This is a genomic window from Pseudomonas sp. JC1203 (assembly GCF_056175065.1).
In genome coordinates this window covers 1-55827 of sequence record NZ_JBWCAM010000005.1, presented here as the reverse complement: position 1 = coordinate 55827, position 55827 = coordinate 1, and the positions used below count along the sequence as shown (strand labels likewise).

At 66.1% G+C, this 55827-nt stretch carries 49 protein-coding genes (1 of these 49 only partly in view); 19 read left to right on the top strand and 30 right to left on the bottom strand.

The genetic code is table 11. From position 1 onward, the window contains the following. The 5 genes in view from AC0SZ7_RS09485 to AC0SZ7_RS09465 are tightly spaced (each overlapping or abutting the next) and all read left to right on the top strand, a layout consistent with a single transcriptional unit that may run on beyond the window. Window positions 1-312: the 3' portion of an STAS domain-containing protein gene (locus tag AC0SZ7_RS09485; protein ID WP_475504153.1), read on the top strand. The gene continues 51 nt to the left of window position 1, outside the view; only the last 312 of its 363 coding nucleotides appear in the window; the start codon falls outside the window, past its left edge; it ends in the stop codon at window positions 310-312. Further along, window positions 309-713 (top strand): anti-sigma regulatory factor, encoded by a 405-nt coding sequence (locus tag AC0SZ7_RS09480; RefSeq protein WP_475504152.1) that lies wholly within the window; start codon window positions 309-311, stop codon window positions 711-713. Before AC0SZ7_RS09485 ends, AC0SZ7_RS09480 begins: the two co-directional genes overlap by 4 nt. Continuing rightward, the gene (locus tag AC0SZ7_RS09475) at window positions 704-1726 is read left to right on the top strand and encodes an ATP-binding protein (RefSeq protein WP_475504151.1); all 1023 of its coding nucleotides are present in this window, start codon (window positions 704-706) and stop codon (window positions 1724-1726) included. The genes AC0SZ7_RS09480 and AC0SZ7_RS09475 overlap by 10 nt, the downstream gene beginning before the upstream one ends. After that, entirely contained in the window at window positions 1719-2594 is an 876-nt protein-coding gene (locus tag AC0SZ7_RS09470) for a sensor histidine kinase (RefSeq protein WP_475504150.1), read from the top strand. The genes AC0SZ7_RS09475 and AC0SZ7_RS09470 overlap by 8 nt, the downstream gene beginning before the upstream one ends. Then, window positions 2584-4530 carry a response regulator gene (locus tag AC0SZ7_RS09465; protein WP_475504149.1) on the top strand — a complete coding sequence of 649 codons (1947 nt, stop codon included), beginning with the start codon at window positions 2584-2586 and terminating at the stop codon, window positions 4528-4530. The genes AC0SZ7_RS09470 and AC0SZ7_RS09465 overlap by 11 nt, the downstream gene beginning before the upstream one ends. A 553-nt stretch (window positions 4531-5083) precedes the next feature. Here AC0SZ7_RS09465 and gspD read toward each other — a convergent pair. The 12 genes from gspD to AC0SZ7_RS09405 form a co-directional block, all read right to left on the bottom strand. Beyond that, window positions 5084-7324, bottom strand: coding sequence for a type II secretion system secretin GspD (gene gspD, locus AC0SZ7_RS09460; protein WP_475504148.1), 2241 nt, complete (start codon window positions 7322-7324; stop codon window positions 5084-5086). After that, on the bottom strand, window positions 7321-7842 hold the full coding sequence (locus AC0SZ7_RS09455) for a hypothetical protein (RefSeq protein ID WP_475504147.1): 522 nt from the start codon (window positions 7840-7842) through the stop codon (window positions 7321-7323). The genes gspD and AC0SZ7_RS09455 overlap by 4 nt, the downstream gene beginning before the upstream one ends. Beyond that, on the bottom strand, window positions 7839-8453 hold the full coding sequence (gspM, locus tag AC0SZ7_RS09450) for a type II secretion system protein GspM (protein WP_475504146.1): 615 nt from the start codon (window positions 8451-8453) through the stop codon (window positions 7839-7841). The genes AC0SZ7_RS09455 and gspM overlap by 4 nt, the downstream gene beginning before the upstream one ends. After that, complete coding sequence (locus AC0SZ7_RS09445; RefSeq protein WP_475504145.1) at window positions 8434-9450, bottom strand: PilN domain-containing protein; 1017 nt, start codon at window positions 9448-9450, stop codon at window positions 8434-8436. Before AC0SZ7_RS09445 ends, gspM begins: the two co-directional genes overlap by 20 nt. Further along, the gene (locus AC0SZ7_RS09440) at window positions 9447-10157 is read right to left on the bottom strand and encodes a type II secretion system minor pseudopilin GspK (protein WP_475504144.1); all 711 of its coding nucleotides are present in this window, start codon (window positions 10155-10157) and stop codon (window positions 9447-9449) included. The genes AC0SZ7_RS09445 and AC0SZ7_RS09440 overlap by 4 nt, the downstream gene beginning before the upstream one ends. After that, entirely contained in the window at window positions 10154-10732 is a 579-nt protein-coding gene (locus AC0SZ7_RS09435; protein ID WP_475504143.1) for a prepilin-type N-terminal cleavage/methylation domain-containing protein, read from the bottom strand. The genes AC0SZ7_RS09440 and AC0SZ7_RS09435 overlap by 4 nt, the downstream gene beginning before the upstream one ends. Continuing rightward, window positions 10729-11088 carry a type II secretion system protein gene (locus AC0SZ7_RS09430; RefSeq protein ID WP_475504142.1) on the bottom strand — a complete coding sequence of 120 codons (360 nt, stop codon included), beginning with the start codon at window positions 11086-11088 and terminating at the stop codon, window positions 10729-10731. Before AC0SZ7_RS09430 ends, AC0SZ7_RS09435 begins: the two co-directional genes overlap by 4 nt. Next, on the bottom strand, window positions 11085-11513 hold the full coding sequence (locus AC0SZ7_RS09425) for a GspH/FimT family pseudopilin (protein ID WP_475504141.1): 429 nt from the start codon (window positions 11511-11513) through the stop codon (window positions 11085-11087). Before AC0SZ7_RS09425 ends, AC0SZ7_RS09430 begins: the two co-directional genes overlap by 4 nt. A gap of 2 nt (window positions 11514-11515) precedes the next feature. Continuing rightward, window positions 11516-11926: a type II secretion system major pseudopilin GspG gene (gene gspG, locus AC0SZ7_RS09420; protein ID WP_475504372.1), complete on the bottom strand. Its 411-nt coding sequence runs from the start codon at window positions 11924-11926 to the stop codon at window positions 11516-11518. Between the two features lie 21 nt (window positions 11927-11947). After that, the gene (gene gspF, locus AC0SZ7_RS09415) at window positions 11948-13150 is read right to left on the bottom strand and encodes a type II secretion system inner membrane protein GspF (RefSeq protein WP_475504140.1); all 1203 of its coding nucleotides are present in this window, start codon (window positions 13148-13150) and stop codon (window positions 11948-11950) included. A gap of 3 nt (window positions 13151-13153) precedes the next feature. After that, window positions 13154-14803: a type II secretion system ATPase GspE gene (gene gspE / locus AC0SZ7_RS09410; RefSeq protein ID WP_475504371.1), complete on the bottom strand. Its 1650-nt coding sequence runs from the start codon at window positions 14801-14803 to the stop codon at window positions 13154-13156. Window positions 14804-14927: 124 nt separating this feature from the next. Further along, complete coding sequence (locus tag AC0SZ7_RS09405) at window positions 14928-15140, bottom strand: hypothetical protein (protein WP_475504139.1); 213 nt, start codon at window positions 15138-15140, stop codon at window positions 14928-14930. A gap of 469 nt (window positions 15141-15609) precedes the next feature. Here AC0SZ7_RS09405 and AC0SZ7_RS09400 point away from each other — a divergent pair, with 469 nt between their 5' ends. After that, window positions 15610-18384 carry a beta-glucosidase gene (locus tag AC0SZ7_RS09400; protein ID WP_475504138.1) on the top strand — a complete coding sequence of 925 codons (2775 nt, stop codon included), beginning with the start codon at window positions 15610-15612 and terminating at the stop codon, window positions 18382-18384. A 99-nt stretch (window positions 18385-18483) separates the two neighbouring features. Here AC0SZ7_RS09400 and adeC read toward each other — a convergent pair whose 3' ends face one another. Genes adeC through AC0SZ7_RS09385 form a run of 3 tightly spaced genes read right to left on the bottom strand, consistent with a single transcriptional unit; the run spans window position 18484 to window position 24185 of the window. Continuing rightward, window positions 18484-19893 carry an AdeC/AdeK/OprM family multidrug efflux complex outer membrane factor gene (adeC, locus tag AC0SZ7_RS09395; RefSeq protein WP_475504137.1) on the bottom strand — a complete coding sequence of 470 codons (1410 nt, stop codon included), beginning with the start codon at window positions 19891-19893 and terminating at the stop codon, window positions 18484-18486. Next, window positions 19890-23039, bottom strand: a complete 3150-nt coding sequence (locus tag AC0SZ7_RS09390; RefSeq protein WP_475504136.1) for an efflux RND transporter permease subunit — start codon at window positions 23037-23039, stop codon at window positions 19890-19892. Before AC0SZ7_RS09390 ends, adeC begins: the two co-directional genes overlap by 4 nt. Before the next feature lie 3 nt (window positions 23040-23042). Beyond that, a complete protein-coding gene (locus tag AC0SZ7_RS09385; RefSeq protein ID WP_475504135.1) occupies window positions 23043-24185 on the bottom strand; it encodes an efflux RND transporter periplasmic adaptor subunit in 1143 nt (380 codons plus the stop codon). A gap of 153 nt (window positions 24186-24338) precedes the next feature. Between AC0SZ7_RS09385 and AC0SZ7_RS09380 the strand changes: the two genes are divergently transcribed. Both AC0SZ7_RS09380 and AC0SZ7_RS09375 read left to right on the top strand, forming a co-directional pair. Next, window positions 24339-24959: a TetR family transcriptional regulator gene (locus AC0SZ7_RS09380; protein WP_475504134.1), complete on the top strand. Its 621-nt coding sequence runs from the start codon at window positions 24339-24341 to the stop codon at window positions 24957-24959. Window positions 24960-25063: 104 nt separating this feature from the next. Further along, window positions 25064-25273 carry a hypothetical protein gene (locus AC0SZ7_RS09375; protein ID WP_475504133.1) on the top strand — a complete coding sequence of 70 codons (210 nt, stop codon included), beginning with the start codon at window positions 25064-25066 and terminating at the stop codon, window positions 25271-25273. A gap of 37 nt (window positions 25274-25310) precedes the next feature. On the opposite strand, the gene AC0SZ7_RS09370 is transcribed toward AC0SZ7_RS09375, so the two are convergent. Further along, a complete protein-coding gene (locus AC0SZ7_RS09370) occupies window positions 25311-25853 on the bottom strand; it encodes a glutathione peroxidase (RefSeq protein WP_475504132.1) in 543 nt (180 codons plus the stop codon). 155 nt (window positions 25854-26008) lie between these two features. Between AC0SZ7_RS09370 and AC0SZ7_RS09365 the strand changes: the two genes are divergently transcribed. Further along, entirely contained in the window at window positions 26009-26665 is a 657-nt protein-coding gene (locus AC0SZ7_RS09365) for an ATPase (protein WP_475504131.1), read from the top strand. A gap of 136 nt (window positions 26666-26801) precedes the next feature. Next, window positions 26802-27233 (top strand): hypothetical protein, encoded by a 432-nt coding sequence (locus AC0SZ7_RS09360; RefSeq protein ID WP_475504130.1) that lies wholly within the window; start codon window positions 26802-26804, stop codon window positions 27231-27233. Between the two features lie 4 nt (window positions 27234-27237). Here AC0SZ7_RS09360 and AC0SZ7_RS09355 read toward each other — a convergent pair whose 3' ends face one another. Next, window positions 27238-28044: an AraC family ligand binding domain-containing protein gene (locus AC0SZ7_RS09355; protein ID WP_475504129.1), complete on the bottom strand. Its 807-nt coding sequence runs from the start codon at window positions 28042-28044 to the stop codon at window positions 27238-27240. Window positions 28045-28167: 123 nt separating this feature from the next. Between AC0SZ7_RS09355 and AC0SZ7_RS09350 the strand changes: the two genes are divergently transcribed. Next, window positions 28168-29079, top strand: coding sequence for a DMT family transporter (locus AC0SZ7_RS09350; protein ID WP_475504128.1), 912 nt, complete (start codon window positions 28168-28170; stop codon window positions 29077-29079). Between the two features lie 3 nt (window positions 29080-29082). On the opposite strand, the gene AC0SZ7_RS09345 is transcribed toward AC0SZ7_RS09350, so the two are convergent. Then, window positions 29083-29508: a PACE efflux transporter gene (locus tag AC0SZ7_RS09345; protein WP_475504127.1), complete on the bottom strand. Its 426-nt coding sequence runs from the start codon at window positions 29506-29508 to the stop codon at window positions 29083-29085. A gap of 276 nt (window positions 29509-29784) precedes the next feature. Between AC0SZ7_RS09345 and AC0SZ7_RS09340 the strand changes: the two genes are divergently transcribed. Together AC0SZ7_RS09340 and AC0SZ7_RS09335 are read left to right on the top strand one after the other, a co-directional pair. Further along, window positions 29785-29949, top strand: a complete 165-nt coding sequence (locus AC0SZ7_RS09340; protein WP_475504126.1) for a hypothetical protein — start codon at window positions 29785-29787, stop codon at window positions 29947-29949. A 97-nt stretch (window positions 29950-30046) separates the two neighbouring features. Beyond that, complete coding sequence (locus tag AC0SZ7_RS09335; protein ID WP_475504125.1) at window positions 30047-30925, top strand: LysR substrate-binding domain-containing protein; 879 nt, start codon at window positions 30047-30049, stop codon at window positions 30923-30925. Here the strand turns inward: AC0SZ7_RS09335 and AC0SZ7_RS09330 are convergent. From AC0SZ7_RS09330 to AC0SZ7_RS09320, 3 genes are read right to left on the bottom strand one after another with little or no spacing between them, the layout of a single operon-like run. Further along, window positions 30922-31752 carry an amidohydrolase family protein gene (locus AC0SZ7_RS09330; protein WP_475504124.1) on the bottom strand — a complete coding sequence of 277 codons (831 nt, stop codon included), beginning with the start codon at window positions 31750-31752 and terminating at the stop codon, window positions 30922-30924. The two genes, AC0SZ7_RS09335 and AC0SZ7_RS09330, sit on opposite strands and share 4 nt — an antisense overlap. Before the next feature lie 29 nt (window positions 31753-31781). Next, a complete protein-coding gene (locus tag AC0SZ7_RS09325) occupies window positions 31782-33074 on the bottom strand; it encodes an MFS transporter (RefSeq protein WP_475504123.1) in 1293 nt (430 codons plus the stop codon). A 29-nt stretch (window positions 33075-33103) separates the two neighbouring features. Next, window positions 33104-33835 carry a GntR family transcriptional regulator gene (locus tag AC0SZ7_RS09320; protein WP_475504122.1) on the bottom strand — a complete coding sequence of 244 codons (732 nt, stop codon included), beginning with the start codon at window positions 33833-33835 and terminating at the stop codon, window positions 33104-33106. 178 nt (window positions 33836-34013) lie between these two features. Here AC0SZ7_RS09320 and AC0SZ7_RS09315 point away from each other — a divergent pair, with 178 nt between their 5' ends. Continuing rightward, a complete protein-coding gene (locus AC0SZ7_RS09315; RefSeq protein WP_475504121.1) occupies window positions 34014-34481 on the top strand; it encodes a MarR family winged helix-turn-helix transcriptional regulator in 468 nt (155 codons plus the stop codon). Between the two features lie 125 nt (window positions 34482-34606). On the opposite strand, the gene AC0SZ7_RS09310 is transcribed toward AC0SZ7_RS09315, so the two are convergent. The 4 genes from AC0SZ7_RS09310 to mhpT all read right to left on the bottom strand — a co-directional run bounded on the left by AC0SZ7_RS09310 (window position 34607) and on the right by mhpT (window position 40193). Continuing rightward, window positions 34607-36430: a feruloyl-CoA synthase gene (locus tag AC0SZ7_RS09310; RefSeq protein WP_475504370.1), complete on the bottom strand. Its 1824-nt coding sequence runs from the start codon at window positions 36428-36430 to the stop codon at window positions 34607-34609. A 62-nt stretch (window positions 36431-36492) separates the two neighbouring features. Further along, on the bottom strand, window positions 36493-37941 hold the full coding sequence (locus tag AC0SZ7_RS09305; protein WP_475504120.1) for an aldehyde dehydrogenase: 1449 nt from the start codon (window positions 37939-37941) through the stop codon (window positions 36493-36495). A 129-nt stretch (window positions 37942-38070) separates the two neighbouring features. Beyond that, window positions 38071-38901 (bottom strand): p-hydroxycinnamoyl CoA hydratase/lyase, encoded by an 831-nt coding sequence (locus AC0SZ7_RS09300; protein WP_475504119.1) that lies wholly within the window; start codon window positions 38899-38901, stop codon window positions 38071-38073. A gap of 71 nt (window positions 38902-38972) precedes the next feature. Further along, window positions 38973-40193 carry a 3-(3-hydroxy-phenyl)propionate transporter MhpT gene (gene mhpT / locus AC0SZ7_RS09295; RefSeq protein WP_475504118.1) on the bottom strand — a complete coding sequence of 407 codons (1221 nt, stop codon included), beginning with the start codon at window positions 40191-40193 and terminating at the stop codon, window positions 38973-38975. 228 nt (window positions 40194-40421) lie between these two features. Between mhpT and AC0SZ7_RS09290 the strand changes: the two genes are divergently transcribed. Then, window positions 40422-40691: a hypothetical protein gene (locus AC0SZ7_RS09290; protein WP_475504117.1), complete on the top strand. Its 270-nt coding sequence runs from the start codon at window positions 40422-40424 to the stop codon at window positions 40689-40691. 66 nt (window positions 40692-40757) lie between these two features. Here the strand turns inward: AC0SZ7_RS09290 and AC0SZ7_RS09285 are convergent, their stop codons facing one another. From AC0SZ7_RS09285 to AC0SZ7_RS09265, 5 genes are all read right to left on the bottom strand, one after another. Continuing rightward, window positions 40758-44357 carry a transporter substrate-binding domain-containing protein gene (locus AC0SZ7_RS09285; RefSeq protein WP_475504116.1) on the bottom strand — a complete coding sequence of 1200 codons (3600 nt, stop codon included), beginning with the start codon at window positions 44355-44357 and terminating at the stop codon, window positions 40758-40760. A 9-nt stretch (window positions 44358-44366) separates the two neighbouring features. Then, window positions 44367-44993 carry a response regulator gene (locus AC0SZ7_RS09280; protein ID WP_475504115.1) on the bottom strand — a complete coding sequence of 209 codons (627 nt, stop codon included), beginning with the start codon at window positions 44991-44993 and terminating at the stop codon, window positions 44367-44369. A gap of 31 nt (window positions 44994-45024) precedes the next feature. Continuing rightward, entirely contained in the window at window positions 45025-45753 is a 729-nt protein-coding gene (locus AC0SZ7_RS09275; protein WP_475504114.1) for a fimbrial biogenesis chaperone, read from the bottom strand. Between the two features lie 143 nt (window positions 45754-45896). Continuing rightward, on the bottom strand, window positions 45897-48416 hold the full coding sequence (locus AC0SZ7_RS09270) for a TcfC E-set like domain-containing protein (RefSeq protein WP_475504113.1): 2520 nt from the start codon (window positions 48414-48416) through the stop codon (window positions 45897-45899). A gap of 89 nt (window positions 48417-48505) precedes the next feature. Further along, complete coding sequence (locus AC0SZ7_RS09265; protein ID WP_475504112.1) at window positions 48506-48988, bottom strand: CS1 type fimbrial major subunit; 483 nt, start codon at window positions 48986-48988, stop codon at window positions 48506-48508. A 251-nt stretch (window positions 48989-49239) separates the two neighbouring features. On the opposite strand from AC0SZ7_RS09265, the gene AC0SZ7_RS09260 reads away from it, so the two are divergent. From AC0SZ7_RS09260 to AC0SZ7_RS09245, 4 genes are all read left to right on the top strand, one after another. Continuing rightward, on the top strand, window positions 49240-50301 hold the full coding sequence (locus AC0SZ7_RS09260; protein WP_475504111.1) for a DNA topoisomerase IB: 1062 nt from the start codon (window positions 49240-49242) through the stop codon (window positions 50299-50301). A gap of 613 nt (window positions 50302-50914) precedes the next feature. Further along, window positions 50915-51583 carry a TIGR02466 family protein gene (locus AC0SZ7_RS09255; RefSeq protein WP_475504110.1) on the top strand — a complete coding sequence of 223 codons (669 nt, stop codon included), beginning with the start codon at window positions 50915-50917 and terminating at the stop codon, window positions 51581-51583. A 116-nt stretch (window positions 51584-51699) separates the two neighbouring features. After that, complete coding sequence (locus tag AC0SZ7_RS09250) at window positions 51700-52914, top strand: hypothetical protein (RefSeq protein ID WP_475504109.1); 1215 nt, start codon at window positions 51700-51702, stop codon at window positions 52912-52914. 69 nt (window positions 52915-52983) lie between these two features. Continuing rightward, the gene (locus tag AC0SZ7_RS09245; RefSeq protein WP_475504108.1) at window positions 52984-55506 is read left to right on the top strand and encodes an ATP-binding cassette domain-containing protein; all 2523 of its coding nucleotides are present in this window, start codon (window positions 52984-52986) and stop codon (window positions 55504-55506) included. Window positions 55507-55827 lie beyond the last annotated feature (321 nt).

Below are 55827 nucleotides of genomic sequence, written 5' to 3'. Positions count from 1 at the left end.
CAGGTCGATATGCATGACCAGCTCGCCCTCACCCTGCAAGACGACCTCTCCGAGCGCATCAGCCGCACCTCGGCGCGCGGCGTGCTGATCGACATCTCGGCGCTGGACATCGTCGATTCGTTCATCGGCCGCATGATCGGCACCATCTCCGGCCTGTCGCGCATCATGGACGCCGAGACCGTGCTGGTGGGCATGCAGCCCGCCGTCGCCATCACCCTGGTGGAACTGGGCCTGACCCTGCCCGGCGTGAGTACCGCCCTCAACGTGGAGCGCGGCATGAAGCTGTTGCGCGAACGAGTGGACCTGCAATGACCCAGCTCAGCAGCGGTACCCAACCGGTTCGCATCGAGCAAGACGTGGTATTGGCGCGCCAGACTGCGCGCAAGCTGGCCCAGGACTGCGGCATGCGCCTGATCGACCTGACCAAGCTGGTGACGGCGGTCAGCGAGCTGGCCCGCAACACCATGGTCTACGGCGGCGGCGGTGACATGGACTGGGAAATCGTCGAAGAGAACCACCGTACCGGCCTGCGCCTGGTGTTTCGCGACGAAGGCCCGGGCATTCCCGACATCAAGTTGGCCATGACCGACGGCTGGACCTCGGGCAGCGGCCTGGGCCTGGGGTTGACCGGGGCCAAGCGCCTGGTGGACGACTTCGAACTGGACACCGCGCCAGGCAAAGGCACACGGGTGACCATCACGCGATGGACCTGACCTTCCCGAGCTCGATCACTCAAGTGTTATTGATCGAAGACAGCAGCCAGATCGGCCACGCCCGCCGCACCGCCCAGAAGCTTGCCGAGCGCCTGGGCTTCGACGATGCCGACGCCGGCCGCGTGGCGCTGGTGGTGACCGAGTTGTGCAGCAACATCCTCAAGCACGCAAGCCATGGCGAGCTGCACCTGCGCACCCTGCCCCGCCCCGAAGGCCAAGGCCTTGAAGCCATTGCCGTGGACCGCGGCAACGGCTTCGACGTGCACGCCTGCCTCACCGACGGCTATTCCACCGGTGGCACCCAAGGCATAGGCCTGGGCGCCGTGGCGCGCCAGGCCGAGGTGTTCGACGTGCACGCCGATCAGCGCGGCGCGGTGCTGCTGGCGCGCTTTTTCCGCCGTGGCGACAAGGCCCGCGATATCGCCGTGGGCGTCACCCAGCACTCCCTGCACAACGACCCGGCCTGCGGCGACGCCTTCCAGGTCAACATCGGTGAACAGGGCATCAGCACCCTGGTCATTGACGGCCTGGGCCATGGCGAGGAAGCCGAGCGCGCCGCCCGCGCCGGCGTGCGCGCTTTCGCCCTGGCGCCGTTCGCCAGCCCCACGCTGCTGATGGACGACCTGCACCAGGCCATGACCGGCAGCCGCGGCGGCGCCGTAGCAGTGGCGCAGTTCAATCCTGCCGCCGACCGCCTGGACTTCGTCGGCATCGGCAACATCGGCGCCAGCCTGCTCAGCCGCAGCCACGACCGCAGCCGCGGCCTGGCCTCGCACCCGGGTATCGTCGGCAGCCAGTTCCGCAAGGCGCAGTGCTTCGACTATGCTCAGGTCAGCGGCCACATCCTGATTCTGTACAGCGACGGCCTGCAATCGCGCTGGAACCTGCACGATTACCCGGGCCTGATTTTCCGCCACCCAGCCGTGATCGCCACGGTCCTGCACCGCGACTTCTGCCGCGGCCGTGACGACGTCACCGTGCTGGTCATAGACCTGGAGATGCCCCATGCCTGACCTCACCTCCCTGGCCGCCAACGCCCAGGCCGCGCGCCTCGCGCAACTGGAAAACGAGGCGCAGGCCCTGCGGGTCGAGCTGGAAGAGACCAACCAGGGCGTGCTGGCCCTGTACGCCGAGCTGGACAACCAGGCCGAGCAACTGCGCCAGGCCTCGGACCTGAAAAGCCGCTTCCTGTCGTACATGAGCCACGAATTCCGCACGCCGCTGGGCTCGATCCTGAGCATTGCCAGCCTGCTCAAGGATGAACTCGACGGCCCCCTGAGCGCCGAGCAGCACAAGCAGGTGGCGTTTGTCAGCGGCGCCGCCCGCGAGCTCAGCGACATGGTCGACGACCTGCTGGACCTGGCCAAGATCGAAGCCGGGCGCATCACCATCTCGCCGGCCTGGTTCGACATGTTCGACCTGTTCTCGGCCCTGCGCGGCATGTTCCGGCCCATCGTCGACGCCTCGGCGGTGGACCTGGTGTTCGAGGAGCCGGTAGGCCTGCCGCGGCTGTACAGCGATGACAAGAAACTGGCGCAGATTCTGCGCAACTTCATTTCCAACTCGCTGAAGTTCACCCAGCGCGGCCACGTGCGGGTGTCCGCCAGTATCGAGAATGCACATGAAGTACGCTTTGCCGTCAGCGACACTGGCATCGGCATTCCCAGCGAACTGCACGACACCCTGTTCGAAGACTTCAGCCAGGTCGATTCGCCGCTGCAGAAACGCCTGCGCGGCACCGGCCTGGGCCTGTCGCTGTGCAAGCGCTTCGCCGAACTGCTGGGCGGGCGCGTGGGCGTGACCAGCGAGCCGGGCGTAGGCTCGACCTTTTACGTGATCATCCCACTGGCCCTGGCCCAGGACACTCCCGATGAAGGCTGACAGCTGCCTGCTGATCGTCGATGACAACGCGGCCACCCGCTACGCCCTGCGCCGGCGCCTGGAGCGCCACGGCTACCGCATCCTCGAAGCCGGCACCGGCACCGAGGGCCTGGCGTTGCTGGCCGAACAGCAGTTCGATGCGGCTATCCTGGACGTCAACCTGCCGGACATGAGCGGCTTCGACATCGTCCGCCAGCTGCGCGGCGAACCGCGCACCGCGCTGCTGCCGGTGATCCACGTGTCGGCAGCCTCGATCCAGACCGGCGACATCATCACCGGCCTCGACAACGGCGCCGACGCCTACCTGACCCACCCGGTAGACCCTGATGTACTGCTGGCCACCTTGCGCACCCTGCTGCGGGTGCGCGACACCGAAAATGCGCTGCGGGAAAGCGAGGCGCGGTTCCGGGAGATTTTCGTCAACATCGGCGCGCCCATCGCGGTGATGGACGCGGCGCTGAACGTGATCGAATGCAACCAGGCGTTCACCGACCTGGTGCAGGACAACCGCCCCGACGAACACCTGCACGGCTGCTTCGCCGCCGACCAGGACCTGGTGCTCGCCGAGCTGCGCCTGCGCCTGGCCATCGGCGAGCGCTGGCGCGGCACCCTGAACATGCTGGTGGACGGGCAGGTGCGCGAAACCGAGTGGCAGATCACGCCCTACCGTACGCCAGGCCATAGCCTGGTGTTTATCGAGGACGTGACCGAGCACCGCCAGCGCGAACGCTCGCACCGCCAGGAGCTGGACAGTGCCAATGACCTGCTGGCCAAGGAAGTGGCCGAACGCGCGCGCACCGAAGCGCAGCTGTTGCAGGCGCAGAAAATGGACGCCCTGGGCAAGCTCACCGGCGGCATCGCCCACGACTTCAACAACCTGCTGACGGGCATCATCACCGGCCTTGAGCTGATCAAGAAACGCGTCAGCGAAGGCCGCAGCGATGCCGTGCTGCGCTACACCGATGCCGCCCTGGGCTCGGCGACCAGCGCCGCTTCACTCACGCACCGGCTGTTGGCCTTTGCCCGCCAGCAGCCACTGGACACCCGCCCTACCGACGTCAACGAGCACATTCTGTCGCTGGAAGACCTGCTGCGGCGCACCATCGGCGAGCGCGTGCAACTGACCCTGGAGCTGACCAGCAAGGCGGCCATCGCCCTGGTCGACCCCATCCAGCTGGAAAGCGCGGTGCTCAACCTGGTGATCAACGCCCGCGACGCGCTGCCCCAGGGTGGGCACATTCGCCTGAGCACCTTTGCCGCCCACTCCCATGGCGACGTGAAACTGGCCGACGGTGCCTACGTGGTGCTGAGCGTGCAGGATGATGGCGTGGGCATCGAGCATGGGGTGATCGGCAAGGTCTTCGACCCGTTCTTCACCACCAAGCCGCTGGGCCAGGGCACCGGGCTGGGGCTGTCGACCATCTATGGTTTTGCCCGCCAGTCGGGTGGCGACGCGCGCATCCGCAGCGTGGTCGGCCATGGCACCGAGGTGACCTTGCTGCTGCCGGCCGGCCTGGCCAACCAGCACCCCGACCTGCCGGCGCTGCTACCCACGCGGCCGGGCAGTGGCGAACATATTCTGGTGGTGGAGGACATGCCGGCGGTGCGCCTGTTCGTCACCGAAGTGCTGGAGGACAACGGCTACCGCTGCACCCAGGCCGACGACGTGCACCACGCCGTGAGCCTGTTGCAGGAAGACGCCAGCATCGACCTGCTGCTCACCGACGTGGGCCTGCCGCAAATGAACGGCCGCGACCTGGCCGACATCGCCCGCCGCTACCGCGCCGAACTGCCGGTGCTGTTCATGACCGGCTACGCCGAGGACGCCGTCAGCCGCCAGGACTTCCTGGGCGAGCGCATGGACATGGTGATCAAGCCGTTCCAGATCAGCGACCTGGTGGGCAAGGTGCAGCGCATGATCGACACCCGCGGCTGACCGCGGACGCCGCCCCGTAGCAGCGGCCGCAGGCCGCGTCCGAAGGCGCCGCGCGGTTCCAACAGCACCGCGTTGGTCCCAGACGCAGCCTTCGGCAGCTGCTACGCGCAACCCCTGTAGCAGCGGCCGCCGGCCGCGTCCGGGGGCGCCACGCAATTCCAGCAGCACCGCGTTGGCGCCGGACGCAGCCTTCGGCAGCTGCTACGCGCAACCCCTGTAGCAGCGGCCGCAGGCCGCGTCCGAAGGCGCCGCGCGGTTCCAACAGCACCGCGTTGGTCCCAGACGCAGCCTTCGGCAGCTGCTACGCGCAACCCCTGTAGCAGCGGCCGCCGGCCGCGTCCGAAGGCGCCGCGCGGTTCCAACAGCACCGCGTTGGTCCCAGACGCAGCCTTCGGCAGCTGCTACGCGCAACCCCTGTAGCAGCGGCCGCAGGCCGCGTCCGGGGGCGCCACGCAATTCCAGCAGCACCGCGTTGGCGCCGGACGCAGCCTTCGGCAGCTGCTACGTCGCAACCGCCGCCGGCCGCGTCCGGGGGCGCCACGGCTTCAGAGGCTTATGGCTTGAGCAACTGCATCTGCTGCCGGTAGTCATCGGTCACCTGCCGGGCCTGGCTGTTGCTGGTGACTACGCGCGGGGTGATGAGTACCAGCAGCTCGGTGCGGTCCTTCGATTTGGTGGTGCTGCCGAACAACCAGCGCAGGCCAGGGATGCGGCCCAGGTAGGGGACGCTGGAGGCGGTTTCGCTGTTGTCCTGCTTGATCAACCCGCCCAGCAGCACGGTCTGGCCGCTCTGCACCGCCACCTGGGTGGAGACCGAACGGGTGGAGATGTTCGGGTTGGTCTGGGTGCTGGTTTCGCTGCTGGTGTCGGCGTCGCTGACCTGCTGCTGCACGTCCAGGTACACCAGGCCGCCCGGGTTGATGCGCGGGGTAACGTCGAGGATCACGCCGGTCTGCACGTATTCGACGCTGCTCAAGGTGGTGTCCGAGGTGCTGGTGTTCACCGTGGTCTGGCTGATGGGGATGTTGTCGCCCACCTGGATCTGCGCCTGCTGGTTGTTCATCACCACCAGCGACGGCGCCGACAGCACCTGGGTGCGGCCGTTGGTTTCCAGCGCATGCAAGGCCACCTGGAAATTGCTGCTGACGAAGGAATAGAACGCCGTGTCAGTGGACCCCAGCCCAGCCCCGCCACTGCCCAACGCACCTTGGCTACCCTTGGTGTTGGCCACGGTGGTGCTGGAGGAATTGCCCGCCAGCTTGCCCAGGTACCACTGCACGCCCAGGTCCAGCTCGCCGCTGAGCTTCACTTCCAGAATGCGCGTCTCGATCTGCACCTGCATGGGCGGGTTGTCGAGGCGCTTGATGGCCGACTCGATCTCTTTCCACTGCGCCGGCCGCGTGCGTACCAGCAGTTGGTTGCTGGCCTTCTGCGCGGTGATGCGGGTGCTGTCGTCCAGGCTCTTCTGCTGGCCGCCGGTAGCGCTGGCAGCGCCGCTGTCATCCGCGCTCTCATCGCTGTCCTCGTCAGGGCTCTGCATGGAATTGTTGTTCAACGAATTGCCGCCGCTCAAGCCTTGGGTGCCAGTGCTGGTCAGGCCCGTGGTACCAGTGCTACCGATGCCTGAGCTGTTGCTGCCATTGAGCGACGACAGCGTAGTGGTGCGCAACCCGGGCGCCACCTTGGCGGCGCTGTCGTCCTTGATCTGGCCGTTGCCGTAAATCTGCCGCAGGTACTTGGCCAGGTCCGTGGCCTTCATGTTGCGCACGTCGTACACGTACATCTGCGGCTCATTGCCGCCGCCTTCGTCGATAGTTCTGATCCAGTCGCCGACCTCGCGCAAGTACTCGGGCTGGGCCGAAATGGCGACCACCGAGTTGGTGCGCTCGTTGGGCAAAAACTTGACCATGCCGGCCAGCGGCATGCCGCTGTCGGGGCCGAACATTTTCTGCAGTTGCGGCATCAGCTCGGCCACCGAGGCGCGCTGCAGGCCGTACACGCCGATGGACATGCCCTTCAACCAGTCGACGTCGAAGGTGTCGATGGTGTCCTGATAGTTGGCCAGCTCCTCGGGGGTGCCGGACATGCTCAACACGTTGCGCGAAGGGTCCACCAGCAGGAAGGCGTTGTCGCGGGCGAAGGGCTTCAGCAGTTTCTGCATCTCGGTGGCCGAGATGTACTTGAGCGGGTAGAGCCGCGCCGACAGGCCGTTGGACGGCTGCGACACGGTCATCTCCGGCACCAGCTTGCCGGCCACCGCCTGGCTGGCGGGCAGGATCACGTAGCGGTTGCCCTGGCGGATCATGGCGTTGTTGGTCCAGGACAGCAGGGTTTCCAGAATCGACAGCGCTTCTTTCTTGTTGACGGGTTTGGAGGTGGAGAAGCTGACGTCGCCGCTCACGCCCTGGGCGATGCTGTAGTTCTCGTGCAGCAGGTCGCCCATCACCGTGTTGATCACCGCCTCGATGGGCTGGTTGGTGAAGTTGAAGACGATATCGCCGCTGCCTTGTTCGTCACTGCCCTTGGCCGGCACCGGCGGGCGCACGAAGCGCTGGTTGCCGCTGATGATCTGCCGCTTGGGCAGCACTGCAGCGTTGTTGCTGGCAGGCTGTGCAACCGGTGCTTCGGCCACAGGCTGGCGTTGGTCGCCGGTGCCATTGAGCGCTTCGTGCATCAGCGCCGGGTCATTTTCAAAGGTGTGGGGCGCGGTCGCGCAGCCGCCGAGGGCGACGGCGGTGGCCAGGCAGAGCAAGGGGGTGCGCAACGGTGTGACTCCAGGGAACAGTGGTTTCAAGGTTCGGTTACCGGCGGCAGCGTGAGCATGGCCGCGCGTGAAGGGGCTGGAAGACGCGGCGCCGGCAAGCGCAGGCTGCGGGTTTGGCCCTGGTAGGCAAACTGCGCCTCCAGGGGGGAAAGCTGTTGCAGGGTCCAGCCGTTGGGCAGGGCCTGGCCCTGGTGGACACGCAAGGGGTGGCCGCTGGCATCGCGCAGCAGCGCCAGCTTGAGGTCGTCGTTGACCACCACGCCGGTCAGCACCAGCCCGGCCAGGTCGGCGCTGGCGCCCTGGGTGCTCTGGTCCGGGGCACGGTTGGGGCTGAAGAGCGGCTTGTGCCAGGCGGCATCGAGGCTGTCGAGGCTTACCTGCGGCAGCTCGATGGCCGCCCCATGGGCCTCGGCCACCGGCCGCACAGGCCCGGGCGGCAGCCAGCCCGGCGCGCTGCCCAGGCCGCCGGCAATACCTGCGGCCGTAGCGGCCAGGGTGCCCGCGCACAGGACCAGCGCGCCGCGCAAGGGCGTGAAGCGCAACTTCATGGCGCCTCCCCCTTGGCCGCGGCAGCCTTGGCGAGATAGCCGCGCACCAGCAGGTGCACAGTCAGCCGCCCTGCCCCGCCGCTGGCCGGCGCACTGCTGGCGCGGCGCACGCTGAGGTTGTCGACGAACAAAAACGGCCGGTGGAATTCCAGGGTGTGCAGCAGCGCCATCAACGGCTCGATGCCGCATTCAAGGGTCAGGCTGACCTTGATCTGCCGGTACGGCTGGGCGCTGTCCTGCTCGGGGGTGATAGGCATGCGCTGGGTCAGCGCGCAGCCGGCACCGTCATTGCCCTTGGCCTTGATCAGGTCGGCGATGCGCTGCATCAGGTCGGCGGCCACGGCGCTGGGGTCGCTGCCGGGTAGCAGGCTGTTGCTGCTGGCGGGATCATGGCGGGCGGCGGCCAGCTGCTTGTCCAGTAGCGGCCGCTGGGCCAGCTGGCCGGCGTAGCGCTGCTGCTGTTCGCGCAGTTGCTCGATCTGCGTGTTCACCTCACTCAGCGGGCCGGCGAACCAGCTCTGCACCAGCAGCCAGTACAGCGCTGCCAGCACCAGCGCCAGGGCGATCAGCGCGGCGCCACGGCGCTCGCGGTCAGTCAGCGGACGTGCCATGGGCGGCCTCCTGGTGCAGGTGGGCGCGCAGGCTGAAATGGTCCTTGCCGGTGTCGCCGTCGGGCTGGATCACACCCTGGAATTGCGGGTCGTCCAGGCTGTGGCAATTTTTCAGCTGGCCGATCAGGGCGCTGGCCTGGGTGCTCTGGCCGGTCAGCGTGACCTGGCCGCCATCGTCCACTTCCAGCTGTTCCAGCCAGGTGCCATCGGGCAGGCAGTGGCTGAGGTCGGCGATGACACTGGCCAGCGCCGGCTGCGCGGCCTTGCGCTGAACCAGGTAGCGCGCCGCACCCTGGGTATTGGCCAGGGTGTCGCGCACTTGCTGCAACTGGCCGATCTGCGCCTGTTGCTGGCGCACCTGGGCCTGCATCTCGATCAGCAGTGCCTCGCGCGATTGCAGCCACAGCACCATCACCGTCAACAACAAGCCGGCGCAGGTCAGCAGCAAGCCGCGGTTCAGCCGGCCGCCACTCGCCGCTTTCGGGCGCAGGGCCTCGGGCAGCAAGTCGACGCCCAGGCGTTCACCGTCGCGCACGTCCACGCCCTGCAAGGTGAAGCCGGCGCACGCGGCCAGGATCTGCTCCAGGCGTTCGCGCACTATCACCACCAGCCGCACCTTGATGGTACTGCCGCCCTGCCCCAGCACCTGGGCGCAGAAGCTCACCTGCTCGGCGCGGTACGGGGTGTACTTGTCCAGCTCGAAGCCGAGCACGTTGTGCAGGTCGCGCGCGGCCGCCGCGGGCAAGGTCAGCGTCTGCACCAGCACCTCGCTGCGCGGCAGCACCAGCACCCGTGGTGGCGTGGGGTCGGCCGGCTCGTCCAGCGGCCAGTGCAGCACCTGCAACGGCGCACCGCCCGCCAGCCGTGCGCGCCAGCGTGGCGGCAGCAGGCCAAGCAATTCGCCGTGCCAGGCCTGCCACAGGCGCTGGGCGCCACTGCCGCGCCAGTGCCGCTGCAACGCGGCGCGCCCTTGGGCGTAATAGGTGTTCAGGTTCATTCTTGCCAATGCAGGACCCGATACGGTCGGGCCCCCTCCGTGGAAGGGTTGAGAAGCAGGGTGACGACCAGCGTCGCGTTGAAGCCGCCAGGCAACTGCGCGACGCTGGCCAGGGTAAGGATGGGGCCGGGGTCGGCGCCGCTGACCTTCAGCGCCGGCAGCGCCAGCAGCCGCCGCAGCAGCGGCGTGGCGAACGCCGGGTCGGGGCGTTCCTGGCCACTCCACAACGTGACTTCGGGGGCGGCGCAGGCGAACACGTTGCGGCTGATGCCGGGCAGCTGGCGCAGCTCTTCCACCACCCGCAGCGGCGGCTGGCCGTTGCCGCGGCGCTGGTCCAGGGCCGCTGCCAGGCCAGGCGCGCCGCCGCAGGCTTGCATCAGGCGGGCGATGTCAGCGGTGCTGGCGCTGTTGAGGTCGAGCTTGCCGCGTTCGCTGAACACGCTGACCTGCACGGTTGCGCGCTCGAAGGCCAACGCGTGGGGGCGACCGTCGGCGGCCCAGGCGTTTTTTTGTGCAGGGTTGGCCAGGGCCGCCACTGCCAGGTTCATGCCGGCTTCGGCGGCCAGCAGCGCCTCGGTGTGCTGGCGCTGCCACAGGGCCTGGCGGCTTTCCAGCTGCACCCAGCCGGCCAGCCCCGCCAGCAGAATGCTCAACAGCGCCAGCACCCACAGCACCAGCAACAACGCCACACCTTGCTGTTGCTTCATTGCCCGGCCACCGTCGACAGGTCCAGGCGCAGGGTCACGCTTTCCGCGATCCACGGCACCGGCCCGCCCAACTGGGCGTCGATTTGCACGGTGCGTGGCAACCGCCCCGGCCACGGCCAGGTCGCCAGCCAGCCGCTCAGCTGGCCTTTGGGCGAATAGCCGCGGTAGCTGAATTGCAGGCTGCGCACCTGGTGCAGCAACACCTGGGTTTCGCCCCACGGCTGGCCGCCCTGGCTCAGCGCCACTTCCAGGCGCTGGCCGTGCAGCGCCAGGTTGTGCAGCACGATGCCGCCGCCGAGGTTGGCCGACAGCGGCGCCATGAACGCCATGGCCTGCGCGCCGCCGAAAAACACGCGCTGCTGGCCGTCATCCAGCGGCAGCGCCTGGCCGATGGCGCGGCGCAGGAAGTCCTGTGCGGCGCGTACTTCGTCCAGGCGCTCGGTGTAGTGCTGGGCCTTCGCCACCGCGCGGTTGGCGCCCAGGATCGCCCCGCCCACCAGCGCCAGCAGCACGCCCAGCAAGCTCAGCACCAACAGGATCTCCAGCAGCGTGAAGCCGCCCTGGCGACGCATCATGGCTGCGCCCCCAGCACCTTCACCGTGGCAAAGCGCGCCTGGCGCTGGTCTTCGCGCACGCGCAAATCCAGCTGGAACAAGCGCAGGCGGTTGGCCGCCGCCGGCAGCTGGCGTACGTCCAGGTGCCAGTGGATGCGCCCGGCCCAGGTGCCGTCGCGGCTGCCCGGCTGCAAGTCACCGTCAGCCTGCTGGTCGAGAATGGAGCGCCCGGCGGCGGTCAGCCGGTCGCTGGCCTGCACCTGCTTGAGCGAGCGCGCCGCCTGCCCGAAGGCCATCAGCAGCACGGCGCTGCACACTGCCAAAATGGTCAATGCGGCCAGCATTTCCAGCAGCGTAAAGCCCTGCTGCGCTTTCATCGCAGCGCCTGCAGGTTGACCGTGCCGGTCAGCCACGACACGTCGATGCGCCAGCGCTGGCCGCCATCACTGAGCAGCAGGTGGCCGCCACTGGCACCGCCGTCGGGGTAGAACTCGAACGCCGAGCCCAGCTCGGCTGCGGTATGCAGTTGCACCTGCATACCGGCGGGCCAGGCCTGGACCACCTTGCCCGGTGCCTGGAAACGCCGCGCGGCCAGATCGAATTCGGTGCGCGCCGGTTGCCCGGTGACGATGGCGCGCACGCGGGTGGCCCGCAGGGCTTCCACCACTTGCACCACCGCCTTGCGCTCGCCGGCACTGTGCAACCCGCGCTGCAAGCCATAGCCCACAAGCCCCGCGGCCACGCCGATGAGCACGATGACCACGAGCATTTCCAGCAGGGTGAAGCCGCGGGCGCGCTGCATGGTTATTCCCAGTTGCCCAGGTCGGCGTTGTAGCCTTCGCCGCCTGGCTGGCCGTCCTGGCCGTAGAAGATCAGGTCGAAGCTGCCGTGCTCACCGGGGAAGCGGTAGCCGAACGGATGGCCGAACGGGTCTTTCAGGTCTGATGGCTTGGCGTACGGGCCGGCCCAGCTGCCCGCGGTAGAAGGCTTGGTCACCAGCTGGTTGAGGTTGGCGGGCGGTGCGCCCATGTCCAGCGCATAGCTTTCGACTTTCATGCTCAGGCTGGCCAGCTGCGCCTTGCCAGCGCCGTATTTGCCCTTGTCGACGTTGCCACCGACTTGACGCACGACGATGGTGGCGACGATGCCCAGCAGCACGATCACCGCCAGCATTTCCAGCAAGGTGAAACCGCCCTGGCGGCGGCCCGTGTTCATGGTTTTCATGGGTGTGGTCCTTTAAATGTTACTGGTGAGGCTCATCAGCGGCAGCATGATGGCGAGCATGATCACGGCGACCATCACCGCCATGACCACGGTGAGCGTGGGCACCAGCGCCGCGAGCATGCGGTCGATGCCGCGCTTGGCTTCCACGTCGAAAACATCGGCGACTTTCAGCAGCATGCCGTCGAGCTCGCCGGCCTGTTCGCCGACGTCGATCATCTGGATGGCCAGTTCCGGCAGCAGCGGCTGCTGGCCGAAGGCGCTGGCCAGGGTGCCGCCGCCCTTGACCCAGTCGGTGGCCTGTTCCACCTGGGCGACGATGGCGCGGTTGCTGCACACCTGGCGCACAATCAGCAGCGCCTGCAGCAAGGCCACGCCGTTGCTGAGCAAGGTGCCCAGGGTGCGCGCCAGGCGCGCGGCCTCGATGCGTTGCAGCAGCGGGCCGATGACTTTTATCTTCAGCAGGCGCAGGTCGTTGCGCTGGCGCCGGGCCGGGTCGCGCAGGGCGATGGCGCTGCCCCAGATGACCACGATGAGGGCGGCGAGAACGACCAGCCCCCAGGCGCTGAGAAACTCGCCCATGGCCAGGATCACTTGGGTAATCAGCGGAATCGGCACGCCCAGGTCACGGAAGATCGGCACGAACTGCGGCACCACGTAGGCCAGCAGCAGGGCCAGGGAGCCGAGCACGCCGACCACCAGGAAGGCCGGGTAGATCAGCGCGTTGATCACCTCGCCGCGCAGGGTCTGGCTGCGTTCCAGGTAGTCGCTGAGCTGCCGTAAAGTGTTTTCCAACGCACCGCCCGCTTCGCCGGCGCGGACCATGCTGATGTACAGCGTGGAGAACTGCCCGCCCTCTTCTTCCAGGGCCTGGGACAGCGGTTTGCCGGCCTTGACCTGTTCGCGGATGCGTTCGATGAGCGCGCGGGCTTTGGCCTCCTGGGTCTGCTTGAGCAGGATGCCCAGCGAACGCTCCAGCGGCTGGCCAGCGCCCAGCAGCGTGGCCAGCTGCTGGGTGAAACTGACCAGGGCGGCGCCGTTCAACGCGCCACGGTTCAGCGCGCGGCGCAAGCCCGGCCCACCCAGTGCTTCCACCTGCAAAATCAGCAGACCACGCTTCTGCAGCAGCGCGACGGCGGCCTGCTGGTCGCTGGCCTCGACGCTGCCTTGCTGGCTGGCACCCTCGGCGTCCAGCGCGCGGTATTTGAAATAGGCCATGAATTATTCGCCGCGCGTCACGCGCAGCACCTCCTCTAGCGAGGTGATGCCGGCAACGGCCTGGCGCAAGCCTTCTTCATACAGGGTGCGCAGGCCGCCACGGCGGGCCGCCTGCTCCAGCGTCGAGGCATCGGCCTGGCGCATCAGCAGGCTGCGCAGTTCTTCATTCATCACCAGCAGTTCGGTGATGGCGCTGCGGCCGAAATAGCCGCTGCCGGTGGCGGACACCGCAGGTTGGTAGAGGATGATCGGACGCTGCTCGGTGAAACGGTCCAGGCCGTGCTCGGCGATCAGTTCCGGCGGCGCTTCAAACGGAATGCGCGTGGCCGGGTCGAGGCGGCGCACCAGGCGCTGAGCCAGAATGCCTTTCACCGTCGAAGCGATCAGGTAGCTCTCCACGCCCATGTCCAGCAGCCGCGTGATACTGGCGGCAGCGCTGTTGGTGTGCAGCGTCGACAGCACCAGATGGCCGGTGAGCGAGGACTGGATGGCAATGCGGCAGGTTTCCAGGTCGCGCATCTCGCCGATCATGATTACGTCCGGGTCCTGGCGCACGATGGAGCGCAGCGCGCCGGCGAAGTCCAGGCCGATGGCCGGCTTCACCTGGATCTGGTTGATGCCTTCCAGCTGGTACTCCACCGGGTCTTCGACAGTGATGATCTTGCGCTCGGCGGTGTTGAGCCGCGACAGCGCGGTGTACAGGGTGGTGGTCTTGCCCGAACCGGTGGGGCCGGTGACCAGCAGGATGCCGTGGGGGTTTTCCAGCACGTCGAGGAAGCCTTCCAGGCGTTCGCCATCGAAGCCCAGGCTCTGGAAATCGAAGCTGACGGTCTGCCGGTCGAGCAAACGCATCACCACCGATTCGCCAAAACTGGTGGGCACCGTGGACACCCGCAAATCCAGCTCCTTGCCCTGGATACGCAGCATGATCCGGCCATCCTGCGGCAGGCGCCGTTCGGCAATGTCCAGGCGGGCCATGATCTTCACCCGGCTGATGACCGCCGCCGATGAACTGGCCGGCGGCGCCTCGGCTTCGTGCAGCACGCCGTCGATGCGGTAGCGCACCTTGAGCTGGCTTTCGAACGGCTCGATATGAATGTCGGAGGCGCGCTGTTCCACCGCGCGCTGCAGAATCAGGTTGACCAGGCGAATCACCGGCGCCTCGCTGGCGAGGTCCTTGAGGTGCTCGATGTCTTCCAGCGCGCCGCTGTCCTCGTCCAGGGTCTCGATCAGGCTGCCCATGGCCGAACGGCCTTGCCCGTAATACCGCTCGATCAGGCTGTCGACCTCGTTACCCGGGCCAATGGCCAGGCGCACCGGCGCGGCGCAGGCGTGGGCCACGGCTTCGAAGGGATACGGGTCGCCGGGGTTGGCGGTGAGCAGGTGCACGCCCTGCTCGTCCCAGGCCACCGGCACCACGCGGTAATGGCGCAGAAAACGTTCGGTCAGCGGTGGCACGCGGTCCAGCGACGCCGGCGCCTGTTCGGCCAGCAACAGCGGCACGTCCATCAGCGCCGACCAGGCGCGGGCCAGTTCCAGTTCCGACACCAGGCCAAGGCGCGTCAGCAACGCCGGCAGTTCGCTGTCGTCGTCTTCGGCGGCCAGGCGCCGGGCACGGTCGAGGTCCACCGGCTTGAGGCCGGAATGGCGCATCAGCCATTGGCAGACCAGGGCGTCGTCGGGGGCAATGAGGGGAGTTTGGGGCACGGTGCGCTACTACATGAACCGGGGAAAGGGCACCAGGCGATGCCCTTTCCGGGGTGAAGCCTGGGAAGAATCAGTTGGCGGTTTTTTTCGCCGTGGTGCTCAGCGGGCGGCCGCCCTTTTTCGATTCGTTCTTGTGCTTCTGCACGGCCTTGCTGTCGTGGCTCTGGGTCATGACGGTGGAGTCGCTGGCACCCGACGCGGTGTCAGTGGCATCGGCGGCAAAGGTGGCGCCGGCGAACGACAGGCTCAGGGCGGCGCAGGCTGCCGCGAAAGACAGTTTCATCACAAGTAACTCCATCAACGGGAAAGTTTGAAAGTTCAAATTGCCATCATTTAAAACATGCCTGCGACAATAGCGCACAGCGGATGACACTTTAACTTGCGAAGCCGGCACAGGGGCCAAAATTCGCTAAACCCATCGACCAGTAGGTTTTGCAAAGGTTCACACATCCAGACACAAAATCGCGAAAATGCGAGAAAAAAACCTTTCGATTGACAAGTTCAGACAACAATTGTCTTAATTTAGCCGCTTATCGCCGCCCCATCCTGGTACAAACGATAGCGTAATAATGGCACCTCCTATATAGACAGAAAGAACTTTCACGTTAATTAAACGCGATTGAAACATGGCCATCAGTTCGCCGTTACTGCAACTAAGCAGTTTCGGCCACGGCCAACTTTTGTCTGGAGAAAAGTGCGCGGCCCACCGTGCACAGCCGCAAATGGACCACCATTGGCTGTTGGAGTAACACATGAACACACGTAGACACCTGGGTGCGCAGTCGGCGCTCGCCCTGCTGGCCCTGGCCATTTCGCAAGTGCATGCGGCCGACTCGGTTCAGCAGCAACAGGCTCGGCAGCAGGCCCTGGAAGCCAAGGCCGACAAGGCGGCCCAACAGACCCTGGCGAAGATGACCCAGGAAGAGAAACTCAACTACCTCGCCGGCACCGGCAGCTGGGACGTAAAACCCCTGACCCAGTACGGCATCCCGCAGATCTACGGTGCCGACGGCGGCGCCGGTGTGCGCTACACCAGCAACGGCAACGAGCAGGGCGTGGTCTACCCCGCCGGCCCGAACATCGCCGCCACCTGGAACCCGCGCCGCGCCATGGACTACGGCCGCGCCCTGGGCTATGACACCGCCAGCGGTGGCTACCAGTACGTCACCGGCCCGGGCATGAACCTGTACCGCACCCCGTACGGCGGCCGCGCGTTCGAATACCTGTCCGGCGAAGACCCGTTCCTGGGCGCCAGCCTGGGCCCGGCGCTGATCAACGGCATCCAGTCCCGTGGCGTATGGGCCGAGGCCAAGCACTTCGCCGCCAACGACCAGGAAACCAACCGCTTCACCCTCAACGAAACCATCCCCGAGCGCGTGCTGCGCGAGATGACCCTGCCTACCTTCGAATCGGCGTCGAAGAACGGCAACGTGGCGATGATGATGTGTTCGTTCCAGAAGGTGAACGGGGACTACGCCTGCGAAAGCAAGCACATGATCGCCCAGATCCTGAAGAAGGAATGGGGCTACAAGGGCTTCGTGCAGAGCGACTACAACGCCATCATCACCGGGCTGACGGCCGCCAACGCCGGCACCGACCTGGACATGATGGGCTACCAGATGAACGCCACCGCCCTGACCCCGTACGTGGAAAGCGGCGCGCTGAGCATGACCACCGTCGACGAGAAAGTGCGCCGCCTGCTGCGCCAGGTGTACCTGTTCCAGTTCGACAGCAAGACCCCGTCCACCGCCCACGACATGAACAGCGCCGCCAGCAACAAGACCGCGCTGAACGTCGCCCGTGAAGGCATCGTGCTGCTGAAGAACAAGGGCGGCCTGCTGCCACTGGACGCCAAGAAGGTGAAGAAGATCGCCGTGGTCGGCGACCTGGCCAAGTACGCCCCGCCTACCGGTTTCGGCAGCGCCAACGTCGAGGCCACCCAGTACATCAGCGAGCTGTCGGGCATTGCCCAGACCGCGCCGAACGCCAAGGTCGAGTTCCTCGACGGCCTGTCGCTGGACCCGACCGCCTCGGTCTGGACCCACACCGACAGCAGCACCGGCAAGAGCGCCGCGGGCCTGACCGCCGAGTTCTTCACCAACGCCACCTGGTCGGGCAGCGCAGCCGCCACCCGCACCGACACCCACGTGAACATGGACTGGTCCAGCGACACCAACCTGCCCACCAACGGTGACACCGCCAATACCTCCGTGCGCTGGACCGGCCAGGTCACGCCTGCCACCAGCGGCGAACAGGTGTTCAAGGTACGCGCCGACGGCGCCGTGCGCCTGTGGGTGAACGGCCAGGAAATCATCAACAACGGCGACGGCGAGCACCTACCCGACAACAGCATCCCGCCGACTATTCCGGTCTCGGGCAAGATCAAGCTGGAAGCCGGCAAGGCGTATGACGTGAAGCTTGAGTACTCGCGCCGCGACGGCTACCTGTCGACCATGGGCGGCATGGTCGGCGTACAGATGGCCTGGGCCTCGCTGGCGGCGCCAAAGGACCTGTCCAAGTACGATGCGGTAGTGGTTGCCGTGGGCAACAGCAACGAATACGAAGGCGAAGGTTTCGACCATAGCTTCGACCTGCCCGAGTACCAGAACGAGCTGATCAACAGCATCGCCAAGGTCAACCCCAACACCGTGGTGGCCATGCATGGCGGCACCGCGCTGAAGATGGCCGACTGGGTGGACAACGTCGGCGCTGCGCTGCACGCCTTCTACCCAGGCCAGAACGGTGGCCAGGCGCTGGGCGAGATTCTGTTCGGCAAGGTCAACCCATCGGCCAAGCTGCCGATCAGCATCGAGCGCACCATTCAGGACAACCCGCTGTACGCGGACTTCCCGAACTACGACAACAATGGCTCGCTGACCGAGATCAGCTACAAGGACGACCTGTTCCTGGGCTACCGTGGCTACGACAAGAAGCACACGCAGCCGCTGTTCCCGTTCGGTTTCGGCCTGTCGTACACCACCTTCGGCTACAGCAACATCAAGGTCACCCCGGGGACCGTGGTGGGCAATGCGCCGATCAAGGTGTCGTTCGACCTGACCAACACCGGCAAGCGCGCCGGCGCCGAAGTGGCCGAGCTGTACGTGGGCCAGCAGCACCCGCACGTGGACCGCGCGGTGAAAGAGTTGAAGGGTTACAAGAAGGTGTTCCTGCAGCCGGGTGAGCACAAGCGCGTGACCATCGAGCTGAACGATCGCTCGCTGGCCTACTTCGATGAGAAGAGCAAGCAGTGGGTGGTCGACGCCGACACCTTCGAGCTGTCGCTGGGCACCTCGTCCCAGGACATCCGCCTGCACGCCAAGCTGGTCAACCCGTTCCGCCAGGAACTGTCGACCACCACCAGCAACCCGCTGCCACGCGCGGCGCTGAAGGCCACGCAAGTGACCGAGTCGACCGTCAACACCGGTGGCCTGTATGACCAGGCCAGCAGTGACGACAGCGACACCAGCGACAGCGGTGACTACAGCAGCACTTCGACCACCACCCAAGGGTCGGCAAGCGGTAACTGACGCTCCCCTACCCGCTCCTGACGCGGCCTGCGGCCGCTGCTACGAAGATCAGCGTTACGCCCTTCCGTAGCAGCGGGCGCAGGCCGCGTCAGGGCTGGGTCACTCCTTCCAACCACCCCCCAACGCCTTGTACAGGTTCACCTCGGCCGTCAATTGCGACAGCCGGTCGGTGATCGCCGACTGCTGTGCGCTGAACAGCGAGCGCTGGGCATCAAGGAAGGTCAGGTTGCTGTCGATGCCGGTGCGGTAGCGGCGCTCGGCCAGGCGGTAGTAGTCCTGGTTGGCTTGCACCAGGTCTTTCTGCGCCAGCAACTGCTGCTTGTAGGTCTGGCGCGCGGCCAGGCCGTCGGCGACTTCCTGGAAGCCGGTCTGAATGGCCTTCTCGTAGCTGGCCACGTCCACGTCCTTCTCGATCTTCGCGTAGTCCAGGCTGGCCTTCAGGCTGCCGGCGTTGAAGATCGGAATGTTGATGCTCGGCGCGAACGTCCACGTACCCTGCCCGCCCTTGAACAGATGGCCCATGTCGGCGCTTTCGGAACCTGCACTGGCCGTAAGGGTGATGCTGGGGAAGAACGCGGCCCGCGCCGCGCCGATGTTGGCGTTGGCGGCCTTGAGGGTGTGTTCGGCCTCAAGGATATCGGGGCGGCGCTGCAGCAGGTCGGACGGCAGGCCCGCCGGCACTTCGGCCACCAGGTCGTTGGCCAGCGGTTGCGCCGCCGGCAGGTTGTCGGGCAGGTGCGTGCCCAGCAGCAACACCAGGTTGTCCATGTCCTGGGCCACGGCGCGCTGGTACTTGGCCAGGCTGACCTTGGCGGTTTCCACCGAGATACGCGCGGTGCTGACGTCCAGCGCGGTAGAGATACCCACTTCACCGCTGTGGGCGGTGAGCTTGTAGCTTTGCTCGTACGTGGCCAGGGTGTCCTGGGTCAGCTTCAGCAGTTCCTTGTCCGACTCCAGGGTAAACCAGGCATTGGCGACGCTGGCCACCAGGCTGATCTGCGTGGAACGGCGGCCTTCGTCACTGGCCAGGTAAGTCTCCAGGGCCTCCTTGCTGAGGCTGCGCACGCGGCCCCACAAGTCCAGCTCATAGGCGCTGACGCCGAGGGTGGCGGTGTATTCGCCGCCCACGGTGGTCTTGCCGGTGGTGCTCAGGTCAGCCGGGGTGCGCGTGCGCTCCGCCGTGCCGCCGGCGGTCACCGCCGGGAACAGGTCGGCACGCTGAATGCGGTACTGGGCACGGTAGGCCTCTACATTCAGGGCCGCCACGCGCAGGTCACGGTTGTTGTCCAGGGCGGTGTGAATCACCGCCTGGAGGGCCGGGTCGCGGAACACCTGTTTCCAACCCTGCTCGGCGGCGGCCTGGGCGGCCGCCTCCTGCGCCGGGGCGTACGCCGCCCCTTGGGGGAATTGCGCGGCCACCGGCGCGGCCGGGCGATCATAGTGCGGGATCAACGAGCAGCCGCCGAGCATGAACGCCGCCAGCGCCAGGAACGTCAGGGGACGAGTCATTGTGCAGCCTCCTCTTCAATGGCAGGTACCGGCTCGTCCTTGGCCTTGCGCTTGTCGCCAAACAGCGACGAAATGGTGACGAAGAACAACGGCACCCAGAACACGGCCAGGGTGGTGGCGGTGAGCATGCCGCCGATCACGCCGGTACCGATGGCGTGCTGGCTACCGGCGCCCGCGCCGTGGGAAATGGCCAGGGGCACCACGCCGAGGATGAACGCCAGCGAAGTCATGATGATTGGCCGCAGACGAATCCGGCAGGCCTCGATGGCCGCCTCGGTGTAGCTGCGGCCCTGCTCGTGCAGCTCCTTGGCGAACTCGACGATGAGGATGGCGTTCTTCGCCGCCAGGCCGATGGTGGTCAGCAGCCCCACCTGGAAGTACACGTCGTTGGACAGCCCGCGCAGCGTGGTGGCCAGCAGCGCACCAATGATCCCCAGAGGCACCACCAGCATCACCGCAATCGGGATCGACCAGCTTTCATACAGCGCCGCCAGGCACAGGAACACCATCAGCATGGAGATCGCGTACAGGGCCGGCGCCTGGGAGCCGGACAGCTTTTCTTCGTACGACAGGCCGGTCCAGGAATAGCCGATACCGCTTGGCAGGGTGGCGGCAATGCGCGCCACTTCGGCCATGGCTTCACCGGTACTGTGGCCCGGCGCCGGGGCACCGAGGATTTCCACCGCCGACACACCGTTGAAGCGCGACAGCTTCGGCGAGCCATACACCCACTTGCCGCTGGCGAAGGCCGAGAACGGCACCATGGTGCCGGCGCTGTTGCGCACGTACCACTTGTTCAGGTCTTCAGGGTTCATGCGCGAATCGGCCTTGCCTTGGATGTACACCTTCTTCACCCGGCCACGGTCGATGAAGTCGTTCACGTAGCTGCCACCGAAGGCGTACGACAGGGTGTCGTTGACGTCGGCGACAGTGACACCCAGCGCTTCGGTGCGCTCGTCATCGAGAATCAACTGGTACTGCGGCTCGTCGTCCAGGCCGTTCGGGCGCACCTGGGACAGGATCGGGCTCTTCGCTGCGGCAGCCAGGAACTTGTTGCGCGCCGCCATCAGCTTTTCATGGCCGACGCCGGAACGGTCCTGCAGGTACACGTCGAAGCCGGTGGCGTTACCCAACTCCATCACCGCAGGCGGTGCGAAGGCGAACACCATGGCGTCGCGGAAGCTGGCGAAGTGTTTCTGCGCACGGGCAGCCAGGGCGCTGACGCTGTTGGACGCGTCACGCTGGTCCCACGGCTTGAGCATGACAAAGCCCATGCCCGAGTTCTGGCTCCGGCCGGCGAAGTTGAAGCCGGTCACGGTGAACACCGAGCTGACCGCACCGGCTTCATCTTTCAGCATGTAGTCACGCATGCGGTCGATGACCTGCTGCGTACGCTGGGCCGGAGTACCCGGTGGCGTGGTGACCTGGGAAAACAATACGCCCTGGTCTTCCTCGGGCAGGAACGAGGATGGAATGCGCGTGAACAGGAAAATCATGCCGCCGACGATCAGCGCGTAAGCCAGCAGGTACGGCACCTTGTGGCGCAGGATGCTGATCACGCCCTGCTCGTAACGGTGCACGCCACGGTCGAAGGTACGGTTGAACCAGCCGAAGAAACCGGTGGTCTTGCCGTGGCTGCCCTTGGCGATCGGCTTGAGGATGGTGGAGCACAGCGCCGGAGTGAAGATCAGCGCCACCAGCACCGACAGGGCCATGGCCGAGACGATGGTGATGGAGAACTGGCGGTAGATAACCCCGGTAGAGCCGCCGAAGAAGGCCATGGGCAGCAGCACCGCCGACAGCACCATGGCGATACCCACCAGGGCACCCTGGATCTGGCCCATGGATTTTTTCGTGGCTTCCTTCGGTGACAGGCCCTCCTCGGCCATCACCCTTTCGACGTTTTCCACGACGACGATGGCGTCGTCCACCAATAGCCCGATGGCCAGCACCATGCCGAACATGGTCAGGGTGTTGATGCTGAAACCGGCGGCGGCGAGGATGCCGAAGGTACCCAGCAGCACCACGGGCACGGCCATGGTGGTGATCAGGGTGGCGCGGATGTTCTGCAGGAACAGCAGCATCACCAGGAACACCAGGATGATGGCTTCCACCAGGGTCTCGACCACGCCGTGGATGGAGCCGGTGATCACCGGGGTGGTGTCATACGGGTACACCACTTTCACGCCAGCAGGGAAGAACGGTTGCAGCTGGTTGACGGTTTCGCGGATGGCCTTGGCGGTGTCCAGCGCGTTGGCGCCGGTGGCCAGCTTGATCGCCATGCCCGAGGCCGGCTTGCCGTTGTACTCGGAGCTGATGCTGTAGCTTTCGCCGCCCAGGCCCACGTCGGCGACGTCGCCGATGCGCACTTGCGAACCGTCGGTGTTGACCTTCAGCAGGATCTTCTTGAACTGCTCGGCGTTTTGCAGGCGGGTCTTGCCGATGATGGTGGCGTTGAGTTCCTGGTGTGCCACCGATGGCAGGCCGCCCAGCTGCCCCGAGGACACCTGCACGTTCTGGTTGGTGATGGCGGTGGAAACGTCGGCCGGGGTCAGCGCGTACTTGTTGAGCTTGGCCGGGTCCAGCCAGATGCGCATGGCGTACTGGGCGCCGAACACCTGGAAGTCACCCACGCCCGACGTCCGGGAAATGGGGTCCTGCATGTTCGAGACGATGTAGTTGGCCAGGTCATCCTTGGTCATGCTGCCGTCGTCCGACACCAGGCCGATCACCATCAGGAAGTTCTTCACCCCCTTGGTCACGCGGATACCCTGGTTCTGCACTTCCTGGGGCAGTAACGGGGTGGCCAGGTTGAGCTTGTTCTGCACCTGCACCTGGGCCATGTCCGGGTTGGTGCCCTGGTTGAAGGTGGCCTCGATGGTCATCGAGCCGTCGGAGTTGCTGTCCGAGGAGATGTAGCGCAGGTTGTCGATGCCGTTGAGCTGCTGCTCGATCACCTGCACCACGGTGTCCTGCACGGTCTGCGCCGAGGCGCCCGGGTAGGTCACGGTGATGTCGATGGCCGGCGGGGCGATGCTGGGGTACTGGTTGACCGGCAGGTTGAGGATCGACAAGGCGCCGACCAGCATGATCACCAGGGCTATTACCCAGGCGAAGATGGGCCGGTCGATAAAGAATCTGGACATGGGTTACTCCCCTTTCGCCGCGACGCTGGCCTGGGCATTCGCCGGGGCCTGGACGTTGCTGGCCGCGGTGACTTTCACCGTGTCACCCGGGTGCACGTATTGCAGGCCCTCGGTGATGACGCGGTCGCCGTCGTGCAGGCCGTCCTGGATCAGCCAGTCGGTGCCGGCAGTGCGGTCGGCTTTCAGTTCACGCAGTTCCACCTTGTTGTCGGCGTTCACCACCAGCGCGGTGGGCGTGCCCTTCAGGTCGTGGGTCACGCCCTGCTGTGGCGCCAGGATGGCGGTGGCGGCGACGCCAGCCTGCAGTTGCGCATGCACGAACATGCCTGGCAGCAGGGTGTGGTCGGGGTTGGCGAACTTGGCACGCAGGGTCACCGAACCGGTGCTTTCATCCACCGACACTTCGGAGAATTCCAGCGTGCCGTCCTGATTGAAGCTGCTGCCGTCTTCCAGGGTCAGCTTGACCTTGGCGGCGTTGTCGCCGGCTTTCTGCAGTTGCCCGCTGGCCAGTTCCTTGCGCAGTTTCAGCAGGTTCGCCGAGGACTCGGTGACGTCGACATAAATGGGGTCCAGCTGCTGGATGGTGGCCATGGCGGTGGTCTGCGCGCTGGTCACCAACGCGCCTTCGGTGACGCTGGAACGGCCGATGCGGCCGTCGATAGGCGCCAGCACCTTGGTGTAGCGCATGTTGATCTGCGCGGTCATCAACGCAGCCTGATCCTGCAGCTCGGTGGACTTGGCGTTGTCGTATTCCTGGCGGCTGACGGCCTGCTCGTCGATAAGCTGCTTGTAGCGGTCGGCCAGCGACTTGGCCGACGCCAGGCTGGCCTTGGCGCTGGCCAGGGTGGCCTCGTACACCGACGGGTCGATCTGGTACAGCTGCTCGCCGGCTTTTACGTCGCTGCCCTCTTTGAACAGTCGCTTGAGAATGACCCCATCAACCTGCGGACGCACTTCGGCAACGCGAAACGCGGTGACGCGCCCGGGCAATTCAGTGGTCAGGGCGTAGGGCTGCGGGTGCAGGGTTACCACGCCAACCTGGGGCGTCTGCTGGGCGGGTGCGGCCGCCTCCTGGTTACAGCCGGCGAGCAGGCAGGCAAGGGCCGCCGCCGAGACCAGAGTGGTCACGCAAGGCTTGAGTTTCATGAAAGGTCCTCGTTGCGACTAGATAGATAGCTTGCTAACTACTATACTTACATCCATGAACGTATGTAAAGTACAGTTACGAATTGAAATCACTACAAAGCAGCGTTTTGTGTCGAAAAAACATGAATATGCGGCGAACATGAGGAATTTTTAATGGTTCGCAAAACCCGGGAAGAAGCTCTCCTCACCCGTGCGCAAATCCTTGACGCTGCCGAATGCGTCTTCCATGAGAAGGGGCTGGCCACCACCTCGATGCTGGACATTGCCCAGCATGCGGGGCTGTCCCGCGGCGCCATTTATTGGCACTTCAAGGACAAGGCAGGCTTGGTGCAGGCCCTGCTGGATTCGCTGGACGAACCCATCGACACCCTGCTGGCCGCCTCGGCCCAGACCCGGCGCGACAACCCGTTGGGTTGCCTGCGTACCCTGCTGGTGGCGTTGCTGCAGCGAGTGGCCAGCGATGCCCGGACCCAGCGGGTATTTGAAATCCTATTGCACAAATGTGAACTGACTGTGGAGAGTTGCGATTTGCGTGCGCAGCGCTGCAACCGCCAGCGCGCCGCGCAGCGCAAGCTCGAAGGGTTGCTGGAAGAGGCCATGCAATGTGGGCAATTGTGGCGCGCCACGCCCCTGGCCCTGGCGGCCAGCAGCCTGATTGCCTGCGTGGAGGGCACCATCAGCCACTGGCTGCTGAACCCCGACAGTTATGCGCTGGGCGCCGAGGCGCCACGGCTGGTGGAGGCAATGCTGCGAATGCTGGACCCGGTGACGTGATGTCGACACGGTAAGCGGCGTCGTACCCATTGCTACACGAAATACTTGAACCCTGCGGGCTAGAGCGGTTCTCAGGGTGTTGCCAGTGTCACAAGGAGTGAGCGATGAACCTTCCAGCCTTTTTTCTCAACGCGGTGGTGTGCACCACCCCGGCCCACGATAACTGCATGCCACCGCAGTTTTTGTGGATGGCGCCCAAGTTCCTCAATGACGAGGCCCGGGCGCAGAAGTGCACGGCGCGTGCGGGCGAGCTGAACAAGGCGCAAAGCGACCCGACGATTTTCTACCGCTGCGACGTGCGCCGCGGCGCGTGAAGTTGTGGGAGCTGGCAAGCCAGCTCCCACAAAAACGTCACGCCGACAGCTGCGCCTCGATGGCCTGCACCAGGCGCGGATCGTCCGCCGCCACGTCCGGGGCGAAGCGCCCTACCACCTCGCCCTTGCGGCTGATCAGGAACTTCTCGAAATTCCACTGTACTTCCGGCACCGGGTTCACCGGGATGCCCTTGCCGGTCAGGCGCTCGCGCCACGGGCCTTCGCCGGTGGCGTCGGGCATGGCCTGGGTCAGTGCCTGGTACAGCGGGTGCTGGTCATCGCCGGCCACCGAGATTTTCGCGAACAGCGGGAACTGCACGCCGTAGGTCAGGCTGCAGAACGCCTTGATCTCTTCATCGCTGCCCGGCTCCTGGGCCTTGAAGTTGTTGGCGGGGAAACCCAGCACTTCCAGGCCAGCGGCGCGGTGGGCCTGGTAAAGCTTTTCCAGGCCTTCGTACTGCGGGGTCAGGCCACACTTGGAAGCGACGTTGACCACCAGCAGCACCTTGCCTTCGTAGGCCTTGAGGGTCTGCGGCTGGCCATCGATGGTGGTCACGGGGATGGATTGAACAGTGCTCATGGGCGGCTCCCTGGCAGGTAGAGTGATTGCCAGACTCTACCACCGCGATTGGCCATCATCACGGTCAATAACAACCATCACTATTCACATATTCCCTGACCCAAAAATCAGGTTCACCATGGTTTCACCTGATGAAGCCCTGGGAGTACCGCATCATGAAAGGTCAAACCGCTGCCCTGCTCGCCCTTGTCATCACCCTGGCCGGTTGCTCGGTCCCCGGCGCCCCGCGCTACAGTGACAACCCCAACGGCATGTTTCGACCGGCTACCCAGGTTTCTTCGCTTACCCTCAAGCACTCGCAACGCGTGGCGGTGATTTTCAACGCCAACACCCAGGCCGACCTGGCCTACCTCGCCGCCTACAACGCCCAGGCCCGCAATGGCCTTGTGCAGAACCAGCTGCAGGCGCCGATCCAGCAGGCCTACATCGACAGCTCCGACCCGCGCCTGGCTATCGACACAGTGCGCAATTCGTTGCAGCAACAATTCGCCGCGGTGGCCTTCTACCCCAACCTGGATGTGGCCATGGCGGCCCGGCCTGACGTGATCATGGTGCTGGATACCCGCAGCACCCTGGCCACCGAGCGCAGTTCGGATGTGCAGGCCAGCGTGCGCGCGCAATTCTATGACGCCAACCTCACCTACATTGGCGAGGCGCGCGGTGTGGACGGCCGCAACATGACCCCGGTGTGGGCCCACACCAAGCGCACGGCGGAAATCACTGACCAGGTGAACGCCCAGCGCCAGGTGCAGGTCAAAGCCCTGGAACGCTTCGATGCCTCGCTGAAGGCGCTGGTGGCGTCGAATCCATGAAATTGAAGGTGTATGTCGAAGCCATGACCGTTGGTCATCACCTTGGTCAATAGCGACCATTGATAATCACAGGTTCCCTGACCCCGAGATCAGGTTCACCATGGCTTCACACCCAAGCAATCCAGGAGTACATGCCATGAAAGGTCCCCTCGTCGCCCTGCTCGCCCTTGTCCTGGCCACCGGCACCGCCACGGCTGCCGACGAAGGCATGTTCAGGCCGGCGACGCAGGTGTCGAACGTGGCGCTGCAGCACTCGCAATCGGTGGGTGTGATCCTCAACGAAACCACGCAGGCGGCCTTGCTGCACCACGACGCCGCCACCCGCACGGCGCTGGAAGCGGTGCGTGGTTCGCTGCAGCAGCAATTCGCCTCGGTGCAGTTCTACTCAAGCCTGGACCGGGTGATGATGGCCCGCCCGCAAGTGATCGTGGTACTGAAGACCGCAAGCCGCAGCGGCGGCCTGATGCAGGCCCAGTTCTTCGACGCCAACCTGACCTATATCACCCAGCTGCACACCTCAGGCGCGCAGTTCGATACCTCGCTCAAGGCGCTGATCGCCGACCTGTAGCCGCTCAGGCCAACAGGCCCGGGGCATTGCCCTTGCGGTATTCGTCGGGGGTGGAGCCGGTCATGCGCCGGAACATGCTGATGAACGCCGACGCGCTGTTGTAACCCAGGTCCAGGCCGATGGCTTCCACGGTGTGGCCCTGCTCCAGTTTCGCCAGCGCCTCCACCACCTTGAGGCGCTGGCGCCATTGCGCGAACGACATGCCCAGGTCGCGCTGGCAACGCCGCACCAGGGTGCGCTCGGTGGTGTTTACCGAGCGCGCCAGCTCCGGCAGCGAGCGCGGGTCCGCCGGGTTGGCTTCCAGCGCCTGCAGCAGCGGGCCCAGCAGCGGGTCGCTGGAGCCTGGCAGGTAACTGCCGGCATGGGGCGCGCGAGCCAGGCGGTCCACCAGCACCTGCAACAGGCGCTCCTGTTCGGCCGATTGCGGCAGGCCCGGAGGCTCGTGGCGCAATTCTTCCAGCAATGCGCGAATCAACGGCCCCAAGGTCAGGGCGCAGTGGCGGGTGGGCATGCGTGCGCACAGTTGCGGTGCTACATACACCGAGCAATGGCAGGCCTCGTGGCGGTTGAAGCCCATGTGCTCGACGTCTGGCGGCAGCCAGATGCCGTACTGCGGCGGCGCCAGGTAGTGGTGGTTGTCGATCTCGATTTCCATCACGCCACTGAACGAATACACGAACTCGCCCCAGGCATGACTGTGCCGCGGGTAGGTGGCGTGCGCCGGCATGCAGGCAGTGCGGAAGAACACCGGCGCCGGCAACTCGTAGTCGAACGGCGCCAGCTGCAAATGCTGGGCAGTGTCTCGCTTCATGGCGGCAACCTGGCAGGGGGCGGTGGCGGAGTACAGCTATAGGCTGTCAGATAAAAACTATATCAATAAAACCCGCCAGCCTCATAATGCGCGCCATTACTTCCGACGACAGGGGAAACCTCCATGCAGCAGCGCAGCGCGCTGGACGGCCGGGCCAGCGGCATGATGCTGGTATTGTGCGCGATCTGGGGCTTGCAGCAGGTGGCGATCAAGGCGATCGCCAGCGATATCGCGCCCATTTTGCAGATTGGCGTGCGCTCCGGCGTCGCCGCGCTGCTGGTGGCCGCCGTGATGTTCTGGCGCCGCGAGCAGCCCAGGGCCGGCCAGACCCTGTGGCTGCCTGGCCTTGCCATTGGTGGCCTGTTCGGCCTGGAATACCTGCTGGTGGGCGAGGGCCTGCGCCACACTACCGCCTCGCACATGGTGATTTTCCTCTACACCTCGCCGATATTCGCCGCCCTGGGCCTGCACTGGAAACTGCCCGCCGAACGCTTGAAACCGGCACAGTGGGGCGGCATCGCCCTGGCGTTCCTGGGCATTGTGGTGGCCTTCAGCGGCCACGGCAGCGGCGGCGCCAGCACCCTGCTGGGCGATGCCCTGGGCCTGGCCGCCGGCGCCGCCTGGGGCGCCACTACCGTGGTGGTGCGCACCACCCGGCTGTCCAACGCACCGGCCAGCCAGACCCTGCTGTACCAACTGGTGGGCGCCTGCGTGATGCTGGTTGCCGCGGCCCTGGTCATGCACCAGGCCAGCATCAACGTCACCCCCAGCGTTATTGCCAACCTCACCTATCAGGTGCTGGTGATGTCCTTCGCCAGCCTGCTGGCCTGGTTCTGGCTGCTGCGCAACTACCTGGCTTCGCGGCTGGGGGTGCTGGCGTTCCTGACGCCGCTGTACGGCATCGGTTTCGGCGTATGGCTGCTGGACGAGCCGCTGGAAGCCAACTTCCTGATAGGCGCGGCGTTGGTGACGGCGGGAATTCTGTGCGTCAGCGGCTACGAATGGTTCAGCCAGCGCAAAGCGAAAGCGGCCTGAGCCTTATTGCGCCGCGCTCGCCCGCGGCACGCCAAACACGCCATCGAACGCCCACTGGAACACCAGCGCGTAGACGAAGAAGAACCCGAACAACCCCAGGTCAGTCAACAACGCTTCCCACAGCCCAATGCCCAGCCACCAGGCCACCAGCGGCACCAGCAGCACCGTCAACCCGCCCTCGAAGCCCACCGCGTGCAGCAACCGCCGGCCAAGGGTGCGGGCCGGTTGGCGCTGGCGTTGTTCCCAACGCTCGAAGCCCAGGTTGAACAGCAGGTTCCACACCAGCGCGACGATGCTGATCACCAGCGCCAGCGCGGTGGAATAGCCAAGCCCCTGGCCGTACAAAAGGTCCAGCAACGGGCCGACGCACAGTACCGCGATGCCTTCGTACAACACGGCCTGGATAATCCTGCGGGAAATGCCTTGCATGATGCTGCTCACTGAAAAGGTGTGGCCTAGCGTGAGCCCGGCCCCTGGCCTGCTCAACACAGCTTTTTTGATGGCGGGGGCAATTGTTTTCAACCCTGATACAGACACGCGCGAATGCTTTTATTGAACGATCATTCAATGCTAGCGAAATCCACGCGTTTCCTAGCAAAACCGTCAACCCCTCCGAAAAGCCCGTTCTAGACAGCTCAAGATACATTTGACGTGCGAAAAGATTGCGCTACTATCGCCGCACAAAAAACTGAGATGGCTTTACGGATGAAGATCAAGATCGAAAAAAACAACAACGATTCCTCCTGCCTGGTATGGCTGAACGACGACCCTGTGACCTTCCGTACCGAGGAAGAAGCACAGGCCTACGTCGATCAGTTGAAAGCACGACTGGAGGCGACGCCGGTAATGGCGGCCGAACTTCAGGACTAGGCGTTTCTGCCGCTTCACCCCGCTACTGATGCACCTTGACGAACATGCGCGGCTTGCGCTTCATAGGCTTCACCTTCGCCGCTGAACGAGAGCCGCCGTGTTTGCCCGATTACCCCTGACTGCCCTGCGTACGTTCGAAGCGGCTGCCCGCCTGGGCGGTTTCAAGGCCGCTGCCGAAGAATTGGCAGTCACGCCCGCTGCCGTCTCGCATCAGGTCAAGAGCCTTGAGCAGGCCTACGCCGTGCTGTTGTTCGAGCGCACCGGCCAGGGCGTGCGGCTTACCGAAGCCGGCCAGCACCTGCAACGGCAGGTCAACGGCGCGCTGCGCGAACTGCTGGGCAGCGTGCAGGCACTGACGCCTGGCGCCGATTCCAGCCAACTGACCCTGAGCACCACCGCAGCCTTCGCCAGCCTGTGGCTGATTCCGCGGCTGGGCGATTTCCACCGGCGCTACCCCGACATTCACGTGCGGGTGGAAACCGATAACCGCGTGGTTGACCTGCAACGCGATAGCGCCATCGACCTGGCGTTGCGCGCGGTGCTGCAGCCCGACCCGAACCTGTTCCACCTGCCGCTGATGGAAGAATTCATGGGCGTGTATACGCAACCCGGCGCCGTGGTTGCAGGTGCAGGGCCACTGGAGTTGATCAGCGTGCCCTGGCAGTCGCAAACGCCGCTGGTGGTGGACTGGCCCACGTGGTGCGAACGCGCCGGGCACCAGGACTGGCCGGCGCGGGCGCGCCTGCGTCAATACGACGACGAGCACTACGCCCTGCAGGCCGCCATCGCCGGCCACGGCCTGGTGCTGGCCAGCACCGTGCTGGTGGCCGACAGCGTGGCGCGCGGGCTGCTGCAACCGTACCGGCCCGAGGTGCGCCTGCAGGCGGCCCATTACTGCGCGGTGTGCGTGCCCGGGCAGGAACGGCGCACGCCGGTGCGCGAGTTCCTGGCCTGGCTGCAGGCGCAGATCGGTTAAAAGCCGAACAGTTTCCCCGGCCCGTCACACAGGATTGCCCGGCGCTGCGCCGCCCATGGCACCAGGCTCTGGAACAGTTCGAACTCGCCGGCATAATTCACCTGATGCTCGTGCTGGGTATGCGGCCAGTCGCTGCCCCACATCAGGCGGTCGGCACCGAAATGCTCGATCAGCAGCGGCACCGCGTCGTGGGCGAACGACAGGTTTTCGGTGTGGGTGCCGCCCAGCCGGTACACGCCAGACAACTTGACCCAGGTGCGCGTGCAGTCACCCAGCTCCAGCAGGCGCTGGAAGGTGGCGTGGCCGGTGCCGAAGCCGGCGTGGGGGCGGCCGAAATGGTCGATGGCCACCTTGCAGCCGTAGCGCTGCAGCCCGGCCCACAGGCTGGGGATGTCCTCGATCTGACGGTGCAGTTCCACGTGCCAGCCCAGCTCGGCCACGGTCTCCAGCAGCGGCGCCCAGGTGGGCGATGCCAGGTCTGGCAGGGCCTGGCCCATCAGGTTCAGGCGAATGCCGCACACCCCCAGCCGGGCCATGCGCTTGAGCTGCGACTGGCTGACGTCCGGCGCCACCACCGCCACGCCGCGCAACTGCTGGGGCGCGGCGGCCAGCGCGCGCAGCAGGTGGCTGTTGTCGGTGCCCAGGAAACTGGGCTGCACCAGCACGCCATGGCTCAGGCCCTGGCCACGCAGGTGGCCCAGCCACTGCGCCAGGGTGGCGTCGTAGGCCGGGGTGTAGCGACGGCCGTCGGCAAAACCGAGCGTGTGGTCGAACACATGGGCGTGGGCGTCAATGCCGAGGATGGGCGTGGGGGCGGTCAATGGCATGATGATGTTCTGCATGAAGTGTTAAGGGTTCAGGCCCGTGACGGGTGGCTACCCGGCGATGGCGGCTCGGCACCGGCGGGCACATCGGTGGCCAGGCTGCGGCCACGGGTTTCAGGCAGCGCCAGGGCAGCGATCACCGCCACGCCGTAGGCGACGCCGGCGTCAATGCCGATGGCCGAACCCAGCGACATGCTCTGGCTCAAGTGGCCGACCATCAGCGGGAACACCGCCGACAGCACGCGGCCGAAGTTGTAGCAGAAGCCCACCCCGGCGCCGCGCACGTCGGCCGGGTACAGTTCGTTGAACAGCGAACCCAGGCTGGCTGGAATGCCGGCGGCGAAGAAGCCCAGGGGGAAGCCCAGGAACAGCATCTGCTGGTTGGTGAGCGGCAGGAACAGGTAGGCCTGCACGGTGATCACGCAGCAAAACGCGAAGAGGATGATGTTCTTGCGCCGGCCAATGCGGTCCACCAGGAAGCCGCTGGCCACGCAACCGCAGAAGAACGCAACAATGATCACCGCCAGGTAGCCACCCGAGCCCAGCACAGAGAGGTTGCGCTCGGTCTTGAGGAAGGTCGGCAGCCAGGTCATCACCGCGTGGTAACCGCCGTGGGCACCCAGGCCCAGCAGGCCGCCGAGCAGGGTCACGCGCAGCAGCTGCGGGCGGAAAATAGCCGCCATGGCGGTGAACAGGCCCATGGGCGTGGCCTTGGCCTTCTGCTGGCGCAGGAAGCTGTCCGGCTCCGGCACGCTGCGGCGCACGTAGATGATGAGGACGGCCGGCAGCAGGCCCACCAGGAACATCACGCGCCAGGCGTAGTCCTGGGGCACGAAGGTGTAGATCAGCGTGAAGATCCCCACGGCGGCGCCCCAACCCACGGCCCAGGCACTCTGCACCGTGCCCATCACCTTGCCGCGGTAGCGCGCCTGGATGCTTTCAGCCATCAACACTGCGCCGGCCGCCCACTCGCCGCCTATGCCGAAGCCCTGCAGAGCCTTGATCACCAGCAACTGGTTGTAGCCGGTGACGAACGCCGAGGCGAAGGTGAACAGCGAGAACCACAGGATCATCCATTGCAGGGTGCGCACCCGGCCGTAGCGGTCCGACAGGGTGCCGCCCAGCCAGCCGCCCAGCGCCGAGGTCACCAGCGTGACGCTGCTGATCAGGCCGGCCTGGGTGTTGCTGAGGGCGAATGCGGCGATCAGCGCCGGAATCGCCAAGCCGAACATCTGCACTTCCAGGGCGTCCAGCGCCCAGCCGCCGAAGCAGGCCCAGAAGGTCTTGCGCTCACGCGCGGTGACGTCTCGATACCAGGTGAACATGTTTTTCTTATCCTTATGGGTGGAACAGGTCAGCGAATTTCGACGCTGTAGCGGAAGTGTCTGGCGTGGCCCCACGAGCGCCGCCATTCCAGCGGCTGGCCGGCGTAGTTGCGCGCCACCCGCTCGATCACCACCACCGGGCTGCCGGCGTCCACCCGCAGCAGGCGGGCGTGCACTTCGCTGACCGCTTCGGCGGTGAGGGTTTCGTCGGCGGCGGCGATCACTTGCCCGCACAGGCTCTCGTACACCGGGTACAGCAACGGGCCGTGGGCGTTGAGGTTGTGGGCGAGGATGGCGGCGAACGGCTCATGGGGCAGCCAGATCTCTTCCACCAGCAGCGGCTGGGCGTTGATCAGCCGCAGGCGCAGCAGGCGAATGACCTGGGCGCCGGGTTCAAGCGCCAGGGCGTGGGCGACTTCGGCAGGCGCCTGCAGGGCTTCGTTGGAGAGGATGCGGCTTTCCGGCACCTGGCGCACGCCGTCGGCGTCCTGGAACCGGAAGAAGCGGAACAGCGAGGACTGGAATTGCGGGCGGCGCACGAAGGTGCCCCGGCCCTGCTGGCGCTCCAGCAGCGACTCGCTGACCAGTTGGTCGATGGCCTTGCGCACGGTGCCGATGGACAGGCCGTACTCGGCCGCCAACGCCGATTCGGTGGGAATGGCCGCGCCGGGTTGCCAGCGGTTGCTGGCGATCTGTTCGGCGAGCTGGTCGCGCAAGCGCTGGTACAGCGGCAGGCGCTCGTCACTGGAAAGACTGTTCATGGAAGACGGGCTCTTTTAGTTATGTAGTCATCTATATGAATCTGGGAACAGTATTCGCCGCAGGCTTGAATCCGTCAAGCCGCTACCCCCTGCCCTTCGTCGCCAGGCGAGGTGGTGCACCAAACCCTGGATAAACCGTTATACTGATTAACGATTCCGCCAATAAAAGCCCAATACCATGGCCACTCCCAGCTCCCCACCCACTGCTTCCGACCCGCTGGACACCGGCGTGCTCGACGACCTGATCGGCTACGCGCTGCGCCGCGCGCAGATTCAGGTGTTTCAGCACCTGGTGGAACAGCTGAATGCCTACGACCTGCGTCCGGCGCAGTTTTCCGCCCTGGCGATCATCGCCCAGAACCCTGGCCCCACCCAGGCGGAACTGGCCAAGAGCCTGGCCATAGAACCGCCGCAGGTGGTGCCCATGGTCAACAAGCTGGAAGAACGCGGCCTGGCCCTGCGCGTGCGCTGCAAGCCGGACAAGCGTTCGTATGGGTTGTTCTTGAGCAAGGCCGGCGAGGCGTTGCTCAAGGAGCTGAAAGAGGTGGCCGCGCGCAGCGATCAGGAGGCCACGGGCAACCTCAGCGCCGACGAGCGCGGGCAGTTGCTGGGGTTGCTGCGCAAGGTGTACCAGGGCAACGCCTGACCCTGCGGCGCCGCCGGACGCCGCCTGCGGCAGCTGCTACGCGGACGCGTATACCCCATATCGCGGCCACGAACGGCGCAGGGTTTCTGTAGCAGCGGCCGCAGGCCGCGTCCCCAGGCGCCGCGTCATCGGGCGAGGGTACGCAGGGCCCTGCCGGCGTAAAGGTCATCGATCAACGCGGCCCGGCATTGCAGCACCAGGCGCTGGTTGATCGAACCCTTGTCGGTGATCTCGCCGCTGTCGATGGACGGCGGCTGCTGCGCAAGGCTGGCCCAGTCGATGCGGCTGGCGCTGCCGGTGGCGTGCTGGTTGAGGCGCACCAGCAGGTCGGCCAGCCAGGCTTGCACCGGCGCCGCCGCCAGCACCTGCGGCAGCGGTGCCTCCGCCCCCAGCCCTGCCAACTGCCGGCACTCTTCCAGGCGCGGAAATATCAGCAGGCCCAGGCGCTCGCGGTCGGGCCCCGCCACCACCACATCATGCACATAGGGTGCGCCGTCGAGGATCACCCGCGTACGCAGCGGCCCGACGCTGACGAACACGCCCGAGGACAATTTGAAGTCCTCGGCAATGCGCCCGTCGAACATCAGCCCCAGTTGCGGGTTGCCGGGGTCGGCCAGGCGCACGGCATCGCCGGAGCAGTAGTAGCCCTGTTCATCGAACGCCTCGCGGCTTTGCTGCGGCGCGCGCCAGTAACCCGGCATCACGTGGGGGCCACGGAAGCGCACCTCCAGCTTGCCCTCGCGGGGCACCAGCTTCACCTCGCAGCCAGGCGCGGGTAGGCCGACATAGCCGGCCACCGCCAGTGGCCCGGTGGTGAAGGTGCACGACGGCGCGGTCTCGGTCATGCCCAGCCCGGCCATCATGCGAATGCGCTCGCCGCAGTGGGCGACGGCCACCTTGTCGAGGCGGTCCCACACCGATTGCGACAGGCCGGCGCCGGCAAAGAAGAACAGCTTCATGCGCGCGAAAAAACGCTCGCGCAGCGCGCCGTCCTGCTCCAGCTGGCTGACCAGTTCCTCCCAGCCCTTGGGCACTGTGAGGTAGGCCGTGGGCGAGATCTCGCCCAGGTTGCGCAAGGTTTCGGCGAACAGCGCCGGGGTCGGCTTGCCGTCGTCGATGTACAGGCTGCCGCCGTTGTACAGCACGATGCCGACGTTGTGGCTGCCACCAAAAGTGTGGTTCCACGGCAGCCAGTCCACCAGCACCGGTGGCTGGTCGGCGAACTCGGGAAAGGTCTGCAGCAGCATCTGCTGGTTGGCGCAGAGCATGCGCTGGGTCGTGACCACGCCCTTGGGCAATTTGGTGGAGCCGGAGGTGAACAGAAACTTGGCGATGCTGTCGGCCGTTACCGCCGCGAACGCTGCGTCCGCCAGCGCAGGGTCACCGCCGGCCAGCAGGTCGGCGAACGCCAGGCCGGGCGACTGCCCATCGGCAAAAATCACCGGCACATCGGCCGGCAGCACTGCGGCGATGGCCGGCGCGTAGGCGCCGTCGCTGGCAAACGCCAGGCCCGGCGTCAAGGTGTCGATGATATGCCGCAGCTTGCCGTAGTCCCGTGACACCAGCGAATACGCCGGCGACACCGGGCAATAGGGAATGCCGGCGTACAACGCGGCGCAGGTCAGTTGCAGGTGTTCCAGGTCATTGCCCGACAGAATCACCAGCGGCCGCTCGGCGCTGAGGTTGAAGCCCAGCAACCGCGCGGCGATGGCGCGGGTGCGTTCAAGCATTTGCGCGTAGCTGATGCGCTGCCACTGGCCCTGGCTGTCGCGGCGGGCGGCGAAGGTCTGTTGCGGGCGCACCTGCGCCCAATGCACCAGGCGCTCCATCAGCCGCTGCGGGTGCGCCTGCAACGGTTCCAGGGCGCGCATGTGCAGCACCCCTTGCACTTCATCGACCTGCACCTGGGGGTGGCCGATGTTCACGGCGCGCCAGGGCGCCGCTTCCATTGAACGATTCACGCGATGTCCCTCTGCTTGTTGTTATTGGAAGCAGTTAGATGGGGTTGCGGTTAGATTGGATAGTGGCGAGGCCCGTTCTGCAGCGTCACCCAACGCAGCTGGGTGAACTGTTCGATGGCGGCACTGGCGCCGAAGCTGCCGTAGCCGCTGGCCTTCACGCCGCCGAAGGGCATGTGCGCCTCGTCGTGCACGGTAGGGCCGTTGATGTGGCAGATACCCGACTCCAGCCGTTGCGCCAGGGCCAGGGCACGGCTGGTGTCGCGGCTGAAGATGGCCGCCGAAAGGCCGAAGGCCGAGTCGTTGGCCAGCGCCAGCAGCGCCTCGTCACCAGTGGCGCGCAGCACCACGGCCACCGGGCCGAACGATTCTTCGTGGTACAGGCGCATGGCCGGCGTCACATGGTCCAGCAACACCGGCTGCATGACGCTGCCCTGCACCGCGCCGCCGCAGACCTGACTGGCACCGTGGCTGCAGGCATCGGCCACCAGCGCCTGGATGCGCGTGGCCGCCGATGGGTCGACCAGCGAACCGAGCACCGAACGGCTGTCGCCCGGGTCGCCGGCACGCAGCCCGGCCACCTTGCGCGCCAGCCGCGCGACGAAGTCGTCGGCCACCGCCGCGTCGACAATGAGGCGCTCGGTGGACATGCAAATCTGCCCCTGGTTGAAGTAGGCGCCAAAGGCCGCCGCTTCCACCGCCGCGTCCAGGTCGGCGTCGGCCAGCACCAGGAATGGCGCTTTGCCGCCCAGTTCCAGCAACGCCGGCTTAAGATGCCGCGCCGCCACCTGGCCGATGATGCGGCCCACGTGGGTGGAGCCGGTGAAGTTGACCCGGCGCACTGCCGGGTGGGCAATGAGCCGCTCGACGATAGCCGCGGCATCGGCCGGGTCATTGCTGATGATATTCACCACGCCGGCACCGATGCCGGCGTCTTCCAGCACCTGGCCGATCAGCCGGTGCACCGCCGGGCTCAGTTCCGAGGACTTGAGCACCACGGTGTTGCCACACGCCAGCGGCATGGCAATGGCGCGGGTGGCGAGGATCACCGGGGCGTTCCACGGCGCAATGCTGAGGATGACCCCGCACGGCTGGCGCAGGGCCATGGCGAAACTGCCGGGCACATCCGAGGGAATGACCTGGCCGTTGACCTGGGTGGTCAGCGCGGCGGCCTCGCGCAGGATGTTGGCCGCCAGTTGCACGTTGAAGCCATACCAGTTGGCCATGGCCCCGGTTTCGGCGGCCATGGCCATGAATTCGGCGCTGCGCGCGAGCATGCCATCGGCGGCGCGCAGCAGGCGGTTGCGGCGCTCGCCCGGGCCCAGCGCGGCCCAGCCGGGGAATGCGGCCTGGGCGGCGTCGACAGCGGCGTCGGCGTCTTCCAGGGTGGCGGCCGCGGCAATCGACACCACCTGCCCGGTCATCGGGCAGCGGCGCTCGAACGTGCGCCCGTCACGGGCGCCCACGGCCTTGCCGGCGATCAGCAAGGGGACTTCGAACATGGTGCATTCCTCGTTGTTATGGTTGTCGGGAATGATGCGTTGTCACTACGGCACCTGTGGGAGCTGGCTTGCCAGCGAGATTTTCAGGGGCCCGCAAAACTCGCTGGCAAGCCAGCTCCCACAACGGGTTCAGCGCTTGTAGGCTTGCAGGCCCGGCTTGATGCTCTTGTCGTCGAGGAACTGCTTGAGGCCCTGCTCGCGGCCATGCTCGGGGTCGCGCAGTTGCGCCTGGTCGAGCTTGGCGTACAGGTAGTCTTCGCTTTGCTCCCAGGTCAGCTCGCGGCAACGCTTGAAGCCGTTCTTCGCCGCGCGCAGCACCACCGGGTTCTTGTCCAGCAGGTCGCGGGCCAGCAGGATGACTTCCTCGCGCAGCTGGCTCAGCGGCACGCTCTTGTTCACCAGGCCCATCTCGGCGGCTTTCTGCCCTTCGAAGGTCTTGCCGGTCATGATGTAGTACAGCGACTGGCGGTGGCCTACGGTGTCGGCCATGGCCTTGCTGACCAGGTTGCCAGGCGGGATACCCCAGTTGATCTCGGACAGGCCGAAGGTGGCCTCGTCGGCGCAGATGGCCAGGTCACAGGCCACCAGCGGGCTGAAGCCGCCACCGAAGCACCAGCCGTTGACCATGGCGATGGTCGGCTTGCTGTACAGGCGCAGCAGTTTCCATTGCCATTCCGAGGCGTCGCGGCGAATGCGCTCCTGCAGGATCTCGGGGCCGGCGTCCACTTCGCGGAAGTATTCCTTGAGGTCCATGCCGGCGGTCCAGGCGCTGCCGGCGCCGGTCAGCACCAGCACGCGGGCGTCGGCATCCTGCTCGACGGTTTCCAGCACATCGCGCATTTCCCGGTTCAGGGTGGGGCTCATGGCGTTGCGTTTTTCCGGGCGGTTGAGGGTTACCCAGGCGATGCCGTCTTCGACGTCGACGGTCACGGTCTGCCAGCGGTTTTCGTAGCGGCTCATATCACACCTCTTGTTCTTGGGCTGTGCGTTGTGGATGAGGTGACATTAATCGGGAGAAATGGTTATGTCAATTAATCGTTAACTGTATTAACTATATTTTCCGGAAAGCCGCGCGCGCGCCCCTCCCCCAGCAACGCCAGTGCTGCCAATGCCGCCACCACCAACCCCGGCGAAGCCGCCAGCAGCACCCCACCCACGCCTGCCCCGGCTGCCAGGATCTGCCCGGCCGCCAGCGGCCCGGCCATCGAGCCCAGCCGCCCCACTGCCACGCAGGCGCCGACGCCGGTGGCGCGCATGTCGGCCGGGTACACCCGTGGCGCCAGCGCATACAGCACCAATTGCGCACCAATGCAGCAGTACCCGGCCAGCACGCCGGCCAGGGCCATGCCGGTGAACGTTGCGGCAAGGCCCAGGCCGGCCAGCGCCAGCAGCATCCCCAGGTAGGCTACAACCACCGCCAGGCCGGTGCGCTGGCGGTCCATCAGGCGGCCGGTCAGCAGTGAGCCCGCCGCACCGCCGAGGTTGAACAGCACCTGCACCCAGCCGGCCTGGGCGCGGTCGAAACCCTTGGCCATCAGCAACGACGGCAGCCAGTTCAGCAACAGGTAAAGCACGGTCAGGGTGAAGAAGCACGCCAGCCACAGCAGCAGCGTCTGCCGCGCGCGGCCCTGGGTAAACAGGCGGCCGGCCGGCGAGCCCTCGGCGCGCACCGGCGCCACCACGGCCACCCGGGGCAGCCACAGCAGCAAGGCCACGGCGATCAGCAGCGGCGCCAGGCCGCCGATGTAGAAAACCGTTTGCCATTGCTCGCCTACCCCGGACAGGCTCACCAGCGAGGCCAGCGCACCGCCCAGCGGCACACCGCAATAGGTCAGGCTGACGGCAGTGCTGCGCAGGCGCGGGGCGGCGGCTTCGCTGGCCACGGCAATGATGATGGGCAATGCGGCGCCCAAACCCAGGCCGGTCAGCAGCCGGGCCAGCAGCAACGCGGGGTAGTTTGTGGCATGGGCGGTGAACAGGGTGAAGGCCCCGAACAGCAGCACTGCCGCCAGCAAGGTGCGCTTGCGCCCGGCGCGGTCGGCCAGCCAGCCGCCCAGGAAGGCACCGGGCAGCAGGCCCAGCAGCCCGGCACTGAATACCCAGCCCAGTTGCGCAGGTGCCAGGCCAAAGGCCTTGGCCAGGAAAGGTGCGGTGATACCGGTGGATTGCAGGTCGAAGCCTTCTAGCAAGGCAACGGCGCAGCACAGCGCGACGGTCAGGACCGGCCGCGGGGAAGCGGAACGTGCAGGCATGGTGTGCGTCTCTTGTTGTGATTGTGGGGCACATGAATAACTCGATTAATGATTATATACATTAACCAAATACCTGCCAGCCGACCACCCGCCGTTGTGACAGCGTTTTGCCTGCATCTTCGTCTGAACCAAGCCACGACAACATCTGTCGTACCAAATAAGCCATCTACACTGGCTTGTGCTTGTCCTAAACGAGATGGTTCAACCAATTGATCGAGGACGTCATCCATGAAGCGAATCTTGAGCTGTGGGCTGTTGGTGCTGGCAGGGGCGTTGAGTTTCCAGGCAAGCGCCGCCGGTGATACCGAGACGTGCGACGCGAACATCCAGCGCTTGCAGGACCGCATCAACAGCGCTGCCACCACAGACCCGAAAGTGCACGAGCTGGTAGGCAAGGACATCGAGTCCGCCTCCGCCGCCCGTGACAAGGGCAATGTGAAGGATTGCATCGAGATTACCGACCGGGTGAAAAGCCGGTTGGACAAGTACAACAAATAAGCCGGACGCCACGCTGGCGAAAACCTGTGTAGCCGCTGCCCTGGGTAGCGGCTACACGGCTCGGCTTCACCCGCGGCAGCGTATTTCCAGGCCCGCGGTCAGTTGCTGCAGCGCTTCGCGCAGCCCTTCCACCCTTTGCGCCAACGGCAGCTGCGCATCCGCACACGCCTGTTCCACCTGCTCACAAGCCGCCAACACCGCCTGCGCGCGGATAATCCGCGCACCACCCTTCACCCTGTGTGCAAGATAGGCGATGCCCTCGCGGTCGGCGTCGCTGTCCAACAGTGCCAGGCTGCCCAGGTCCTGGCGGCAGCAGTCGACCAAATCGCCCAGCAGGCTCTTCAGGGCAGCGCTGTCACCGGCCGTCAACTCCTCCAGGGACGCCAGGTCGATGCCATCGCTGGCAGGCGGCTGCGGCAGGTGCTCGCCCTCCTCCGGCTGCAACGCCAGCGCCAGCTCGGTGAGGCCCAGGGGTTTGAATAGGCAACCGTCCATGCCCGCCTCCAGGCACCGCGTGCGCTCCTCGGGCACCGCGTTGGCCGTGAAGCCCAGCACCCGACAGGCCGGTCGGCGCTGGCGGCGTTCGTGCACACGGATGGCGCGCACCAACTGGTAGCCATCCAGGCCGGGCATGTTGCAGTCACTCAGGACCACGTCGAAACGGGCCCCCAGCCAGCAACGCAAGCCGGCACCGCCGTCTTCGGCCAGGGTGACCCGGTGCCCCAGGTACGCCAGTTGCTGCTGCAGCAGTATGCGGTTGGCGCGGTAGTCGTCGACCACCAGCACGTTGAGCACCGGCCCTGGCCGCGGCAAGGCCGGCGCGGGGGCCACCTGGGGCACTTCGTCGGCACACGGCAACAGCAACTCGATCACTACTTGGGTGCCCTCGCCGAGCGTGCTCTCCAAGCGCATGCCACCGTCCATCATGGCGCACAGTGTGCGGCTGATGTTCAGCCCCAGCCCGCAACCCTCGCGCGGCGATTGCTGGTGGTTGCTGGCCTGGGCAAAGGCGGCGCCCAGTTTCGACACCTCGTCGGGGGGAATGCCCACGCCGGTGTCGCTGATCACCAGGTGAATGGCAACGCCGTTGTCGCCGGGGACGAAGTCCAGCCGCACGACCACCTCGCCCTTATGGGTGAATTTCACGGCGTTGCTGATCACGTTGGAAATGACCTGCTTGAAACGCAGCGGGTCCAGTTGCACCGGCATCTCGACCGGGCCATGCACCTCCAGCGCCAGGCGCAGGCGCTTGTGCCGTGCCTGCCCCTGAAATAGCCGCACCACGGCTTCCACGTGGGGCAGCAGCAAGGTGGGCACGGGCGCCAGCGTCAGTTGGCCGGTCTCGATGCGAGTGATGTCGAGGATGTCGCCGATCAGCGCCAGCAGGCCGGCGGAAGCACTGGCGGCGACCTCTATGGACAGGTGGTCCAGGCGCCCCTGCTGGGACTTTTTCAGCGCCAGTTCGAGCATGCCGGTAATAGCGTTCATGGGCGTGCGGATTTCATGGCTCATGGTGGCCAGGAACACCGTCTTGGCATGGTTGGCGGCCTCGGCCTGTTCCTTGGCCTGCTGGTACGCCACCAGCAGGCGCTGGCGCTCGGTGATGTCGACCCAGCCGCCGATAAGCCCGGCGGTGCTGCCATCGCCGGCCGTGTACGGCAGCACCCAATGGTAGATGGTCCTGGTTTCGCCGCTGCGCAGCTGCACTTCGCGGTCCTCCACCACTTTTTCACCTGCCGCCATGGCGGCCAGGTAGTGCTGCTGGTAACCCTCGGCCTGCTCGGCGGTAAGGGCAATGGTCGGGCCCACCGGCTTGCCGATCACGTCTTCGCGCAGCACCTCCAGGGCTTCCAGGTAGCTGGCGTTGCAGGTCACCAGCGCGCCGGCGCGGTCGCGCACATACAAGGGGTGCGGGGTGCCGTCGATCATCACGCGCATGAACTCTACCTGGTCGGTCAGCTTGGCCTCGGCCAGGCGCCGCCGCCTGACCTGGCGCCGCAGCTGGCTCAGCCAGCCCAGCAGCAGGCCCACCAGCACCAGGGCGCTGATCAGTACCTGCACGATGTGCCAGCGGTGGCGCGCCCAGAAGCTGTCCTCCAGCACCACTTCGCCACGCCAGCGCGAAGCCAGGTCGTTGAACTCCTGGGGCGGGATGGCCAGCAGCGCTTTGTTGAGGATAGACAGCAGCTCGGGGGCATGGCGCGAGGTGGCGAACGCCAGGCTGGCCGGGCGCACCGGCAGCGTGGCGCTGATGCGCAGGCGCCCGGCGTAGTGGCGCTGTATGCGGTAGCGCGCACCGATCAGCGTGAGTATCGCCGCCTCGGCCTTGCCCTCCGCCACCAGCCTCAAGGCATGGTCGGCACTGCGTGCGCCGATAGGGATAATGCCGGGGTACTGGTCGATCACCCGGTCGCGCATGAAGCTGCCATGGATCAACGCCAGGCGCTTGCCACCCAACTGCTCCAGGGACTGGGCTACCCCCGGCTGGTCGCGTGTCACCAGCACCCGTGGGCTGCTCAGGTACGCACGGGTAAAGCCCAGGTGCTCCTCGCGGGCGCGGCTTTGCGGCAGCGCGGCAATCAGGTCGGCCTCGCCGCGCTCGATCTGCTCGGTCATCGCTTCAAGCGTGGTGCCTGACTGCACGTCGAAATGCAGCCCGGTCATCTGCCCGATCACGTCCAGCACCTGGGCGCTGATGCCGCGGTAACGGCCTTGGGCGTCGCGGTAGCTGACCGGCAGGAACTGGTCGTCCATCAGCACCTTGAGCGTCGGCGCGCTGGCCAGCCAGCGTTGCTCAGCCTCGCTCAAGCCCAGCTCGCGGCGCTGGCCGACACTGACGCCGCCCACGCTCCAGCGCCCCAGGATGGCGCGGCGCTCGCCTTCGGGAATAGCCAGCAATGCCGTGTTGACCAACGTCAGCAGCCGGCTGTTGCGCGGTGACAAGGCAAAACCGAAGTGGTTGCTTTGCGCCTGCACCAGGTGGCTGAGGAACAGGCCGTTGAGCTGGCCTTTGTAGATCTGGTAGTAGGCGCCCAAGGTATTGCCCAGGAATACGTCCGCCTGCCCGAACGCCACGGCCCCCAACGCGGCCAGGGTCGAGGGGTAGAGCTGCAGGTGGGCATTGGGGTACAGCTGCGTGACCATCTCGCGCGGCAGGTAGAACTCTTGCATGGCCAGGCGGCGGTCATCCAGGCCGCTGAGCAGCGCCGTGTGGTCGTCGGTGCGGGTGGCCAGCACCGAGTCGTCCTGGGCGTAGGCTTCGGACAGCACCAGGTAGGCGGTGGATGCCTCGAAACCGTTCGAGGTGCCGAGCATGTCGATGGCGCCGTCGCGCACCGCCGCCAGGGCCTCGGCCCGCGTGGGGTAGCGCACCACCTCCACGCTCAGGTTCAGCAACGCCGCCACCAGGGCGGCGTAGTCGGCGGTGATACCCTCATACTCGCGGCCGGTGCCCAGCACGTCGAACGGCGCGAACTCGGGCTGGCTGACGCCCAGGCGCAGGGTGCGCTGCTGCCACAGCCAGCGGCGGTCGTCGTCGGTCAGCTCCAGCTGCTCTATTTCGCCCGCGGCCAGACTTGAGCGCCCGTACAGCATGGGCGCCGCGTCATCGGCCAGCGCCGGCAGCGCTAACCACAGCCACAGCCAGCACAGCATCCGTGCCTTCATGGCGGCGGCCTATATCAACGCGTGGCGCCTGGCCAGATCCGCCAGGTCGACCAGGGATTTGACTCGCAACTTCTCGATCAGGCGGGTCTTGTAGGTGCTGACAGTCTTGTTGCTGAGCAGCATTTCGTGGCCGATGGCCTTGTTGCTGTAGCCGCGCGCCAGCTGCTGCAGAATGAGCAGTTCGCGGTCGGTGAGCCGGGCGATGCACTGGGCTTCGCTGTCCAGGCTGTCGCCACGGTGCACCGAGCTCAGGGCCACGTCGGGGAAATACGAATAGCCACTGCGCACGGCCTGCACCGCCTTGGTCAGCTCGTTGAGGTTGTCGGACTTGGACACGTAGCCGGCCGCGCCGGCCTTCATGCAACGCAACGAAAAGTAGTCCGGCGCCTGGGAGGTGAGCACCAGGATCTTGATCGGCAACTGCATCTCGCGGATGCGCGCGATCACCTCCATGCCGTCGAGCCGCGGCATGGCGATATCGAGGATCAGCAGTTCAGGCATCCAGTCGCGTATCACCGCCAGGGCGTCCACGCCGTTATCCAGCTCGGCCACCACCTTGATCTTCATTTTCTCCAGCAACAGCCGCACGCTGGCGCGGATAAACGGGTGGTCATCGACAATCATCGCTCTGTACATGGCATCCTCGCTGGGGCAGGCAGCAGCGCGCTCAACCCCGAAACTCGACCTGGCGCGATTGCTCGCCCTCGATCAATTCGAACCGGTACTGACGCCCCGGCTGTTTGGTGAAGCTGCGGCGCGAGTTGGGCAGCAGGTGGTGCTTGGTGGTGACCTCGCATTGCTGGCCGCCGGCGTCGCAGTCGCTGAAGTGGTCCAGCACCACGGTGCTGTTGCCCTGGTTGGGCACCACGAAGCGGCCGTTCTCCTGCACCAGCTGGGTGTCGAAGCGAGTGTGTTCGGGCCGCACGAACAGCAACGAGCCGTAGCCGGCGAGGATGTTCACCCCGGCCTTGAGCGAGTCCTTGTACTGCTCGCTTTCCTGCTGGGTCAGGGCGAAGCCGTCGTTGACCTGGGGAAGCACCGGGATGAAGCGCAGGCGGAAATAGCGCTCGCGGTCACGCTCGCCGCGGTACAGCAGGCGCACCGCCTGCATGCCGTTGGCCGGCACGATCAACCGGGCCGGGCTGGCCACCAGCGCGCGCTGTTCGGCCGGCAAGCCATCCATGGGCACTTCGGTTGAGGTGCCGTCGGCGGCGTAGACGATTTCGGCCACGCTGACCTTGACGAAGGCGGTACTGTCACCGCCGTTGCGCACCCGCTTGAGCTGGGTGCTGCGGTTGCCTTCCAGGTAGTCGTACAGCCCGCCGATGTTGAGTTGCGGTGCGGCCTGCAACAATCCGGGCAGCAGGCAGGCGATGGCAACGATGAGTCGTTTCATGATGGTTGACCTTGCAGTGACGGGGCAGCGCTGCCAGGTGGCTGGCGACTGCGCCCATTATTGGAAAACTAATCGACGCGGGATGTAGGCTCCGTCCGAAACACCCCGTCGAAATTTCCGAGTTAGCCGTTATCGTCCGACGCCTAGGCGCCCTCGCCCGCAGCCCGCTCGGCCTGCGCCAGGGTGTCGCTGGAGCAGCGCTGGTCGCCCACCAGCAGCACCTCGTTTTCACGCCGCGCATGCTTGGCATCCAGGCGCAGGAAACACACGCGGGCCCCCTTGTGGCGCACCTCCAGGGTGGGCGTGGACTCGCTCATTTCCACGGCGAAGAAACCGTCGGCCTCGCTGACGCTGCGGCTGGCGTGGTTGATCACCAGTGCGCCTTTCAGTGGCTGGCCGTGCAGGTCCAGCAGGCGCCCCAGGACGGTGAGCGTGCGCATCACCCGCACCTGCCGGTATTCCACGCCGCCCTTGTTCAGGTGGTAGCCCAGGGTGGCCGGCTGGATGACCGCGGCGTGGGCGTCGCGGCCAGCGAAGTCCAGCTGCACGCTGCCGGATTTGTAGGCCTGCACGGCGATCACGTTGCGCCCGGGGTGCAAGGCGGTGCTGGCGCCCGAGACGTCGTCGGCGCGCAGGTCCAGCTGCGCCAGGTCGGAGTCGACGTCGACGATGAGGCCGGCGTCGTACGCGCCATACTCGCCGCTCAGGGCCATATGGCCGCCGCCCAGCGCCACGGTGCTTTCCAGGTTCAGTCCGCCGGACATCTCGCCGTTGTAGGAGGAGTTCTGCGCGTAGGCGTCACCGAACAGGTAACTGTTCTGGAATTGGGTGTTGGCCCCGAAGCCTGCGCCGTAGCGGTCGGCCGAGACCGAACCGGATACGCTGCGCAGGGTGTGGTGCTGCAAGTCCTGCTGGTAGGTCAGGGTGGCGGTCTGGTCGCGGCCGCCATCACGCGAGGTCTGGCTGCCGACACTGGCGGACAGGCGCTGGCCGGGCTTGCCCAGCGCCAGGCTCAACGCCAGGTTGACGCCGCGGTTGCGCTGGCTGCCGGAGCTGAAGGTGCCGGGGCGGTCGAACAGCGATAGCCGCCAGGTGGCGTCCGAGCCCTTGAGCGTGCCGTGGTAGGCCCAGCCCAGGTCCATGGCCATGCCCTGGATGGCCCCGCTGCTATGGGACAGCCGCGCGCTGACGGTATTTTCGCGGGTCAGGCGGTGGCTCAGCGACAGTGAGCTTTGCTGGGTCTCGCCGCCGCGCCAGTTGCTGTAGCGCCGCGGGTTGTCCCGGCGGTCAAGCTTGGGGGGCTCGGTCCAGGCGCGGGTATGGCTGGCCACCAGGCTGCCGCGCTCGTAGTTGAAAATACCCTGCAGGTCGAAGCCATCACCCTGGCCTTGGGTGCGGTAGAGGTTGCCGAACAGCTTGAAGCGGTCGTGGGGGTCCCAGTCCAGCGAGGTGCCGTATTGCATGCGTTCGTCGACGCGTTGGGCGGACAGGCCAACCACCGCGCGCGGGTGCAGCAGGTAGTTGGTGAGCACCCCGGCACTGAGGCCGCCTGCATCGTTCTGGTTGTCCCAGTTGCTCAGCAGGTCATGCTGCTGGCCGGCGAACAGGTTGTAGCGCCAGCGCTGCTCGGGGTTGTTCCAATTGCCGGGCTTGTAGATGAATTCGGGGTTGCGCGAGGTGACCTGGCCGTCTTCCACCAGGCGCACTTCCACCTCGTAGATGCCGCCGGGCAGCACGCGGGTATCGATGCTCTGCAGGCCGGCCTGCACCGGCTGGCTGTTGATCAATTGACCGTTGCGGTAGATCTCGACCACGCCCGGGCGGTTGGGCGTGACGTAGATCGGCGTGCTGCTGGCCGCGCCGTTGTTGATGGCCAGGCTGTCACTGCTGCCGAACATCACGCCCACCGTGGCGTCGGGACTTGAGCCCATCAACCGTGGCTGGCGCGTGAGCCCCTGGGAGCTGGGGGTGAAATAGCCCAGGCGCAAAAAGTTCGCGGGGCTGACCTGCTCGCCATACAGTTGGTCGACGCGGTGGCGGGACGTGGCACCCAGCTCGTTGCTGCGGTCGGCCTGCACATTGGCAAGCCCGGTCCAGTTGCCCAGGCTGCCCTGCCCTTGCAGGGCGTAGCGGCCACTGGTCTGGTCGCCATCGCGCGCCAGGTTCAACTGGTTGCGCACGATCAGGCCACGGCTGCCCTGTTCGGGCAGCGAGTAGAAACGCGCCTGGGCCGGGTCCTGCTCCACCGCGCGGGTCATGATCGACAGCTGCGAGTTCACCAGGCTGTAATCCAGGGCCACCAGTTCCTGGGCGCAGTCCTTGAGGCAATTGCCCAGGGGCCGGCCGTTCACCAGCAGGTCGCGCCACCGCAGGCGGGTGGCATCGGGTTCGTGGCTCTCATCCACCTGGGTGAATTCGAGCAGTTGCACGGTTTCATTGCGTGACAGCACGATCATGGCTTCGCCAAGGAAACGGCCATCGAGGTCGACGCGCACGGCAAGCGGCACGTCGAAGAAATGTTCGCTGAAATCACTCGGCAGGTTCTCCGCCTGGCTCAGCACGCCCAACGGCGTCCGCGCAGGAGGAGCCGCCTGGGCCTGGGCAAACCACAGCGACGCGGCACAGCAACCCAACGCCAGGCGAATGGAAAAGGCAAGGTTCATGACAGACGCCATCTACGGTTCACGGGCAAGCCGCACCCAGCCCGCGCCACGCGGCGCAGGTCGGGAACGGTACGAGGGGTGAAGCGCGATCAGTTCGGCGGGGTAACGGTTTCGAACATCATGTTGACCACACCCTGGTAGGCGCCCGGTACATAGGCGGAACCGTCGCCCAGTGCCGCTACCTGGAACGACACGGTGCTGCCTGGCGCTGCCTGGGCGGCCGGTACCACCTCGGCAACGGTAGTGGTCAGCGCCTTGCCGGCCACCGACACTTGCAAGCCGATGTTGTTGGCACCGCTGGTCATGACTGGCGGCGTCAGCAGGTAAGCGGAGATGGCGCCGGTGGTGCTCTTGACCTGCAATTGCTTGGTGATCGGGGTCAGGGTCTGCTGGAAGGGGTTCCAGGACATTTCCTGCGGGTCGTTCATCCAGTTGCCGCCGATCGGCTCCACATAGAAGCTATCGGTAGGAATGACGGCGGTGACCGTCACCTGTTTCTCGATGGGGTCGACCGCCATTGCGTTGCCGACAACAAGCATGGCCAATGGCAGGGCGAGGAACAGCTTTTTCATGGTAAATCTCCGTTGAAGTCGTTAAGTGGGCAGGCCGCCGGCGGCGTCTGCCCTGGCTACCGCCAAACCGGGCAAAAGCGCCCTGGCGGTCAACGGAGCGAATTATTGGCGACACGGCTTGTACGAAAAGTCGGACGCTTCCGAACGAAACGAGGAAATTTCCGAAGCCCCTGTTTTCGGGGCCCACAGGCCAATGGCACCTGCGCGCCGGGGCGTGGTCCATGCTTCATACCCCCTGGAAACCGTGCGCCATGGCCGAACTCACTGACACGCCCCTCGATATGCCCGAACTGCCGCCCGACCTGCACTACGTGGACGACCAGCAGCCCGGCATCCGCCGTGAACGCCAGGGCGAGCACTTCGTCTACTTCCACCCGGACGGCGGGCGCGTGGATGACGCCGCCGAGATCAAGCGCATCAACGCCCTGGCGGTGCCACCGGCCTACACCGACGTGTGGATCTGCAGCGACCCGCGCGGCCACCTGCAGGCCACCGGCCGCGATGCCCGCGGGCGCAAGCAGTACCGCTACCACGCCCGTTGGCGCGAGGTGCGCGACGAGGACAAGTACGCCCGCATGATCGAGTTCGGCAAGGCCCTGCCCAAACTGCGCAAACAACTGGAGGGCCACCTGGCGTTGCCGGGGCTGGACCGCAACAAGGTCATGGCCACGGTGATCTCGCTGCTCGACACCACGCTGATCCGCGTCGGTAACAGCCAGTACGCACGCGACAATCGCTCCTACGGCCTGACCACGATGCGCAACCGCCATGTGGCCGTGAAAGGCAGCGCCATCGAGTTCCACTTCCGCGGCAAGAGCGGCGTCGAGCACCGGGTGTCGGTGCGCGACAAGCGCCTGGCGCGCATCATCAAGCGCTGCCTGGAACTGCCGGGGCAGCACCTGTTCCAGTACCTGGACGATGCCGGCGAGCGGCACACCGTCAGCTCCCACGACGTCAACACCTACCTGCAGGAAATGACCGGCGCCGACTTCACCGCCAAGGACTACCGCACCTGGGCTGGCAGTGCGCTGGCGCTGGCCATGCTGCGCGAGCTGCACTGGCAGCCGGAGCCTGAGGCCAAGCGGCAGATCGTCGAGATGGTCAAGGCGGTGGCGCGCACCCTGGGCAATACCCCGGCGGTGTGCCGCAAGTGCTACATCCACCCGGCGGTGCTGGAGCGGTATGTGCTGGGGGAGTTGGCCAAGCTGCCGAAGCCGCGCAAGCGTAAAGGGTTGCGGTTGGAGGAAGTGGCGTTGGCGACGTTTTTGCAGAGGTTGGTGGCTGCGCAGGAGGCCGCCGTGGCGGCGACGTAGCGCTGGCGGCAGCTGCCACTGACACTGCCGTTGATCTTGATCTTGATCTTGATCCCGTGAGGCCTTTGATCTTGATTGTGTGCCCCATAAAGCGCCAGGGCCGACTGGAGGCGTTGGCCAAGCGGTCCCCTGGCGCAGCCCGCTTCGGCGATTTCAGACATATCCATTTTCGCGGTGCGACCACCGACCGTTTCGGCCTTACGCCGACTCACTTTTTTTCAGACGCCAAAAAAAGTAAGCAAAAAACGCTTGCCCCTGCTTGGGCCCTACGCTGCGCTACGGGTCCCCTCCTTCCGGCGCCGCTCAACGGGCAGACGGCACCCGCTATAGAAGCCTGCGGGTTACCGTCTCTTCGGCCTGCGGCCTCGGCCCTTCGGGCAGCCCGTTGGTCGACGCCTCCAGTCGGCCCGGGCGCTTTACGGGGCATACAATCAAGATCACAAGCAAGATCAACAGCCAGATCAACAGCAGGTCAAAGGCCAGGTCAAAGGCCAGGTCAAAGGCCAGGTCACAGGCTGGATACCGCCTGGATCACCGGCTCGCCGCCTGCCCGCTGGCGCGGGGGGCGCGCACTGGGCGATAATTGCCACCTCCCCCGCCCGCGAGCCCTGTCATGTCCGAGCCCACCTTCCCCTCACAGGTCGACCCCGACCAAATCAAGATAACCCGGCTGTTCCCCACGCCCATCGCCGCGCTGCAACACCCGGACTTCGAAAACCTCAACGAGCGCCTCAAGGCGGTGATCCTGGCCCGCAGCGAGTCCCACCCCGGCACCCAGCACAGCAACCTGGGCGGTTGGCAGTCGGATGATGGCTTTACCGAGTGGGCCGGCGAGCCAGGCGCACAATTGCTGGCGTTCGCCCAGGAATTGGCCAACCAGTTGTCGGCGGTCAGTTCGCCGGAGCATGGCCTGATCGAGGCGCACCTGAAGTGGAACTACAGCGCCTGGGCCAACATCAACCGTCGCGGCCACGCCAATGCCCTGCACGGCCATCCAGGCTCCTTCTGGTCCGGGGTGTACTGGGTGGACGACGGTGGCCGTGCCGATGACCCGGCGGTGGGCGGTGAGCTGGAGTTCGTCGACCCGCGTGGCATCACTCCCATGCTGCTCAACCCGGCGCTGCGCATGCGCATTGAAGGCTGCCTGGGCGCCGGTGCGGGCCACGCCCACGCGCCGAAAAGCGGCACGCTGCTGATGTTCCCTTCCTGGCTGCTGCACTCGGTACGCCGCTACGAGGGCGAACGCCCACGGATATCCGTGGCGTTCAACTTCTCCATTTGAAGAGGCGCCCGGGCCATGTGGTGCCGGGCGTTTTCTTAGGAAAAGTCCTACAGACTCCCCGCGTCCCTGCCCATGACAATGCCAGCTTATTGAACGCACATTGGAAGGGACGCCACATGAACAGGGTACATCTGCGGCTTGCCTCGCTATGGTTGGGCATGCTCGCACCACTCGCTTGGGCCAGTGACCTGGCCATCACTGCCGAGTTCATTCCTCGAGTCAGCTCGTCGAATACGGTCAAGTTCGTCAATACCACGCCCTTGTCGGGATACTGCGGCGACAACAACACTACCTGCCGCCCGGGCGATTTCACCATCATGTTTCCGCTGACCATCGAGCGCACCTGGGTCAGCCCGGGGCCCATCGACGGGCACAACTACCAGCGCGTCGACGGCGACTGGAAAACGGTGTACGTCACCCAGGACGGCGGCGGAACGCCTGTTCCCTTGCGCTTTCGTCTCAACCTGCTGGCACGGCGCTACGACCTGGGCACGCTGATGCCTGGCGGCACCGAAGGCAGCATCGGCTACATTGCCAACGGCGCCGGCCGCTACGGCGCCACCAGCGGCGGTTGCCAGGGGCGGGTTGGCGGCGGCAACAGCATCATTTATACCTTCGCCTGGAGCGTACCGCAGAGCACCGTCACCTGCACCCGGGAGCCCGCCACCGACCTGGTCGGCCCGTACGCGGGGACCATCAGTGACGTGTCGGTGGGCTATGAGCTGGAAGCCCCCAACCCCTTCGCCCTCGGCAACGGCACCTACCGTGGCACTCTGCGCTACAGCCTCGGCCAAGGGATGCAGATAGATTTGGGCAGCGGCCGCTACAATGAAGAGCAGATCAACTTCAATTTCGAACTCAAGGTGCAACACGAACTGCGCGTGGATTTCCCCGATGGCAGTGACCACGCTGTGCTTGAACCCGACGGCGGCTGGACGCAATGGCAGCATGGCGGGCAGCCGCCCACACGCCTGCGCCGCACCCACCCGTTCCACATCTGGGCGTCGGCACCGATGAAAATGTATCTCAAGTGCGAAGCTCCGCTGGGCAATCAATGCAGCATCCGCGAACCGGCCAGTAATCACCAGGTGCCCATCGTGGTAGCGGTGACGCTGCCGGGCGAAGTGCGCCACAACGGCGCCGTGGTACAGGAGCTGCCGTTGCCACTGGGCGAAGCCCAGGCGCTGCAGTTCCAGAACGTGGCGATCGCTGCGGGGCGCCAGGCCCGCGTGCACTACACCGTGGAGCAGCCCTACATTGCGGCCATGATGGAAAACACCGGCCGCCAATACAGCGGCGACGTGACCATCGTCTTCGACGCCCAGTTGTAGCCGCGGCGCACTTTGCCAACCGCCGGCGGTCGGTTATAAGACGTAATTGCCATTGCAGGTGCTGCCTCCATGAAACCGATCGGCCAGTCCGGCTACGTGCGCGTGCGCGGTGCCCGCGAGCACAACCTGAAGAACGTCGATGTCGACATCCCCCGTGACGCGCTGGTGGTGTTCACCGGGGTGTCGGGTTCGGGCAAATCCTCGCTGGCCTTTGGCACGCTGTACGCCGAGGCGCAACGGCGCTACTTCGAGTCGGTGGCGCCTTATGCGCGGCGGCTGATCGACCAGGTGGGGGTGCCGGACGTCGACAGCATTGACGGCCTGCCGCCGGCCGTGGCGCTGCAACAACAACGGGGCACACCCAGCACGCGCTCCTCGGTGGGCAGCGTGACCACCCTGGGCAGCCTGGTGCGCATGCTGTACTCGCGCGCCGGGCACTACCCGGCGGGCATGGGCATTCTGTACGCCGAGGACTTCTCGCCCAACACCCCCCAGGGCGCCTGCCCCGAGTGCCACGGCCTGGGCCGGGTGTACGAGGTGAACGAGCAGACCATGGTGCCCGACGACTCGCTGACCATTCGCGAGCGCGCCGTGGCCGCCTGGCCCACCGCCTGGCAGGGCCAGAACCTGCGCGACATCCTGGTAACCCTGGGCTATGACGTGGACATCCCCTGGCGTGACCTGCCGCGCGAGCAGCGTGACTGGATTCTGTACACCGAGGAACAACCCACCGTGCCGGTGTACGCAGGTTTCACCCCCGCCGAAACCCGCCAGGCGCTGAAGCGCAAGCTGGAGCCCAGCTACCAGGGCACCTTCACCGGCGCGCGGCGTTATGTGCTGCACACCTTCACCCATTCCCAGAGCGCGCTGATGAAGAAGCGCGTCAGCCAGTTCATGCGCGGCGCGCTGTGCCCGCTGTGCCAGGGCAAACGGTTGAAGCAGGCGGCGTTGCAGGTGACGTTCGCCGGGCTGGACATTGGCGAGCTGTCGCAGATGCCGTTGGCGCGCCTGGCCGAGGTGCTCAAGCCCCTGGCCGCCCACGGTGCCAGCGCCAGCGATGAGCTGTCGGTGGAGAAACAGCTGGCGGCCCAGCGCCTGGCCCATGACCTGCTGCAGCGCCTGCACACCCTCACCGACCTGGGCCTGGGCTACCTGGCGCTGGAGCGCAGCACGCCGACGCTGTCTTCCGGCGAGCTGCAGCGCCTGCGCCTGGCCACCCAGCTCAACTCGCAGTTGTTCGGGGTGATCTACGTGCTGGACGAACCCTCCGCAGGCCTGCACCCGGCCGATGGCGAAGCATTGTTCACCGCCTTGCAGGGCCTGAAGGCCGCCGGCAATTCGCTGTTCGTGGTGGAGCACGACCTGGAGACCATGCGCCGTGCCGACTGGCTGGTGGACGTCGGCCCCGCCGCTGGTGAGCATGGCGGCACCGTGCTGTTCAGCGGCCCGCCCCACGGCCTCAGCGACATCGAGGAATCGCAGACGCGCCTGCACCTGTATGGCGGCGCGGTGCCGGTGCCTTTCCCGCGGCGCCCGGTGCGCGATTGGCTGAAGCTGGCCGATGTCACCCGCAACAACCTGCACCAGCTGGCGGTGGACTTCCCGCTGCATGCCTTCACGGCCGTCACCGGCGTGTCTGGTTCGGGCAAGTCCAGCCTGGTCAGCCAGGCACTGCTGGAACTGGTGGCGGCAGCGCTGGGCCACGCCCTGCCCGATGAAGAAGAAAGCCAGGACAACCCGCTGGAAGACGCCGCGCCGATGACCGAGTCCGGGCACATCACCCACGGCATCGCCGCCATCCAGCGCCTGGTGAAGGTGGACCAGAAACCCATCGGCCGCACGCCACGCTCCAACCTGGCCACCTACACCGGCCTGTTCGACCAGGTGCGCAAGCTGTTCGCCGCCACCCCCCAGGCCCGCGAGCGCGGCTTCGACGCCGGGCAGTTTTCGTTCAACGTTGCCAAGGGCCGCTGCCCGCAGTGCGAGGGCGAAGGTTTCGTCAGCGTCGAGCTGCTGTTCATGCCCAGCGTCTACGCGCCCTGCCCTACCTGCCATGGCGCCCGCTACAGCCCGCAGACTCTGGAGGTGCAGTGCCTGGGCCTGAACATCGCCCAGGTGCTGCAATTGACCGTGGACCAGGCCTGCGCGGTGTTCACCGAGCAGGCCGCCATCAGCCGCGCGCTGACGGTGTTGCGCGATATCGGCCTGGGTTATTTGCGCCTTGGCCAGCCCGCCACCGAGCTGTCGGGCGGCGAGGCGCAGCGCATCAAGCTGGCCACCGAACTGCAACGCGGCCAGCGCGGCGCCACCCTGTACGTGCTGGACGAACCCACCACCGGCCTGCACCCCTGCGACGTCGACCGGCTGCTGGCGCAGCTCAACGGCCTGGTGGACGCCGGCAACACGGTGATCGTGGTGGAGCACGACATGCGCGTGGTGGCGCAGAGCGACTGGGTGATCGACATGGGGCCTGGGGCTGGCGACAAGGGCGGCAAGGTAGTGGCTAGCGGGCGCCCGGAGAAGGTGGCAAGCACAAAGGCCAGCAAGACCGCGCCGTACCTTGCGGCAACGCTCGCCCACACCACCCCGTAGCAGCTGCCGCCAGGCTGCGTCAGGCCACGCCGCGGTATGCCTGGAGGTGCACGGGGCGTTCGGACGCGGCCTGCGGCCGCTGCTACGTGTACCTGCGTAGCAGCTGCCGGCAGGCTGCGTCAGGCCACGCCGCGGTATGCCTGGAGATGCGCGGTGCGTTCGGACGCGGCCTGCGGCCGCTGCTACGTGTACCTGCGTAGCAGCAACTGTCTTGCCCAGTTAATTACGTCCGCCATGCTGTGCCCTCGCGCAGCATGGCGTTAAGCCGGATCAGCAGCACCCGCATGCACGCCACCAGCGCCACTTTTGCGCACTTGCCTT

What these genes read in the sequence shown, in the direction of transcription:
- gspE (WP_475504371.1), bottom strand. Translation starts at nt 14,803, where the DNA reads ATGCGCCATTCCGGCCTCAAGCCGGTGGACCTCGACCGTGCCCGGCGC.
- AC0SZ7_RS09265 (WP_475504112.1), bottom strand. Translation starts at nt 48,988, where the DNA reads ATGAAAAAGCTGTTCCTCGCCCTGCCATTGGCCATGCTTGTTGTCGGC.
- AC0SZ7_RS09325 (WP_475504123.1), bottom strand. Translation starts at nt 33,074, where the DNA reads ATGTTCACCTGGTATCGAGACGTCACCGCGCGTGAGCGCAAGACCTTC.
- gspG (WP_475504372.1), bottom strand. Translation starts at nt 11,926, where the DNA reads ATGAACACGGGCCGCCGCCAGGGCGGTTTCACCTTGCTGGAAATGCTG.
- AC0SZ7_RS09310 (WP_475504370.1), bottom strand. Translation starts at nt 36,430, where the DNA reads ATGGAAGCGGCGCCCTGGCGCGCCGTGAACATCGGCCACCCCCAGGTG.
- AC0SZ7_RS09255 (WP_475504110.1), top strand. Translation starts at nt 50,915, where the DNA reads ATGTCCGAGCCCACCTTCCCCTCACAGGTCGACCCCGACCAAATCAAG.
- AC0SZ7_RS09275 (WP_475504114.1), bottom strand. Translation starts at nt 45,753, where the DNA reads ATGAAACGACTCATCGTTGCCATCGCCTGCCTGCTGCCCGGATTGTTG.
- AC0SZ7_RS09375 (WP_475504133.1), top strand. Translation starts at nt 25,064, where the DNA reads ATGAACCTTCCAGCCTTTTTTCTCAACGCGGTGGTGTGCACCACCCCG.
- AC0SZ7_RS09370 (WP_475504132.1), bottom strand. Translation starts at nt 25,853, where the DNA reads ATGAGCACTGTTCAATCCATCCCCGTGACCACCATCGATGGCCAGCCG.
- AC0SZ7_RS09330 (WP_475504124.1), bottom strand. Translation starts at nt 31,752, where the DNA reads ATGCCATTGACCGCCCCCACGCCCATCCTCGGCATTGACGCCCACGCC.
- AC0SZ7_RS09445 (WP_475504145.1), bottom strand. Translation starts at nt 9,450, where the DNA reads ATGAACCTGAACACCTATTACGCCCAAGGGCGCGCCGCGTTGCAGCGG.
- AC0SZ7_RS09320 (WP_475504122.1), bottom strand. Translation starts at nt 33,835, where the DNA reads ATGAACAGTCTTTCCAGTGACGAGCGCCTGCCGCTGTACCAGCGCTTG.
- AC0SZ7_RS09430 (WP_475504142.1), bottom strand. Translation starts at nt 11,088, where the DNA reads ATGAAAGCGCAGCAGGGCTTTACGCTGCTGGAAATGCTGGCCGCATTG.
- AC0SZ7_RS09290 (WP_475504117.1), top strand. Translation starts at nt 40,422, where the DNA reads ATGAAGCGAATCTTGAGCTGTGGGCTGTTGGTGCTGGCAGGGGCGTTG.
- adeC (WP_475504137.1), bottom strand. Translation starts at nt 19,893, where the DNA reads ATGACTCGTCCCCTGACGTTCCTGGCGCTGGCGGCGTTCATGCTCGGC.
- AC0SZ7_RS09250 (WP_475504109.1), top strand. Translation starts at nt 51,700, where the DNA reads ATGAACAGGGTACATCTGCGGCTTGCCTCGCTATGGTTGGGCATGCTC.
- AC0SZ7_RS09355 (WP_475504129.1), bottom strand. Translation starts at nt 28,044, where the DNA reads ATGAAGCGAGACACTGCCCAGCATTTGCAGCTGGCGCCGTTCGACTAC.
- AC0SZ7_RS09270 (WP_475504113.1), bottom strand. Translation starts at nt 48,416, where the DNA reads ATGAACCTTGCCTTTTCCATTCGCCTGGCGTTGGGTTGCTGTGCCGCG.
- AC0SZ7_RS09470 (WP_475504150.1), top strand. Translation starts at nt 1,719, where the DNA reads ATGCCTGACCTCACCTCCCTGGCCGCCAACGCCCAGGCCGCGCGCCTC.
- AC0SZ7_RS09435 (WP_475504143.1), bottom strand. Translation starts at nt 10,732, where the DNA reads ATGATGCGTCGCCAGGGCGGCTTCACGCTGCTGGAGATCCTGTTGGTG.
- AC0SZ7_RS09465 (WP_475504149.1), top strand. Translation starts at nt 2,584, where the DNA reads ATGAAGGCTGACAGCTGCCTGCTGATCGTCGATGACAACGCGGCCACC.
- AC0SZ7_RS09260 (WP_475504111.1), top strand. Translation starts at nt 49,240, where the DNA reads ATGGCCGAACTCACTGACACGCCCCTCGATATGCCCGAACTGCCGCCC.
- AC0SZ7_RS09385 (WP_475504135.1), bottom strand. Translation starts at nt 24,185, where the DNA reads ATGAAACTCAAGCCTTGCGTGACCACTCTGGTCTCGGCGGCGGCCCTT.
- mhpT (WP_475504118.1), bottom strand. Translation starts at nt 40,193, where the DNA reads ATGCCTGCACGTTCCGCTTCCCCGCGGCCGGTCCTGACCGTCGCGCTG.
- AC0SZ7_RS09400 (WP_475504138.1), top strand. Translation starts at nt 15,610, where the DNA reads ATGAACACACGTAGACACCTGGGTGCGCAGTCGGCGCTCGCCCTGCTG.
- AC0SZ7_RS09380 (WP_475504134.1), top strand. Translation starts at nt 24,339, where the DNA reads ATGGTTCGCAAAACCCGGGAAGAAGCTCTCCTCACCCGTGCGCAAATC.
- AC0SZ7_RS09245 (WP_475504108.1), top strand. Translation starts at nt 52,984, where the DNA reads ATGAAACCGATCGGCCAGTCCGGCTACGTGCGCGTGCGCGGTGCCCGC.
- AC0SZ7_RS09300 (WP_475504119.1), bottom strand. Translation starts at nt 38,901, where the DNA reads ATGAGCCGCTACGAAAACCGCTGGCAGACCGTGACCGTCGACGTCGAA.
- AC0SZ7_RS09345 (WP_475504127.1), bottom strand. Translation starts at nt 29,508, where the DNA reads ATGCAAGGCATTTCCCGCAGGATTATCCAGGCCGTGTTGTACGAAGGC.
- AC0SZ7_RS09280 (WP_475504115.1), bottom strand. Translation starts at nt 44,993, where the DNA reads ATGTACAGAGCGATGATTGTCGATGACCACCCGTTTATCCGCGCCAGC.
- AC0SZ7_RS09350 (WP_475504128.1), top strand. Translation starts at nt 28,168, where the DNA reads ATGCAGCAGCGCAGCGCGCTGGACGGCCGGGCCAGCGGCATGATGCTG.
- gspF (WP_475504140.1), bottom strand. Translation starts at nt 13,150, where the DNA reads ATGGCCTATTTCAAATACCGCGCGCTGGACGCCGAGGGTGCCAGCCAG.
- AC0SZ7_RS09475 (WP_475504151.1), top strand. Translation starts at nt 704, where the DNA reads ATGGACCTGACCTTCCCGAGCTCGATCACTCAAGTGTTATTGATCGAA.
- AC0SZ7_RS09305 (WP_475504120.1), bottom strand. Translation starts at nt 37,941, where the DNA reads ATGTTCGAAGTCCCCTTGCTGATCGCCGGCAAGGCCGTGGGCGCCCGT.
- AC0SZ7_RS09425 (WP_475504141.1), bottom strand. Translation starts at nt 11,513, where the DNA reads ATGCAGCGCGCCCGCGGCTTCACCCTGCTGGAAATGCTCGTGGTCATC.
- AC0SZ7_RS09480 (WP_475504152.1), top strand. Translation starts at nt 309, where the DNA reads ATGACCCAGCTCAGCAGCGGTACCCAACCGGTTCGCATCGAGCAAGAC.
- AC0SZ7_RS09365 (WP_475504131.1), top strand. Translation starts at nt 26,009, where the DNA reads ATGAAAGGTCAAACCGCTGCCCTGCTCGCCCTTGTCATCACCCTGGCC.
- gspM (WP_475504146.1), bottom strand. Translation starts at nt 8,453, where the DNA reads ATGGCACGTCCGCTGACTGACCGCGAGCGCCGTGGCGCCGCGCTGATC.
- AC0SZ7_RS09315 (WP_475504121.1), top strand. Translation starts at nt 34,014, where the DNA reads ATGGCCACTCCCAGCTCCCCACCCACTGCTTCCGACCCGCTGGACACC.
- AC0SZ7_RS09440 (WP_475504144.1), bottom strand. Translation starts at nt 10,157, where the DNA reads ATGAAGCAACAGCAAGGTGTGGCGTTGTTGCTGGTGCTGTGGGTGCTG.
- AC0SZ7_RS09340 (WP_475504126.1), top strand. Translation starts at nt 29,785, where the DNA reads ATGAAGATCAAGATCGAAAAAAACAACAACGATTCCTCCTGCCTGGTA.
- AC0SZ7_RS09390 (WP_475504136.1), bottom strand. Translation starts at nt 23,039, where the DNA reads ATGTCCAGATTCTTTATCGACCGGCCCATCTTCGCCTGGGTAATAGCC.
- AC0SZ7_RS09360 (WP_475504130.1), top strand. Translation starts at nt 26,802, where the DNA reads ATGAAAGGTCCCCTCGTCGCCCTGCTCGCCCTTGTCCTGGCCACCGGC.
- AC0SZ7_RS09285 (WP_475504116.1), bottom strand. Translation starts at nt 44,357, where the DNA reads ATGAAGGCACGGATGCTGTGCTGGCTGTGGCTGTGGTTAGCGCTGCCG.
- AC0SZ7_RS09455 (WP_475504147.1), bottom strand. Translation starts at nt 7,842, where the DNA reads ATGAAGTTGCGCTTCACGCCCTTGCGCGGCGCGCTGGTCCTGTGCGCG.
- AC0SZ7_RS09405 (WP_475504139.1), bottom strand. Translation starts at nt 15,140, where the DNA reads ATGAAACTGTCTTTCGCGGCAGCCTGCGCCGCCCTGAGCCTGTCGTTC.